This is a genomic window from Actinosynnema sp. NPDC023587 (genome assembly GCF_040640215.1).
Classification (GTDB): domain Bacteria; phylum Actinomycetota; class Actinomycetes; order Mycobacteriales; family Pseudonocardiaceae; genus Actinosynnema.
In genome coordinates, this window is the sequence record NZ_JBFABG010000005.1 from 1 (window position 1) to 56,495 (window position 56,495).

The 56,495-nt window shown below is 72.7% G+C and carries 55 protein-coding genes and 3 pseudogenes (1 of these 58 running past the window's edge); 25 read left to right on the forward strand and 33 right to left on the reverse strand.

Annotation, left to right across the window (positions count from 1 at the left end; translation table 11 throughout):
- Positions 1-143 precede the first annotated feature (143 nt).
- From AB0G01_RS15635 to AB0G01_RS15645, 3 genes are all read right to left on the reverse strand, one after another.
- On the reverse strand, positions 144-551 hold the full coding sequence (locus AB0G01_RS15635) for a hypothetical protein (RefSeq protein ID WP_360945318.1): 408 nt from the start codon (positions 549-551) through the stop codon (positions 144-146).
- Positions 552-1,119: 568 nt separating this feature from the next.
- Positions 1,120-3,243: an acyltransferase family protein gene (locus AB0G01_RS15640; RefSeq protein WP_360945321.1), complete on the reverse strand. Its 2,124-nt coding sequence runs from the start codon at positions 3,241-3,243 to the stop codon at positions 1,120-1,122.
- A 319-nt stretch (positions 3,244-3,562) separates the two neighbouring features.
- Positions 3,563-8,845: a DUF3883 domain-containing protein gene (locus AB0G01_RS15645; protein WP_360945336.1), complete on the reverse strand. Its 5,283-nt coding sequence runs from the start codon at positions 8,843-8,845 to the stop codon at positions 3,563-3,565.
- A 348-nt stretch (positions 8,846-9,193) separates the two neighbouring features.
- Between AB0G01_RS15645 and AB0G01_RS15650 the strand changes: the two genes are divergently transcribed.
- Together AB0G01_RS15650 and AB0G01_RS15655 are read left to right on the forward strand one after the other, a co-directional pair.
- Entirely contained in the window at positions 9,194-9,436 is a 243-nt protein-coding gene (locus AB0G01_RS15650; protein WP_360945339.1) for a hypothetical protein, read from the forward strand.
- A 194-nt stretch (positions 9,437-9,630) separates the two neighbouring features.
- Complete coding sequence (locus AB0G01_RS15655; protein ID WP_360945342.1) at positions 9,631-10,875, forward strand: MFS transporter; 1,245 nt, start codon at positions 9,631-9,633, stop codon at positions 10,873-10,875.
- Between the two features lie 19 nt (positions 10,876-10,894).
- Here the strand turns inward: AB0G01_RS15655 and AB0G01_RS15660 are convergent, their stop codons facing one another.
- Positions 10,895-12,277, reverse strand: a complete 1,383-nt coding sequence (locus tag AB0G01_RS15660; RefSeq protein ID WP_360945345.1) for a lysine 2,3-aminomutase — start codon at positions 12,275-12,277, stop codon at positions 10,895-10,897.
- Between the two features lie 107 nt (positions 12,278-12,384).
- Between AB0G01_RS15660 and AB0G01_RS15665 the strand changes: the two genes are divergently transcribed.
- The 3 genes and pseudogenes from AB0G01_RS15665 to AB0G01_RS15675 all read left to right on the forward strand — a co-directional run bounded on the left by AB0G01_RS15665 (position 12,385) and on the right by AB0G01_RS15675 (position 13,808).
- Positions 12,385-12,894 carry an FxsA family protein gene (locus AB0G01_RS15665; RefSeq protein ID WP_360945350.1) on the forward strand — a complete coding sequence of 170 codons (510 nt, stop codon included), beginning with the start codon at positions 12,385-12,387 and terminating at the stop codon, positions 12,892-12,894.
- Between the two features lie 113 nt (positions 12,895-13,007).
- A pseudogene (locus tag AB0G01_RS15670) lies at positions 13,008-13,196 on the forward strand (transposase); the annotation flags it as partial.
- Positions 13,197-13,325: 129 nt separating this feature from the next.
- A complete protein-coding gene (locus AB0G01_RS15675) occupies positions 13,326-13,808 on the forward strand; it encodes an IS5 family transposase (RefSeq protein WP_360946478.1) in 483 nt (160 codons plus the stop codon).
- Positions 13,809-14,037: 229 nt separating this feature from the next.
- Here AB0G01_RS15675 and AB0G01_RS15680 read toward each other — a convergent pair whose 3' ends face one another.
- The 4 genes and pseudogenes from AB0G01_RS15680 to AB0G01_RS15695 form a co-directional block, all read right to left on the reverse strand.
- Positions 14,038-14,571 carry a cold-shock protein gene (locus AB0G01_RS15680; protein ID WP_360946481.1) on the reverse strand — a complete coding sequence of 178 codons (534 nt, stop codon included), beginning with the start codon at positions 14,569-14,571 and terminating at the stop codon, positions 14,038-14,040.
- A 6-nt stretch (positions 14,572-14,577) separates the two neighbouring features.
- Positions 14,578-14,757: pseudogene (locus AB0G01_RS15685) on the reverse strand (cold shock domain-containing protein); the annotation flags it as partial.
- Positions 14,758-14,787: 30 nt separating this feature from the next.
- Positions 14,788-14,985 (reverse strand): annotated as a pseudogene (locus AB0G01_RS15690) (cold shock domain-containing protein); the annotation flags it as partial.
- A gap of 118 nt (positions 14,986-15,103) precedes the next feature.
- Entirely contained in the window at positions 15,104-15,520 is a 417-nt protein-coding gene (locus tag AB0G01_RS15695; protein WP_360945353.1) for a hypothetical protein, read from the reverse strand.
- 123 nt (positions 15,521-15,643) lie between these two features.
- On the opposite strand from AB0G01_RS15695, the gene AB0G01_RS15700 reads away from it, so the two are divergent.
- The 5 genes from AB0G01_RS15700 (at position 15,644) to AB0G01_RS15720 (ending at position 20,175) form a co-directional block, all read left to right on the forward strand.
- Positions 15,644-16,489 (forward strand): helix-turn-helix transcriptional regulator, encoded by an 846-nt coding sequence (locus tag AB0G01_RS15700; RefSeq protein ID WP_360945356.1) that lies wholly within the window; start codon positions 15,644-15,646, stop codon positions 16,487-16,489.
- Positions 16,486-16,653, forward strand: a complete 168-nt coding sequence (locus AB0G01_RS15705) for a DUF397 domain-containing protein (RefSeq protein ID WP_360945359.1) — start codon at positions 16,486-16,488, stop codon at positions 16,651-16,653. The genes AB0G01_RS15700 and AB0G01_RS15705 overlap by 4 nt, the downstream gene beginning before the upstream one ends.
- Positions 16,654-16,738: 85 nt before the next feature.
- Entirely contained in the window at positions 16,739-18,316 is a 1,578-nt protein-coding gene (locus AB0G01_RS15710; RefSeq protein ID WP_360945362.1) for an amidohydrolase, read from the forward strand.
- A 736-nt stretch (positions 18,317-19,052) separates the two neighbouring features.
- The gene (locus AB0G01_RS15715; RefSeq protein ID WP_360945364.1) at positions 19,053-19,406 is read left to right on the forward strand and encodes a GntR family transcriptional regulator; all 354 of its coding nucleotides are present in this window, start codon (positions 19,053-19,055) and stop codon (positions 19,404-19,406) included.
- A gap of 16 nt (positions 19,407-19,422) precedes the next feature.
- On the forward strand, positions 19,423-20,175 hold the full coding sequence (locus tag AB0G01_RS15720; RefSeq protein ID WP_360945367.1) for a TetR/AcrR family transcriptional regulator C-terminal domain-containing protein: 753 nt from the start codon (positions 19,423-19,425) through the stop codon (positions 20,173-20,175).
- On the opposite strand, the gene AB0G01_RS15725 is transcribed toward AB0G01_RS15720, so the two are convergent.
- Complete coding sequence (locus tag AB0G01_RS15725) at positions 20,169-20,345, reverse strand: PspC domain-containing protein (RefSeq protein WP_360945370.1); 177 nt, start codon at positions 20,343-20,345, stop codon at positions 20,169-20,171. The two genes, AB0G01_RS15720 and AB0G01_RS15725, sit on opposite strands and share 7 nt — an antisense overlap.
- Positions 20,346-20,532: 187 nt before the next feature.
- Between AB0G01_RS15725 and lnt the strand changes: the two genes are divergently transcribed.
- Together lnt and AB0G01_RS15735 are read left to right on the forward strand one after the other, a co-directional pair.
- Positions 20,533-22,140, forward strand: a complete 1,608-nt coding sequence (gene lnt / locus AB0G01_RS15730; RefSeq protein ID WP_360945373.1) for an apolipoprotein N-acyltransferase — start codon at positions 20,533-20,535, stop codon at positions 22,138-22,140.
- The gene (locus AB0G01_RS15735) at positions 22,115-22,906 is read left to right on the forward strand and encodes a polyprenol monophosphomannose synthase (RefSeq protein ID WP_360945376.1); all 792 of its coding nucleotides are present in this window, start codon (positions 22,115-22,117) and stop codon (positions 22,904-22,906) included. Before lnt ends, AB0G01_RS15735 begins: the two co-directional genes overlap by 26 nt.
- A gap of 107 nt (positions 22,907-23,013) precedes the next feature.
- Here the strand turns inward: AB0G01_RS15735 and AB0G01_RS15740 are convergent, their stop codons facing one another.
- Positions 23,014-23,358 carry an RNA polymerase-binding protein RbpA gene (locus AB0G01_RS15740; protein ID WP_360945379.1) on the reverse strand — a complete coding sequence of 115 codons (345 nt, stop codon included), beginning with the start codon at positions 23,356-23,358 and terminating at the stop codon, positions 23,014-23,016.
- A 481-nt stretch (positions 23,359-23,839) separates the two neighbouring features.
- The gene (locus AB0G01_RS15745) at positions 23,840-24,307 is read right to left on the reverse strand and encodes an NUDIX domain-containing protein (protein WP_360945382.1); all 468 of its coding nucleotides are present in this window, start codon (positions 24,305-24,307) and stop codon (positions 23,840-23,842) included.
- Between the two features lie 318 nt (positions 24,308-24,625).
- On the opposite strand from AB0G01_RS15745, the gene AB0G01_RS15750 reads away from it, so the two are divergent.
- Positions 24,626-24,760, forward strand: a complete 135-nt coding sequence (locus AB0G01_RS15750) for a hypothetical protein (protein WP_360945385.1) — start codon at positions 24,626-24,628, stop codon at positions 24,758-24,760.
- A gap of 72 nt (positions 24,761-24,832) precedes the next feature.
- Here the strand turns inward: AB0G01_RS15750 and AB0G01_RS15755 are convergent, their stop codons facing one another.
- The 3 genes from AB0G01_RS15755 to AB0G01_RS15765 all read right to left on the reverse strand — a co-directional run bounded on the left by AB0G01_RS15755 (position 24,833) and on the right by AB0G01_RS15765 (position 27,300).
- Entirely contained in the window at positions 24,833-25,552 is a 720-nt protein-coding gene (locus AB0G01_RS15755) for a thymidine kinase (RefSeq protein WP_360945388.1), read from the reverse strand.
- Between the two features lie 207 nt (positions 25,553-25,759).
- Positions 25,760-26,683 (reverse strand): alpha/beta hydrolase, encoded by a 924-nt coding sequence (locus tag AB0G01_RS15760; protein ID WP_360945391.1) that lies wholly within the window; start codon positions 26,681-26,683, stop codon positions 25,760-25,762.
- A gap of 50 nt (positions 26,684-26,733) precedes the next feature.
- Positions 26,734-27,300 (reverse strand): TetR/AcrR family transcriptional regulator, encoded by a 567-nt coding sequence (locus AB0G01_RS15765; RefSeq protein WP_360945394.1) that lies wholly within the window; start codon positions 27,298-27,300, stop codon positions 26,734-26,736.
- Between the two features lie 104 nt (positions 27,301-27,404).
- Here AB0G01_RS15765 and AB0G01_RS15770 point away from each other — a divergent pair, with 104 nt between their 5' ends.
- The 3 genes from AB0G01_RS15770 (at position 27,405) to AB0G01_RS15780 (ending at position 29,521) form a co-directional block, all read left to right on the forward strand.
- Positions 27,405-28,343: an SDR family NAD(P)-dependent oxidoreductase gene (locus AB0G01_RS15770; RefSeq protein ID WP_360945397.1), complete on the forward strand. Its 939-nt coding sequence runs from the start codon at positions 27,405-27,407 to the stop codon at positions 28,341-28,343.
- A gap of 171 nt (positions 28,344-28,514) precedes the next feature.
- Complete coding sequence (locus AB0G01_RS15775) at positions 28,515-28,838, forward strand: PadR family transcriptional regulator (RefSeq protein ID WP_360945400.1); 324 nt, start codon at positions 28,515-28,517, stop codon at positions 28,836-28,838.
- The gene (locus AB0G01_RS15780; protein WP_360945403.1) at positions 28,835-29,521 is read left to right on the forward strand and encodes a hypothetical protein; all 687 of its coding nucleotides are present in this window, start codon (positions 28,835-28,837) and stop codon (positions 29,519-29,521) included. The genes AB0G01_RS15775 and AB0G01_RS15780 overlap by 4 nt, the downstream gene beginning before the upstream one ends.
- 12 nt (positions 29,522-29,533) lie before the next feature.
- Here the strand turns inward: AB0G01_RS15780 and AB0G01_RS15785 are convergent, their stop codons facing one another.
- On the reverse strand, positions 29,534-30,931 hold the full coding sequence (locus tag AB0G01_RS15785; protein ID WP_360945406.1) for an MFS transporter: 1,398 nt from the start codon (positions 30,929-30,931) through the stop codon (positions 29,534-29,536).
- 61 nt (positions 30,932-30,992) lie between these two features.
- Complete coding sequence (locus AB0G01_RS15790; RefSeq protein WP_360945409.1) at positions 30,993-31,769, reverse strand: glycerophosphodiester phosphodiesterase family protein; 777 nt, start codon at positions 31,767-31,769, stop codon at positions 30,993-30,995.
- A 67-nt stretch (positions 31,770-31,836) separates the two neighbouring features.
- Between AB0G01_RS15790 and AB0G01_RS15795 the strand changes: the two genes are divergently transcribed.
- The 3 genes from AB0G01_RS15795 to AB0G01_RS15805 all read left to right on the forward strand — a co-directional run bounded on the left by AB0G01_RS15795 (position 31,837) and on the right by AB0G01_RS15805 (position 35,031).
- Complete coding sequence (locus tag AB0G01_RS15795) at positions 31,837-32,193, forward strand: hypothetical protein (RefSeq protein WP_360945412.1); 357 nt, start codon at positions 31,837-31,839, stop codon at positions 32,191-32,193.
- Between the two features lie 109 nt (positions 32,194-32,302).
- Positions 32,303-34,357: an EAL domain-containing protein gene (locus AB0G01_RS15800; RefSeq protein ID WP_360945415.1), complete on the forward strand. Its 2,055-nt coding sequence runs from the start codon at positions 32,303-32,305 to the stop codon at positions 34,355-34,357.
- Positions 34,358-34,383: 26 nt separating this feature from the next.
- Positions 34,384-35,031, forward strand: a complete 648-nt coding sequence (locus tag AB0G01_RS15805; protein ID WP_360945418.1) for a VOC family protein — start codon at positions 34,384-34,386, stop codon at positions 35,029-35,031.
- A gap of 4 nt (positions 35,032-35,035) precedes the next feature.
- Here the strand turns inward: AB0G01_RS15805 and AB0G01_RS15810 are convergent, their stop codons facing one another.
- From AB0G01_RS15810 to AB0G01_RS15855, 10 genes are all read right to left on the reverse strand, one after another.
- Positions 35,036-35,524, reverse strand: a complete 489-nt coding sequence (locus tag AB0G01_RS15810) for a PPOX class F420-dependent oxidoreductase (protein ID WP_360945421.1) — start codon at positions 35,522-35,524, stop codon at positions 35,036-35,038.
- A gap of 212 nt (positions 35,525-35,736) precedes the next feature.
- Positions 35,737-37,263, reverse strand: a complete 1,527-nt coding sequence (locus tag AB0G01_RS15815; RefSeq protein WP_360945424.1) for an MFS transporter — start codon at positions 37,261-37,263, stop codon at positions 35,737-35,739.
- A gap of 31 nt (positions 37,264-37,294) precedes the next feature.
- On the reverse strand, positions 37,295-40,285 hold the full coding sequence (locus AB0G01_RS15820) for a BTAD domain-containing putative transcriptional regulator (protein WP_360945427.1): 2,991 nt from the start codon (positions 40,283-40,285) through the stop codon (positions 37,295-37,297).
- A 72-nt stretch (positions 40,286-40,357) separates the two neighbouring features.
- Entirely contained in the window at positions 40,358-41,830 is a 1,473-nt protein-coding gene (locus AB0G01_RS15825; RefSeq protein WP_360945430.1) for an amidase, read from the reverse strand.
- A 109-nt stretch (positions 41,831-41,939) separates the two neighbouring features.
- The gene (locus tag AB0G01_RS15830) at positions 41,940-42,530 is read right to left on the reverse strand and encodes a GrpB family protein (RefSeq protein ID WP_360945433.1); all 591 of its coding nucleotides are present in this window, start codon (positions 42,528-42,530) and stop codon (positions 41,940-41,942) included.
- 42 nt (positions 42,531-42,572) lie between these two features.
- Positions 42,573-43,475, reverse strand: a complete 903-nt coding sequence (gene ligD, locus AB0G01_RS15835) for a non-homologous end-joining DNA ligase (RefSeq protein WP_360945436.1) — start codon at positions 43,473-43,475, stop codon at positions 42,573-42,575.
- Positions 43,447-44,928, reverse strand: a complete 1,482-nt coding sequence (gene ligD, locus AB0G01_RS15840; RefSeq protein ID WP_360945439.1) for a non-homologous end-joining DNA ligase — start codon at positions 44,926-44,928, stop codon at positions 43,447-43,449. The genes ligD (AB0G01_RS15835) and ligD (AB0G01_RS15840) overlap by 29 nt, the downstream gene beginning before the upstream one ends.
- A 10-nt stretch (positions 44,929-44,938) precedes the next feature.
- Positions 44,939-45,856 carry a Ku protein gene (locus AB0G01_RS15845; RefSeq protein ID WP_360945442.1) on the reverse strand — a complete coding sequence of 306 codons (918 nt, stop codon included), beginning with the start codon at positions 45,854-45,856 and terminating at the stop codon, positions 44,939-44,941.
- Between the two features lie 101 nt (positions 45,857-45,957).
- Positions 45,958-46,965 carry a tyrosine-type recombinase/integrase gene (locus AB0G01_RS15850; protein WP_360946484.1) on the reverse strand — a complete coding sequence of 336 codons (1,008 nt, stop codon included), beginning with the start codon at positions 46,963-46,965 and terminating at the stop codon, positions 45,958-45,960.
- Between the two features lie 749 nt (positions 46,966-47,714).
- A complete protein-coding gene (locus tag AB0G01_RS15855) occupies positions 47,715-48,146 on the reverse strand; it encodes a VOC family protein (RefSeq protein ID WP_360945445.1) in 432 nt (143 codons plus the stop codon).
- Between the two features lie 114 nt (positions 48,147-48,260).
- Here AB0G01_RS15855 and AB0G01_RS15860 point away from each other — a divergent pair, with 114 nt between their 5' ends.
- Positions 48,261-49,202: a WYL domain-containing protein gene (locus AB0G01_RS15860; protein ID WP_360945448.1), complete on the forward strand. Its 942-nt coding sequence runs from the start codon at positions 48,261-48,263 to the stop codon at positions 49,200-49,202.
- Here the strand turns inward: AB0G01_RS15860 and AB0G01_RS15865 are convergent.
- Positions 49,190-49,666: a MarR family winged helix-turn-helix transcriptional regulator gene (locus AB0G01_RS15865; protein WP_360945451.1), complete on the reverse strand. Its 477-nt coding sequence runs from the start codon at positions 49,664-49,666 to the stop codon at positions 49,190-49,192. The two genes, AB0G01_RS15860 and AB0G01_RS15865, sit on opposite strands and share 13 nt — an antisense overlap.
- 40 nt (positions 49,667-49,706) lie before the next feature.
- Here AB0G01_RS15865 and pip point away from each other — a divergent pair, with 40 nt between their 5' ends.
- Complete coding sequence (pip, locus tag AB0G01_RS15870) at positions 49,707-50,684, forward strand: prolyl aminopeptidase (RefSeq protein WP_360945454.1); 978 nt, start codon at positions 49,707-49,709, stop codon at positions 50,682-50,684.
- A gap of 13 nt (positions 50,685-50,697) precedes the next feature.
- On the opposite strand, the gene AB0G01_RS15875 is transcribed toward pip, so the two are convergent.
- Together AB0G01_RS15875 and AB0G01_RS15880 are read right to left on the reverse strand one after the other, a co-directional pair.
- Complete coding sequence (locus AB0G01_RS15875; RefSeq protein ID WP_360945457.1) at positions 50,698-51,312, reverse strand: 50S ribosomal protein L11 methyltransferase; 615 nt, start codon at positions 51,310-51,312, stop codon at positions 50,698-50,700.
- 2 nt (positions 51,313-51,314) lie between these two features.
- On the reverse strand, positions 51,315-51,578 hold the full coding sequence (locus AB0G01_RS15880; protein ID WP_360945460.1) for a helix-turn-helix transcriptional regulator: 264 nt from the start codon (positions 51,576-51,578) through the stop codon (positions 51,315-51,317).
- Between the two features lie 47 nt (positions 51,579-51,625).
- Here AB0G01_RS15880 and map point away from each other — a divergent pair, with 47 nt between their 5' ends.
- Positions 51,626-52,420 (forward strand): type I methionyl aminopeptidase, encoded by a 795-nt coding sequence (gene map, locus AB0G01_RS15885; RefSeq protein ID WP_360945463.1) that lies wholly within the window; start codon positions 51,626-51,628, stop codon positions 52,418-52,420.
- A 93-nt stretch (positions 52,421-52,513) separates the two neighbouring features.
- Here map and AB0G01_RS15890 read toward each other — a convergent pair whose 3' ends face one another.
- Complete coding sequence (locus tag AB0G01_RS15890) at positions 52,514-53,230, reverse strand: SDR family oxidoreductase (protein ID WP_360945466.1); 717 nt, start codon at positions 53,228-53,230, stop codon at positions 52,514-52,516.
- Positions 53,215-53,913 (reverse strand): hypothetical protein, encoded by a 699-nt coding sequence (locus AB0G01_RS15895; RefSeq protein WP_360945469.1) that lies wholly within the window; start codon positions 53,911-53,913, stop codon positions 53,215-53,217. The genes AB0G01_RS15890 and AB0G01_RS15895 overlap by 16 nt, the downstream gene beginning before the upstream one ends.
- Positions 53,914-53,945: 32 nt before the next feature.
- On the opposite strand from AB0G01_RS15895, the gene AB0G01_RS15900 reads away from it, so the two are divergent.
- Positions 53,946-54,623, forward strand: a complete 678-nt coding sequence (locus AB0G01_RS15900) for a PadR family transcriptional regulator (protein WP_360945472.1) — start codon at positions 53,946-53,948, stop codon at positions 54,621-54,623.
- A gap of 74 nt (positions 54,624-54,697) precedes the next feature.
- Here AB0G01_RS15900 and AB0G01_RS15905 read toward each other — a convergent pair whose 3' ends face one another.
- Positions 54,698-55,213, reverse strand: coding sequence for a CGNR zinc finger domain-containing protein (locus AB0G01_RS15905; protein WP_360945475.1), 516 nt, complete (start codon positions 55,211-55,213; stop codon positions 54,698-54,700).
- A gap of 26 nt (positions 55,214-55,239) precedes the next feature.
- On the opposite strand from AB0G01_RS15905, the gene AB0G01_RS15910 reads away from it, so the two are divergent.
- Positions 55,240-55,401: a hypothetical protein gene (locus AB0G01_RS15910; RefSeq protein ID WP_360945478.1), complete on the forward strand. Its 162-nt coding sequence runs from the start codon at positions 55,240-55,242 to the stop codon at positions 55,399-55,401.
- Positions 55,402-55,413: 12 nt separating this feature from the next.
- On the forward strand, positions 55,414-56,043 hold the full coding sequence (locus tag AB0G01_RS15915) for a TetR/AcrR family transcriptional regulator (protein ID WP_360945481.1): 630 nt from the start codon (positions 55,414-55,416) through the stop codon (positions 56,041-56,043).
- A 66-nt stretch (positions 56,044-56,109) separates the two neighbouring features.
- Here the strand turns inward: AB0G01_RS15915 and AB0G01_RS15920 are convergent, their stop codons facing one another.
- Positions 56,110-56,495 carry the 3' end of a pentapeptide repeat-containing protein gene (locus AB0G01_RS15920; protein ID WP_360945484.1) on the reverse strand. The gene runs 487 nt beyond the window's last position, so only the last 386 of its 873 coding nucleotides appear in the window; its start codon lies off the right edge, out of view; the stop codon is at positions 56,110-56,112.

Here is a 56,495-nt window from a genome sequence, read left to right on the forward strand (position 1 = left end):
CCGGCCGGCGGGGGGGCGCCGCGGGTCACCCGGGCGCGGGCGGCCCCGGTGGGGTGGGGGGTGGGGGCGCCCCCCCCGGGGGGGCCCCGCCCCATCCCCCTTGTCCCTGCCGATGTGAGGAGGTCGCCGGTGCCGCTCCGCTGTCAGAGGATGTCGACGAGCACCTTGGAGATGTCGATGTCGTCGATGATGTCGGCGTTGTTGAGCGCCGAGACCACCGCGCTCTTGAAGACCAGGTTGTCCTCCACCGACAGGTTGTTGAGGACGTCCTTGACGACGACCTGGACCGCGTCGAGCTGGGCGCGGTCGAGCACCTCGATGTCGTTGCCGCTGGCGATGTCGCCGATGGTGATGATCGACTCGGGCAGGTCGATCGGGACCTGGACGGTGGTGTTGATGGTGCACACGATGACGTTGATCAGACCGGTGGGGTCGGAGTTGATGCACGAGGCGCTCGGGGTCCCGGTGGCGGAGGCGGTGCCGGCGGTGCCCAGGGCGGCGAGCGCGGCGAACGAGACGGCGGTGGCGGCGGTTGCGATGCGCTTGAACAACTCTGGCTCCCATTTTCTCGGGGTGTGGTGCGATCTGATGGGATAACGGAATCAGATGGTGAACAGCGGGGAAAGAGCCGGTTTTCCGAGGGGTGTTCACCTGTGGAAAAAATTGATCCGGTCGTTTGCGGCGGATTGCCCCGAACGTCGGCCGGAACCGATTGGACCCGTATCTTCATCGGTGACGAATCGCGCTGCGAACCGCGTTCAAACTCGGCCGGGGGTGTGATCCCGGATGGCCGTACCGGCAGTCGGGGGAGCGTGCGGACCGGGCGGGTAAGGCCAGGCTCCGGATCGGGTCGCCCGTCCGGATGTGCGGAAGGCGCGCTGCTGCGGAGTCAGCGACCTGGACTGTCCGGGTGTTCGGCGCGCCTTAAACTGCGCTGAAAGAGTGGCATCGTGTTTTGTCGGTATATCAACCCATCGAGTGTGACAGGCGTCACTTTCGTGAATCGTGGCGTAGGTTGTTCAACGTCAAACGATCTTGTGGCGACGAGGTGTCGGTGAGTGCGCGATCGGCCGCCGGCGGGTCCGGGGCGCGTCCCGCCGGCGGCTCGTGAAACGGCGTCTACCGCGGTGCGATCCCCAGCGCTTCGGCGATGACCGGGCGCAGGGTGCGGCTGAACTCGCGGTTGAGGTGATTGGCGTCTAAATACACCACGACCCCGCCGACGACGCCGTAGCACTTGCGCGCGTCGCAGAAGTAGTCGGTCGTGTCGATGTAGGTGACCCCGGTGTTCCCGGTCGCCCGCGCCGCCTGCGCGAGGGGGTCGGGGGGCTGGGCCCGGTCCCGGTCGACCCCGCACACCGCCGGGTCCTCCCGGTTCAGGTTGACGCAGTCCAGCGCCCTGACCTCGCCGTTGAGCGGCGGATCGCCCAGCACGACCACCCGGGTCCCCGCGTCGGTCCACTGCCGCCAGTAGGGCTCCAGGCCGTCGCGGTAGTACTCGGCCTGCGTGCGGCCCGAGGAGTCGCGGGCGAGCTGCTGCCGGGCGTAGAAGGACATGAAGACGGTGTCGGGGCCGGTTTCGGTGATCTCCTCGGCGACGTCGGAGACCCAGGTCGTGCAGCTCTGCGCGACGGCGGGCAGCTCGGTGCCCTGGTAGCCGACGAACGGGACCTTCGCGAACGGGCACCCGCCCAGCAGGCTCATGGTGACCACCCACTTCCGCTCGCGCGCCAGGTCGAGCAGCGGGGCCTGCCACTGCTCGCCGTGCGAGTCCCCGACCAGCCACACCGCGGTCGCGTCCGGCGCGCCGCCGCTGAAGTCGCACACCGAAGTGGTCTTGCGGTCGCCGACCACGTGCCGGTCGACGGCCGTGCACCACTGCGCGCCCGCACCCCACGGCGCGTTGGCCGGGCCGAGGTGGGTGGTTCTGGCGGGCCCGAACGGGTCCGGGCACCGCTGCCCCGGGAACAGCGCGGCGGCACCGCGACAGGCGGTCGGGCCCTCCTCGCCGAGCTCCCTGGCCGCCTGGGCGACGTGCCGGTCGTAGGTCCAGATCAGCGTGCCCGCGACCACCCCGACGGCGAGGATGCCGACGACCATCGCGGTGAAGGTGTTCCTGGTGCTGCCCGCGATCGGACCCCAGGTCATGCCCTTGTCCTCGACCAGGGTCTTCGACAGCCACGCCAGCACGACCGCGACCACGAGGATGCCGACCTGGTGGGCGAGGGTCAGCCTGCCCTCCGCGAGGGTGTCCGCCAGCGCGAACGGCGCGAGGACGATGAGCGGCCAGTGCCACAGGTACAGGGAGTAGCTGATGCCGCCGAGGAACTGGAACGGCGTCGACGCCGAGACCGGGGTGTGCCACTGGCGGCCACCCCCGGTGCCCGCGAGGATCACCAGGGCCGTGCCCACCGTCGGGACGAGCGCCCAGTAGCCGGGGAAGGCCGTGTGGTGGTCGAACAGCACGGCCGAGCCGACGATCATCGCCACCCCGGCGAACGCCGCGACCCCGGCGGCGAGGCGGGGCAGCGCGAGCCGCGCACCGCCGAACGCCACCAGCGCCCCGATCGCGAACTCCCACACCCGCGCCGGGGTCACGAAGTACGCCTGGCTCCTGGCGACCTCGGTGAAGTAGACGCAGAACGCGAGCGAGGCCACGCCCACCGCGCAGATGCCGAGGACCTGGGCCGTGCGCTGCCTGATCTTGAAGCACCACACCAGCAGCAGCGGCCACAACAGGTAGAACTGCTCTTCGACCGACAGCGACCAGTAGTGCTGCGCCAGGGTCGCGACCGCCGTGAACGCGGAGTAGTCGACCGCGTTGGCCGCCAGCAACCAGTTCTCCGCGTACAGCGCGCCGGCCAGCACCTCGTGGGCGTTGGCCTCCCAGCGCTCGTAGGGCAGCAGGAAGTAGGCCGCGACGAGGCCGACGCCCAGCACCAGGAACGCGGCGGGGAGCAACCGCCGGATCCGGCGGGCGTAGAACCGCGCCAGGCGGACCCGGCCGGTCCGGACGATCTCCCGGTCGAGGTGGGAGCTGATCAGGAAGCCGGAGATGACGAAGAAGACGTCCACGCCGACGTAGCCACCGGTCAGCCAGGTCGGCCAGAGGTGGTTCAGCACGACGGCCATCACCGCGATGGTGCGCAACGCCTGGATGTCGGTCCGGAAAGCACCGCCGGGGGAGGGGGACTGCGTCACGGGCGCGACAGCGATCCCCGCGGCGTGCGTCTCCGCGCTCATCAGGCCCCCAGTCGGTTTCAGTCCGGGCGGGGAGTGTACGAGACCGGAAACGCCGAAAAACCGGTGCTGGACGCACGTCCCGGCCGCACTGGTCACCGCGCGCGCCGTCGCGACAACGCCGCGTGGCGACCCGCCGACGTCCAAGGGGCGAATCGACTTCACCGATCTCTTTTCGGACATCGAGCGCGCCGCGACCGTTGTTACGATTTAGCCCTGTGCGCGGGCCATTGCGTGGAATGCGCCGCGCCGGGGAATGTCCGAAGAAATTCCTCATCACGCGTCACAGCGCCGGAGTTCGACGCTGTGACGCGTATCCGGGTCACTCGGTGGTCGGCGTGAAACGCAGGTGGACGCCCCGGCCCACCTGCTGGAACCGGTGTCGGTGGAGGGACTCGACGGGGTTCGGCAAGACCAGCAGTTCCCGTTCGGCCGGGTTGAGCACCGAACTGACGAAGATGATCCGATAGGACCCCGGGGGCATCTCGTAGGCGGCACGGAGTTCCGACGGACCCAGTTCGAACTCGTACCGGTCCGTCGTGGTGGCTTTGACCTCGAAGTAGCACGTGGCCCGGCCGCTTCCGACCTTGAAGTCGTAACCGAGGCTGTCGTCGCCTGGGTGCCCGCCCACGAGGTGCTTGCGGTTGGCGGACACCCAGGAGTCCGGAGTCGTCTCCCGGTATCTGCTCTGGAGCCACCGGTAGGCGATCACTTCGCCGGCCACTCCGATGGCCGACTTCTGCTCGTTGGACGCTGTGGAGCCGTAGACGCGTGCTGTGGTGGGAACGCCGCTCGCGCGGCTGACCGTCGAGGCGGCTCTGCGCGTGACGACTTCGAGGGTCCTGCTCGTCGGCTCGACCCCGAGCAGCGTGGCGTCCACGGACCGGTCGACGGCTTCGACGAACGGTGCGAGGTCGGTCGAGGTGTCGAACACGCGGTGGCCGAAGGTCAGTTCGGTCCGTCGCCTGCGCCGGTCCAGCTCCTCCTGGTGGTTGGCCGAATCGGCGTTGCGGCGGTCAGCGTCGGTGAAGCCGAACCGGTCGTGGTCCAGGTGGGCGGGCATCGCCTCGGGCCAGTGGCCCAGCCTGGCGAGCCAGGTGATCAACGCGGCCTCGTCGAGTTCCACGAAGTCGAGGCACCCCGACGCGGCCAGGGAATCCCGGACCGGCGTCAACTCGGTCCAGCCGTCGGGCGGGCGGATTCCCGACCTGACGCACCAGGTGGTCACGAGTCCGCCGGCGGCGCGCAGTGCGCGGCCCAGGAACTCGTGATTGGTCTGCCGGACCTGGTCCACCGGGGCCAGGGGCCGGGTGGTGGCGGGCGGGCGGCCCTGGGCGGCGACCCAGCGCTCGACGTGCCCGGCCACCAGGTCCGCCGGGGGTACCTCGTACTCGTCCAACCACGCCGGATCGGGTGCCGGCTCCCGCAAGTCCCTGATCGCGGTGTAGCCGGAGAGGTCCTCGGCGGCTGTGAAGCGCCCGAGGAAGCGGTTGCGGAGGGCGTCGAGAACGACGGTCCGGTGGTCGTCGAGGTAGGTGGCCAGGACCGTCCGGTGGGTGTCGGCGAAGTGCAGCGGCGGGTAGTCGAGGTCGTGCAGCGCCGCGTTGAGCGGCCCCAGGCCGACGCCGGTCTCCCGGCGGATCTGATCGATCGTCTCCGCCCGGAGGGCGGCGGTGAACAGCGCATCGGTGTCACCGATCGCGCGAGCCACCCGCGCCCGCAGCTCGTCGACGTCGTCGACCTCCGCGTCCGCGACCGACCGGGCCGCGTCGAGGCCGGCGGCGACGTGGACGAACGGGACCACCAGGAACCGGACGTGGTCGGTGGAGGCCAGGTGGGTGCGCAGGGCACGGGCGATGAGGCCGGCGCTCACGCGCAGCACCGGTTCCAGTTCGGCGGCCCGCGGTTCGCGGTAGCCGCCGATCGACCGTTCGAGCGCGAGCGCTGCCGCCCGGATCTCCGCCGCGATCGGGGCCTGCCCGATCAGTTCGGCCAGATCGTCGGCCAGCACGTCGAGCGCCGCCCACGACGGCACCGCGAGCTCGCTGTCGTCGAGGGCCAGGAACGGGTGTTGCGGGTCGTCGAGGTGCGCCGCCCGGATCGGCCGGCCGCGCACCGGTCGGCCGTCGACGACCACGCCGAGGGGGGAGCCGGTCACCAGCCGGACCCGCCGCAGCCTGGCCGCCAGGTCGTTCAGCACCCGGTCGGTGACCCGGGCGAAGGACTGCGAGCGCAGGTCGACGATCGCGATGACCAGGCGCGCCGCCCACGAACCGAACACCTCCACCAGCGGGCGGCCGATGTCGGCGGACGGTTCCTGCTCGACGCCGTCGACCACGATCCCGGCTTCGACCCGGGACGTCGGCACGACCTTGAGCGCGCGGTCGTGACCGGCCAGGGCGATGATCCGCCGGCCGTCCTGGTGGTCGGCGATGAGCACCGGAGCTCCGACCGCGTCCAGCACCTGGGCCGCCAGCCCCGGCGGGACGTCGTGGACGTACGCGGTGACCGCCTGCGGGTCGGCCGGGTCGAGCACCTCGACCTCGCTGCCCCGGGAGACGATCAGCCCGTGGTCCCCCGGCCACGGCTGCCCGTCGGCCACCAGGTCCGACCACGCCCCGCGCACCGCCCGCAGCACGGCGGACGACTCGGCCTCGGACACCTCGCGCGCCTCGATCAGCTCGGCGAGCGCGCCGAGTCGCCTCGTCGCCGACCGCCTATCGTTCCAGGTCGCCAGAGAGGCTCGGGCCAGGTGGTCGCGGGTCTCCGCCGAGGCCGAGATCCGGCGGCGGTGTTCGACCGGGGCGAGGCGGGCGAAGCGGGGAGCGGTGTCCTTGCCGGTCTCGTCGAACGTCCACCCCTCCCGGGGCGCGACGAAGTAGTGCTCGTCCCGACTCCCGGCATCGGCCATCGGGAACCACTCGGCGTGCTGGAAGAAGGTGTGCGCGGGGGACGGCCACCGCTGCGGGTCGGGTCTGCTCTGGTGCCGGCTCGACTGGCGCTGAAACCGGTAGTGCCAGGTCTCCTCCGGCCAGTCCTCCACGCTGTCGAGGATCGCGGCGGCGAGGAGCTCCTTGACGTCCGGGCCGAACAGGTCGAAGGCGTCCTGGCCGGGCACGATCCGGAGTTCCCGCTCGCCGGTGTACGGCGTGTACGGACCGACCAGGATCGACGGTTTCCAGTGCCGGTGGACTCCGCGGTCCCAGGCCGCGTACCCGGCGAGGTCGAAGCGCGCCGCGACCGTGGCGGCGGTGAAGCGGACGCCGTCCATCGTGAGCGGTGTCTTGGACCGGAGGGCGGTCGGGCGGAGCCCGTCCCGCACGCCGCACCGGCTCAGGAAATCGCGGAACGCGGTGACGTCCTTGATCCGGAACGGCCACTGCTCCGGGGCGAGGACGGTGTGCCGGCCCAAATCCGCCAGCGACGGGGAGAGGCGGCCCGCCGCGCTGACCAGCGCGGCGGTGGTCGCGGCCCGGGGCGTCTGCCACGGGGCGGAGAAGACGGCGAGGCCCGCCGGTGTCCAGCCGGATGCGGTGGGCACCCGCAGGCCGAGGTGGGGGAGATCGTTGTTCCGGGCCCGGGACCTGCGCTCTTGGGCATAGACCCAGGACAGCGCCTGCTCGCAGGTCTTGTCCGGGGGGTGGGCGGCGAGCAGGCGTTGCACGTGACCGAGGACGGAGGCCAGCTCGAAGCGCTCGACGAGGTCCGCCCGGCCCAGCAGTTCGCCCACCGGCGTGCTCTTGAACGTGCTGCCGGTCCTGGTGCGGGTGCGGATGCCCTCGTGCAGGAAGACGACCGCCCGCTGGAGTCCCCTGGGCACCGAGAGGGTGTCGCCGTCCTCCTCGCCGTGCGCGGTCGCGGGCGGCAGGAAGACCGTCGGCTCGATCCCCCCGGCGTCGTCGGCCCGGGGGCCGGTCCGCCGCCGCTTCCCGTCGGAGTCGACCAGGACGCGACGACGGCGCAGGGCCGCCGGGGAACGGTCGGCGAACTCGGCGGCCACCTCCCCGAGGAACGCGTCGTACCGGGCGACGGGCTTGGTCGGCACCGTCGCGGCGACCTTCTCGACCCACGCGGCCACTTCGTCGTCGGTCGGCCGCAGGTTCCCCACGCCGCAGGCTTCGGCGAGCGCGCCGAGCCGATCGACGCGCGGGGTGCCGATCGACTGGTCCACCAGCAGCGCGTGGTGTTCGACCGCATGCGAGGTCAGGACCGCGCGGTCGTCCGGCGGGCGGTAGTCCCGCACGTCCCGCAGCGACGCCCACGTCGGGTTGCCCCGGTTCCGCGCGGGCACGAGAGGCGCGGTCGTGATGTCCTGACCGCGTTCGAGGAACGCGCGCCGCAGGTGCTCGACGTGCTCGTCGTCCCAGCACAGGAGGTCGGCGACGGCCACGCGCCGGACCTCGGCGTCGAGCTTCACCGCGCCCTTGACGAGCAACCGGATCACGTCGGCCGCCAAGTCGGCGGCGGCCTCGACCAGGAACGCGTTGAACCGCGACTTCTCGTTCAGGTCGAGCCGGGCCATCCTGGTGTGGAACGGCGCGTGCAGGTGCGCGTGGAGCGGCGACGGCACCCCCATGGGGAGGTAGGTGTAGGTCGTCATCGGGTGTCCGAGCGCGTCCTGCCCGTCCACCGCGACGGCCAGCGCCACGGTGGCATCGCTGTCCCAGGAGCGCCATGACGGGTCGAGTTCGTTGCCGTCGACGGCCTGCCGGATGACCTCGCGCACCGCGTCGGCGGGCAGAGCGCGGCTGACGAGGAGGAAATCCCGGCCGGACAGGTCGACCCGGCTCATGGTCAGGTCTGGCTGGGTGAGCACGTCCGAGGTCGACCGCCGGACGGTCGTGCGCCTCGGTTCCTCCCCGGCGGTCAGGTGTTCCACGACCACCGAGCTCAGGCGTTCGAGGAACAGCGCCACGGGCGGCGTGGGGTGGATGAGCCGGGCGACCTGGTCCCGGGCCACGGCCCGCGCCTGGTCGCCGGCCAGCGGCAGGCGGATCACCGTCACCATTCCCAGGTCGTGCAACCTGGCCAGGACCGGGTCCGCAGCGATCGCGGGAACCGGGAGCAGGTACCGGGAGAAGTCCCGGGTGACGACCCGGAAGTCGTCCTCGTTGTCCACCCGGTCGCGGATGTCGTCGTCGTCGGCGAAGCCGAAGCAGAACCCGCCGAACCCGGGCGACAGCGGGTCGTCCGGGGCGCGGGAGTAGATCTCGGGCCACTCGCAGACCTGGAGCACGCTGCGGAAGCCGACCCCCTTGTTCCCGATCCCCTCGCCCGGCGGTTTGCTGCTCTGCGCGATGTTGGTCAGCGCCTCGAAGTTGTCCGACCCGAACGGCGTGCCGGTGTTGGCGACGTAGAGCACGGCCCCGCCGTCGACGCTCTCGTCGAGCAGGACGTGCACGCGGCCGTCGCGGCTGCCGGGAGGCTGCGCGTCGTAGGCGTTCTGCACCAGCTCGATCAGGAACCGGCCCTCGTACTCCAAGGTGATCTGGCCGGTGATCGCCGTGAGGCTCTTGGTCGGGTTGTACCGCGACTGGCGGCCCAGGTGGTCGGCGATGCGGGCGCGTGACTCGCGGGCGACTCGTTCGACGGGCTGCTCCGACATCCGGCTCATTGAACCAGACGAGGAGCGCTCGCTTTGTCGGAGTCGGAGTCGGTCTCGGCGGTGCGGTGGCGGGTGTTGCGGATGCTCAGGACGAGGCCGGCCCGCCCCGGCGACTCGGGTGCCCGGACTCGGCGTCGGGGGCGCGCTTGATCCGAACCCGGGACGGCAGTGGACACCGGTCCCCACCACGGCCGAATACGTTGTCACCAAAGAGGTTCGGTCTCTCGCCCGGCGCGCAACGGACGGAGCCGGACCTCCGCCGATCATGTCCGGATCCGGCCGGCGACCGACCGCCGGATGCGCCAGGCCGGGCCCGACCGCGACCCCGCCGTCCCCGGAGCGACCTCGATGTCCCGACAGGACAAGGCCACCGCCTTCCACGAGGGCGGCTACGGCGAGGACTTCACCGAGATCGTCGCGCACGTCCTCGCGACCGGGGTGGACGGCATCGACTTGTTCGTCAACGCCCGCATCGACGTGTACTTCTTCGGCGACGCGTCGGTGTCGGACACGCTGCGCCGAGGTCTACCTGGCGGCGGGAGCGCACGGCGTGTTCGTGCCGGGCGTGGTCGACCTCGGGACCATCGCTGAGTTGGCGGACAACCTGGACGCGCCGCTGAACCGGAGGGACGCGTAACCCGCGTCGCGAGGAGGGGCAGGCCGGGAACAACGCCGCCGACCCCACGACGAACGACGCCACGCGGGCTACCACCCGGTGCTCGCAGGTTTGACACCCCCCGGTCCGGGACCGGAAGATCGACCGTCCGACGGATGGGGGGCTTTCCGTGCTGGACGTGTTGCGGGTCAAGGATTTCCGGCTGCTCTGGGTGGGTCGTGCGGCCAGTCAGCTCGGTACGTGGCTGTTGGTGGTGGCGGTCCCGGCGCACGTGCTGGAGCTGACCGGCTCGGTCGTGGCCGCCGGGTTCACGATGGCCGCCGAGTTCCTCGCGCCGCTGCTGCTCGGCCCGGTCGCCGGGGTCGTGGTCGACCGGTGGGACCGCCGCCGGGTGATGGTGTGCGCGGACCTGCTGGGCGCGGTGGCGATCAGCGCGCTGCTGTTCGTGGACGGGCCGGACGACATCTGGCTGGTGTACGTCGCGCTGCTGGTGGAGAGCGTGGGCACGGTGGTGTTCCGGCCCGCCGCGCAGGCCCACACCCCGGTCGTGGTCGGCACGGGCCGGCTGCTGACCGGGGCGAACGCGGTGAACGCGGCCACCGACGGCACGGTCCGGCTGCTCGGCGCTCCGCTGGGCGGCGTGCTGCTGGTGCTGGCCGGGTTCACGCCGCTGGTGTGGCTGGACGTGGTGAGCTACCTGATCTCGGCCGTCGCGATCGCCGCCACCGCGCGTCGGGCCGCGCCCGGCCGGTCCGGCAGCGGCCTGGCCGACCTGCGGGAGGGGTGGGCGTTCCTGCGCCGGGCCCCGGTGCCCCGGGCGCTGCTGCTGGTCATCTCGGTGTTCTTGGGCGCGAACGCGGTGCTGGGCAGCCTGCTGGTGCCCTTCGGCGTGCGGGTGCTCGGCGGTCCGGGGGAGACCGGCGTGGTCCTCTCGGGGCTGGGCGTGGGTTTCCTGCTGGGCGCGCCGATCACCCGCGTGCTGACCGACCGCCTCCGGCCCGGGTACCTGATCTCGGGCGCGCTGACCGGGGTGGCGGTCGGGTTCGGGCTGCTGTTCGCCTCCACCTCCGTGCCGTACGCCGTCGCGGCGGCGGTCCTGGTCGGGTTGGCGGGATCGACGACGCTGGGCGGGGCGCAGACCGCGTTGCAGCGGTCCACGCCGAACGCGGTCCTCGGGAGGGTCGGCGCGGCGATGTACACCGGAGAGGCGGGGGCGTCCCTCGCGGGCGCGCTGGCCGGTCCGGTGCTGCTGAAGTTCTCCCTGGCGGTGGCGGTCTGGTCGGCGTGCGGCCTGACGCTGCTGTGCGCCGCGCTCGTGCTGGTCCTGCTGCGCGGAGCCGGTCGACCGGCTCCGCCGCCCGACGCGCCCGGACCCCGGCGGGGCAGTGCGCCCGAGCCGTCGGCGGAGCGGTGACCCGCGCGGCGGGCCGGGGTCACCCCTGGGCGGCCCACCACCGGCGGCCCGCCTCGCCGAGGGAGGAGATCGGGTCGTAGTACGGGTAGCGCCGGTCCAGCGCGTCGGGGTCGTCGAGCTCGATCCCGGTCCGGTAGTTCTTGGTCCAGTACGAGATGCCGCGCTCGTGGTCGTAGTCGGCGAGCTGGTGCACCCACCGCTTGCCGACGTAGGGCACGTCGCACACGATGCGGGGCGTGGCGTAGCCGGGCAGGTAGCCCATGATCGCGTGCTGGAGCCGTTGCGCCTCGCGCACCGGGACCCGCCAGTGCTCGGCGTTGGGGATCATGTCGCACAGGTAGAAGTAGTAGGGGAGGATGTTCGCCTCCCCCTGCAACGCGAAGCACAGGTCCAGCAGGTCCTCCGGGGTGGCGTTGACGCCCTTCATCAGCACGCCCTGGTTGCGCACGTCCCGGACACCGACCTCCAGGGCGGTGTGCGCGGCCTCGGCGACCAGCGGCGTGACCGACTGCGCGTGGTTGACGTGGGTGTGGATCGCCAGGTTGACCCCGCGCCGGGCGGCGGTCCGGGCGACCCGCTCCAGGCCCTCGACCACCTTGGGCTGGAGCCAGTGCTGCGGCAGCCCGGCCAGCGCCTTGGTGGCCAGCCGGACGTCGCGGACGGTGTCGACGTCCAGCAGCCGCATCAGGAACGATTCGAGCTGCGGCCACGGCACGTTGGCCACGTCGCCGCCGGAGACCACCACGTCGCGCACGCCCGGCGTGCGCCTGAGGTAGTCGATCATCTGGTCCTGCCGGTCCACCGGTTTGAGCAGCAGCTTGTGCTTCCGCACCTGCGGGGTGGAGTTGCCGACCAGGTCCATCCGGGTGCAGTGGCCGCAGTACTGGGGGCAGGTCGACACCAGCTCGGCGAGCACCTTGGTCGGGTAGCGGTGGGTCAGGCCCTCGACCACCCACATCTCGGCCTCGTGCAGCGAGTCCCGCGCGGAGTGCGGGTGGTTGGGCCACTCGGGGTCGCGGTCGGCGCGGACGGGGATCATGTACCGGCGGATCGGGTCGGCGAGGAACGCCTCGGTGAAGTCCGCCGGCGCGGCGTCCGGTGCCATGGTGTTGACCATCTGCGGTGGCACCAGCATGGACATGGTGGCCAGGTCGGCCTGGTCGGCGGCGAGCTCGTCGTAGAACCGCTCGGCCAGCAGGTCGCCCATCAGGGCGCGGAGCTGCTTGACGTTCTTCACGCAGTGGGCCCGCTGCCACTGGACGTCCCGCCACTGGGCCCCGGTCACGTCCCGCCACCCCGGGAACCGCCGCCAGTCGGGCTCGACGAGCTCTTGTCGCGCGTAGGTGTACGGCTGCCGGTCAGGCCGGCGCGGCGCGGGCACGACATCGTGTAGCGCAGTCATCCATGCTCCCTACCGGTGTAGTCGCGTGAAGATATGTTGCCAGAAGGCCGGTTCGGCGTAAATATTTCGGCAGGGAGTGTTTTGGGCGGTTCGTTCGTTGAGGGGGTATGCGCGTGTTCGCCGTAGTGCTGATCGGTCTGGCCGTCGAGATCACCGCCCTCGTGGCGGCCTTCGGGGCGTGGGGGTTCCTGCCCACGCTCGGGCTGCTCGTCCTGGGCGGCGTCGTCGGCTCGGTGCTGATGCGCCGCGAGGGCGCGCGGACGATGGCCGCGTTCTCCGAGGCGCTGCGCAACCGCCGCCAACCGCACCAGGAGATCGCCGACGGCGTGCTCATCGCCGCGGCCGGCTTCCTGATCCTGGTGCCCGGCTTCCTCAGCGACGTCCTGGGCCTGTTCCTGCTGTTCCCGCCCACCCGTCGGCTGTTCAGCAAGCGCATCGCGCGGCGCGCCGAGCAGCGCGAACGCGAGATGACCCTGAACCTGCGCTACGGCCGCCCGCCGACGGCCGGCGGTGTGGTGATCGACGGCGGCGTGGTCTCGGGCGGTGTGGTCGACGTCCAGGTGGTGGACGTGCGGTCCGCCGACGTCCGCCCGGACACCGGCCCCGAACTGCGCTGAGACCTGGTCTCAAAACTTAAGGGTGTGTCACCGCGTAACCTGCCGGTCCTGGTCGTCGATCGTGGGCAGTCATGGCGAAGACGACGCAGTAGCGGCGGGTCGAAGACCGGTTCTGGGAGCTGATCGAACCCCTGATCCCGTCCCGACCAGCGCCGCGCGGTCCGGGTGGGCGGCCCCGGATCGATGACCGTGCCGCGCTAGGGGGGATCTTGTTCGTGCTCGACACCGGCTGCCGCCGGCGAGACCTGCCCGAGCAGCTCGGATGCGGTTCCAGGGCACACCGCGTGGCGGCGGTTACGTGAGTGGCGGGACGCTGGTGTGTGGGACCGGCTGCACCAGCTCGTGCTCGACGAGCTGTCCAACATCGACGAGCTCGACTGGACCAGAGGCTGCATCGACGCGGTCTCGGTGCGGTCGAAAAGGGGGGCGAGCTGACCGGCCGCAGCCCCACTGACCGGGGTAAAGCCGGCTCCAAGTACCACGTTCTGTGCGACGCGAACGGGCTACCGCTGCACATCATGTTGTCGGCGGCAAACACCCACGACAGCATGCTGTTCGAGCCGCTGCTGGACACGAACCCGACCGTGCGTGGCCACCACGGCCGGGCGGGCCGGCCACGATGCCGACCGGACAAGTTGCACGCCGACAAGGGCTACGACTACCGCCGCTGCCGCCGCTACCTGACCCGCCGCGGTATCAAGGTCCGTATCGCCCGGCGCGGGATTGAGGGCAAGTCCCGCCTCGGCCGGGTCCGCTGGGTCGTCGAACGCACCATCTCCTGGCTGCTGCGGTTCAAACGCCTCGGGCTGCGCTACGACCGGACCGAACGCACCACGCCGGCGCTACTCACGCTGGCCTGCACCGTGATCAACGTCCGCCGGCTCATCAAGATCGAGCTCTGCGACCAGGTCTAACGCATCCATTCACTCGTGGGGGATACATCGGTAGCTCTGTGTCGTCGGGTGGGGTGACTGGTGAGCTTCTGAGCGCGGAGCAGGTCCTCGGGTCGGCACGGGGCCCCCGTCACCACGAGGGAGATCGATCTCCTGGAGGAGGCTGCGGCCGCGTTGCCGACGGCACCATCGACGGGGATGAACGAGCACTCTCGTCGGGAAGTGATCAGCCATCGGTGGGGCCGCCTCTTCAGAGGCGTTCGATGCGGTCGGCCTGCGGGCCCCGGTCGCTCTGACGCACCGCGTACCGGACCCGGTCACCCTTCTGCAGCGGCTCCGACCCCATGATCACGGACACGTGGGCGAAGAGATCGTCGCCGCCTGCGTCCGGGGTGATGAAGCCGAAGCCGCGGTCGCCGTCGTAGCGCGCGACGACGCCCTCGCCGCCTCGTACGGGCACGTCCCGCGCGGCCGGTCCTGCGGCCGCGGCAGGTGCCGACCGCTGCGGTGCCGTCCGGGGCTCGGCGCTCCGGACCAGGTGCACGTCGCGGGCCTGCGGGCCCTTGTCTCCTCTAGCCACCTCGTAGGCGACGCGGTCGCCCTCCGCGAGCCACGTCAGCCCCTCGGCCAGGGCCTGGGCGTGAACGAAGATGTCCCCGGCGCCGGAGTCGGGGTTGATGAAGCCGAAGCCCTTGTCCTCGTCGTACCAGGCCACCGTGCCGTCGGCACCGTCCGAGATACCAGCCGCAGCGGGTGAGCCGGCCCCTGCTCCCAGCGGGATCACGTGCCCGGCCTGCGGGCCGCGCTCGCCTTCGACGATCAGGAATGCCACCCGCTGCCCCTCGGTGACCACGCCGCCGGTCACGATGGCGGAGCTGTGCACGAAGATGTCGGCGCCGCCGCCGTCCGGCGACGCGAAGCCGTACCCCTTGCCCGGCTCGTACCAGTTGACGGTGCCGAGCAGGCCCACGGCGCTGCCGGTGGCCGCATCGGCGGTGACGCGAACGCGCAGCGCCTGGGGCCCGCGGTCGTTCTCGCCGACCTCGAACACCACGGCCTGACCCTCGCGGAGCACTTTCGCGCCGCCGTCCTCGACGATCTCGGAGGCGTGCACGAACACGTCCGGCGAGCCGTCCTCGGGCGCGAGGAAGCCGAAACCACGTTCGGCGTCGAACCAACGGACGGTCCCTTGCGGCATCAAAGGCTCCAGGTCGAGAGGGCGGGCACTGGCCCCCAGTCTCTCTGACGGACTTCCGGTCCGTCGGGCCGGGCCCACGGGCGGGCGGTGCGGAGCCAGGGGCGGGCCGTTGGTTCACCTAGCGACACGCCGAGTTTTGAGACCAGGTCTGAGCCGCCGATTCCGCCGGCGCTGCCGGTCCTGACGCCTCCGGTCCTGACGCTTCCGGGGAATCCGGCCAGGGCCGGCGCTCCCGGGCGGACGGCAACCACAGCAGGTGCGGTGTCGCCGCACCCTGTTCGGTGAAGAACAGGAGGGCGCTCTCGGGTTTCTGGAGGGTCGCGAAGAAGCCGCCCTCGACCGAGACGACCTCCGAGCGGTCGACGAACGCCAGCCCGTACGCGGCGATGTGGGTGTCTTCCCGGTCGTCGTACTCCACGGCGACCGCGAAGAGCCTCGGGGCCTCCTCGACCGCGAGCGCGGCGAGGAACCGGGCGAACCCCGCGTCGTCCGGAGGGGCGTCGGTGGTGTGGTCGGTGGTGCGGTCGGCAGTCACGGGCGGTATCCTCCGGTGTCGTCGTCCTGTTCGCGCAACCAGTGTCCTGTTTGCGCGATCGAGGCGTCAATGCCACGATCAGGTGCACCGGGAGGTCCGTTTGCCGTCCCTATGCTGGGCCGCATGATCCGCAGTACGGCGAAAGCCACGGCGCTCGGCGCGAAGATCCGCGCGGCTCGCGAAGCTGCCGGCCTCACCCAGCGGCAGGTCTGCCAGCAGACCGGCATCCACCCCGGCACGATGACCCGGCACGAGTCGGGCGAGCGCCCGCCGGCCGAGGAGGTCGTCATCGCCGTCCTCGACGCGGTGGGCGTGCACGGCCCCGCCCGCGAGGAGATCCTGGAACTCGCCCGCGACGAGCCCGCCAACGGCTCCACCTGGACGGCGATCAGCCTCCCCGACCGGCGCGCGCAGCTCGAAGCCCTCGTCCAGTTCGAGCGACTGGCCACCGACATCGTCGACGTCAGCCCGCTCGTCGTGCCGGGTCTGCTCCAGGTGAACGGCTACGCGCGGGCCGTCATGCGCGGCGGCCGGGTGCCGGAGCCGGAGATCGAGACCCGGGTCGCGATCCGGATGGGCCGCCGCGACGTCCTCACCAGGGCACGGCCCGCCCGCTACACCGCTTTCGTCGCCGACCACGTCTTCCGCCAGCGGTTCGGCGACCCGGCCGACCACGCCGAACAACTCGACCACCTGCTGAAGCTGGCCGCGCTGCCCAACGTCGAGTTGCGCGCCTTCGGGCTCGCGACGGGGTGGAACGACGCGATGGACGGCCCCTTCTCCTTGCTCACGCTCGGCGCGGGCGAGACGATCGTCCAGTTGGACAACCGGGTGAGCAGCGTGTTCGCCCGGGAGAAGGACGACGTCGACGCGTTCCAGGAAGCGGTGCGCCGACTCGCCGGTGTGTCGCTGAGCGCCGGCGAGACCGTCGAGCTCATCGCGGGCCTGGTGGAGGAGGGCGACCGGTGAACCCACCTCGGTGGCGGAAGTCGAGCAGGTCCGGCCCCAACAACAACTGCGTCGAGGTGCGGGGGGACCTGCGGGCGCTCCGGGACTCCAAGCGGGTCGACGCACCGGGGCCGGAGTTCCGGGACGCGCGGGCGGTCACCCGGTTCGTGTCGGGCCTGCGCTGAGCGGTCGCGGGGCCGGCCGCGCGGACCCGGTGCGGGCGGAACCTGCCGCGCGGGTCCGGGCCGGGCACCGGCAGACTGCTCAGGCGTGACTACTGTGAACGCCCGTCCCGCCACCACCCTCCTCGTCGGCGGTCGGATCCACTCGCCGACCTCCTCCGACGCCACCGCCATGGCGGTCACCGGGGACACCGTGGTGTGGCTGGGCCAGGACTCGGCGGGCCGCGCGCTGCACCCGGACGCCGAGGTCGTGGACCTGGCCGGTGCGTGGGTCGCGCCGGCGTTCGTGGACGCGCACGTGCACGCCACCGCCGCCGGCCTCCTGCTGACCGGGCTGGACCTCACCGGGTGCCGCTCGCGGACCGAACTGCTGGACGCGGTCCGCGCCGCCGACGGCCCGCTGATCTGGGGCCACGGCTGGGACGAGACCCGCTGGCCGGAGAACCGGCCGCCGACGCGCGCCGAGCTCGACGACGCGGCCCGGGGCGCGGTGGTGTACCTGTCGCGGATCGACGTGCACTCGGCGCTGGTGTCCTCGGCGCTGGTCGACCGCGCACCCGGCGCGCGGGACGCGGACGGGTGGTCGACCGACGGCCCGTTGTCCCGGGCGTCGCACCACCACGCGCGGGGCGCGGCGAAGGACGCCATCCCGGTCGCGCAGCGCCGGGCCGCGCAGGCGGCGTTCCTGCGGCACGCGGCGTCGCGCGGGATCGCCTCGGTGCACGAGTGCGCGGGACCGGACATCTCCAGCCGCGACGACCTGGCCGACCTGCTCGCCGGCACCGAAGGCCCGGAGGTGGTCGGGTACTGGGGTTCGCGGGAGCCGGTCGACCTGCCCGTGCGCGGGTTGGCGGGTGACCTGTTCGTCGACGGCGCTCTCGGCTCGCGCACGGCCGCGCTGTGCGCGCCTTACGCCGACGCCGACACCACCGGCGCGTTGTACCTGACCTCCGAGGAGATCGCCGCGCACCTCGTGGCCTGCACGGAGGCCGGTCTCCAGGGCGGGTTCCACGTGATCGGCGATGCCGCCGTGGACGCCGTGGTCGAGGGCTTCGAGCAGGCCGCCGCCGTGGTCGGGGTGCCCGCGCTGGCGACCCGGCGGCACCGGCTGGAGCACGTCGAGATGATCGACGCGGCGCAGGCCGCCAAGCTCGGGTCGTGGGGCGTGGTCGCGTCCGTGCAGCCGCTGTTCGACCGCGAGTGGGGCGGCCCGGAGGGGATGTACGCGCAGCGGCTCGGGGTCGCGCGGGGGACGGCGTTGAACCCGTTCTCGACGTTGGCGAGCGCGGGGCTGGTGCTGTCGCTGGGGTCCGACGCGCCGGTGACGGCCGTGGACCCGTGGGCGGCGATCCGGGCCGCCGTGCACCACCGCACCGACGGGTTCGGGATCTCACCGCGCGCGGCGTTCAACGCCCACACCCGTGGTGGGTGGCGGGCGGCCGGGGTGGACGACGGGATCACCGGGACGTTGCAGCCGGGCGCGCCCGCCACCTACGCGGTCTGGCGGGCCGGGGAGCTGGAGGTCGGCGCGCCGGACTCGCGGGTCCAGCGGTGGTCGACCGATCCCCGCTCGGGCGTGCCGGGCCTGCCGTCGTTGGACGAGCCGCCGACGTGCCTGCGGACCGTGCTGCGCGGCCGGACCATCTTCGGGCAGGGGGCTTGGTGACGGTCTCCACCTCGTGACCGCGTGCCGAAGCCCGCCCGGCCCCGTCATGGACTTCAGGAAGTTCTGGGCGACGTACTGGCGTTGCGGCGGTTGGAGCCCGTCGATCCGGTCGATGTCCTGGCCGAGGTCGTCGGCGTGCGCCGGGTAGGGGTTCGTGCTGTCCCGCGTGGCCGGGGTCTCCTTCCCATGGGATCGCCGCGAGCAGCAGCTCCCGCCCCGGCTGCCCCGGCGCGGCGGTCAGCAGCCCGGTCGGCTTTTCGGCCAGCGGCGGCTTGTACACCGCGCGGCCGGTTCGCACCGACCACGTGCGGTCGGCGGGGTAGGCGTGCTCTTGGGCGAGCCGGGTACGTAGCTGGTCGTAAGTGAGCTGCTCAGTGGCGTCCGGCGGGTAGTGGAACGTGCTCGGCGCGTGGCCGAACCCTGTGGTGAAACGGGCTCCGCGCAGGAGGCCGACGAGCTGTCGCTCGGCCGCGCTCTCCCGCGCGATGACCGCCGCCGAGTGCCGGGCGGGTGCGGGCAGGCGCTCGGGTGTCGGCCGTTCGGCGGTCACCGGCCCAGGGCTGGTCACGGCGTCGGTGGCGGCCGAGGGGCGTCCGGGCAGACCGTCGCGCAGTCGTCGACGTCCACACGGCCGGGGGCGTCACCGCGCGCGGGCCCCGGCGGACCTGTTGTCCTCCGGTCCGTCAGCCGGACGGCGTCGTTCTGCCCACCCCGGGTCTCTGCCAGTATCGACTGCGTGATCAGTCTCGATCCGGTTTCCCCGGTACCGCCCTACGAACAGGTGCGGTCCCAGTTCGCCCGCAAGATCACCGACCGGGAGCTGGCCGTCGGCACGCGGCTGCCCACCGTCCGCGCGCTGGCCGCGCAACTGGGCATCGCGGTCAACACGGTCGCCCGCGCCTACCGGGAACTGGAGGAGGCGGGTCTCATCGAGACCCGCGGCAGAGCCGGGACGGTGGTCGGCGCGGCGGGGGAGCGCAGCCGCGAACGGGTGCTGCGCGCCGCGCGCGGCTACGCGTCCACGGCGCGCGAGCAGGGCCTGACGGCCGACGAGGCGCTGGAGATCGTGCGGGCGGCCCTCGCGGATTGATCAGTAGTGTGGTCGGGTGACCAACGGACGCGGTGGTGGGGGAGATCCGGCGCGCACCCTCTCGGTGCTCTGGCGCACCACCTCGCCCAACCCGCGCAAGGACCTCGGCGTGGACCGGATCGTCGCGGTCGCGGTCGCGCTGGCCGACGCCGAGGGGCTCGGCGCGCTGTCCATGCGCCGCGTGGCGGACGAGCTCGGCGTGGGCACCATGTCGCTCTACACCTACGTGCCGGGCAAGGCCGAGCTGGTCGACGTCATGGTCGACACCGTGCAGGGCGGGACGGCCCGCCCGGAGGTCGTGCCCGGCGGGTGGCGCAGCCGGTTGACGCAGGTCGCCCGGGAGAACTGGGCGCTGCACCTGCGGCACCCGTGGCTGCTGGAGGTGGTCGCCAACCGGGCCGTGCTGGGCCCGAACGTGGCGGCCAAGTACGACTACGAGCTGCGGGCGGTGGACGGCATCGGCCTGACCGACGTGGAGATGGACGCGGTGCTCGGCCTGGTGCTGGGGCACGTGCGGGCCTGCGCGCGGCTCGCCGTGGAGGCGGCGCGGATCGAGCAGCGCACCGGGCTGACCGACGAGCAGTGGTGGCGGGCCGCCGCGCCGTTCCTGGCCCGGGTGTTCGACCCGGAGCGGTTCCCCACCGCGGCCCGGGTGGGGGCGGCGGCGGGGGAGGCGCACGGATCGGCCTACTCGGGCGAGCACGCCTTCGAGTTCGGTCTGGAACGCGTGCTCGACGGCGTCGAGGCGCTGGTGGTGTCGCGTCAGTAGGCGCGCTTGGGCATGATCACCCACAGCACGAGGTAGAGCACGAACTGCGGTCCGGGCAGCAGGCAGGAGAGCAGGGCGATCAGCCGGACGGTGTTCGGCTGCCAACCGAACCGCTCGGCCAGTCCCGCGCACACACCCGCGATCACCCGCTGGTTACGAGGCCTGGTCATCGTGGTCATGACTCCACGATGCCCCTTTCGGCGGCCGTGCGCATGGGGGCGAACCCTGATCTCTTCCCTCCCGCCACCCCTACCACGACACCGGGGCCCAGTGCCCGCCGTCACCCCCGCCCGTGGTGTGCGCGGTCCGGCGGCGGCCGTCGTCCGGGCACCGGCCCGGTCCTCGTACGCTGACCGGGTGGTCGCTCCCCCCCTCGCGTCGGGTCAGCCCGCCGCCGACACCCCGCCCGCCCGCAGCCGGGACGTGCGCGGCACGCTGCTGCGGGTCGTGCTCGCGGCGGTCGGCGGCGGCCTGGTCTTCCTCAGCTTCCCGCCGCGCACCGCGTGGTGGCTGGCCCCGGTCGGGTTCGCGGTCCTCGGGGTGCTGCTGCACGGCCGGCGGATGCGCGCGGGCTTCGGGTTGGGCCTCGTGTGGGGTCTGGGGTTCATGGTGCCGCTGCTGCGGTGGACCGGCGAGTTCGTCGGGATGATCGCGTGGCTGCCGCTGGCGCTGGTGTGCGCGGTGCTGATCGGCCTGGGCACGATGCTGATGGCGCGGGTGTCGACGTTGCCGGTCGCGCCGCTGTGGATGGCGCTGCTGTGGGTGGCCGACGAGCTCCTGCGCGGCGTGTTCCCCTTCGGCGGCTTCCCGTGGGGCAAGATCGCGTTCGGCCAGCCGGAGGGCTGGTACCTGCCGCTGGCGTCGGTCGGCGGGGCACCGCTGATCGGGTTCGCGGTGGCGCTGACCGGTTTCGCGCTGGCCCGGCTGGGCCGCGCCTGGCGGGTCGCGCTGCCCCTGGCGGTGCTGCCGCTGGCGGGCGGGCTGGTGACCACCCCGTTCGTCGGCACCGCCCCGGACCAGGGGACCGCGGTGGTCGCGGCGATCCAGGGCAACGTGCCGCAGGCCGGGCTGGACTTCAACGCCCAGCGCCGCGCGGTGCTGGACAACCACGTGAACCGGACCCTGGAGCTGGCGCGGGCCGTCGCGGAGGGCCGGGAGAGGCAGCCGGACCTGGTCGTCTGGCCGGAGAACTCCTCCGACATCGACCCGTTCCGCAACGCCGACGCCGCCGCGCAGATCGACCGGGCGGCCCGGTCGATCAAGGCCCCGATCGCGGTCGGCGCGGTCGTGGTGGACGAGTCCGACGGCCTGCCGCGCAACACCGTCGTGCTGTGGGACCCGGAGCGCGGCCCGGTCGACAGCTACACCAAGCGGCAGCTCCAGCCCTTCGGCGAGACGATGCCGATGCGGTCGTTCTTCCGGCTCTTCACCGAGACGGTGGACCGGGCGGGGACCTTCCAGCCGGGCACCGACCCGCAGGGCTTCGAGATGGGCCGCGCCAGGGTGGCCATCGACACCTGCTACGAGGTCGCGTTCGACGGCGTGGTGCGCGACTCGGTGCTGGCGGGGGCGAACATCATCGCGATCCCGACGAACAACGCCACGTTCGGCTTCACCGAGATGACCTACCAGCAGTTGGCCATGTCGCGGGTGCGGGCGGTGGAGCACGGCAAGGCCGTGGTCGTCGCGGCCACCAGCGGGGTCAGCGCGATCGTGCGGCCCGACGGCGAGGTCACCCGGCGGACCGGGATGTTCACGCCCGACGCGCTGGTGGCCGAACTGCCGCTGCGCGGGGAGGCTACGCTGGCCACCCGGTTCGGCGCTTGGCCCGAGTGGGTGATGTCCGCCCTGGGTCTGCTGGCCGTGGCGTTCGGCTTGACAGTGACACGACGAGGATCGCGTCCGGCCCCTGGTGCGGGGACCGGCGAGGAGGAAACGGATGGCGGACCAGCAGGCGCAGCCTGACCGCGAGCTCGGGCCGGTGCTGGTGGTGATCCCGACCTACAACGAGCGGGACAACATCGGGAAGATCGTGAAGCGGCTGCACGCGGCGCTGCCGAAGGTGCACGCGCTCGTGGTCGACGACGGCAGCCCGGACGGCACCGGGGAGCTGGCCGACGAGTTGGCCGCCGCCGACGACCGCGTGCACGTGATGCACCGCACCGAGAAGGCCGGGCTGGGTGCCGCCTACGTGGCGGGCTTCCGGTGGGCGCTGGAGCACGGCTACGACGTCGTGGTGGAGATGGACGCGGACGGCTCGCACGCGCCGGAGGACCTGCCCCGGCTGCTCGACGCGCTACGCGACGCCCACCTGGTGCTGGGTTCGCGGTACGTGCCCGGCGGCAGCACGGTGAACTGGCCCTGGCTGCGGCAGGTGATCTCGCGCGGCGGCAACGTCTACTCCCAGATCGCGCTGGGCACGAGTGTGAAGGACATCACGGGCGGGTACCGGGCGTTCCGGGCCGAGGTGCTGCGCCGGATGAGGCTGGACACGGTGGCCTCGCAGGGCTACTGCTTCCAGATCGACCTGGCGTGGCGGGCCATCGAGCTGGGCTACCGGGTGGTCGAGGTGCCGATCACGTTCACCGAGCGTGAGCTGGGCGAGTCGAAGATGAGCGGCAACATCGTGCGGGAGGCCCTGCTCCGCGTCACGAAGTGGGGCCTGCGCCGCCGTTACACGCAGTTGCGGGAGCTGTTCGCGCCCAGGCCGAAGGCCGGGGCGAAGCGCTAGCCGCCGGGGCGGGCTTCGGCCCCTCCGGCAGCTCCGACGAACGGTTCCGAGTGCGAGAAGGGGCCCGCCGAGTCGCTCGGCGGGCCCCTTCCGGCGTGGTCGGGCGGTCAGGCGGTGCGGGTGCGCCGTCCCCTCAGCTCCTCCAGCCGCTCGTCCAGGAGCTCCTCCAGCTCCGGGATGGTGCGGCGCTCCAGGAGCATGTCCCAGTGCGTGCGCGGCGGCTTGACCTTCTTCGCCTCCGGCTCGACGCCGTCGATGATCTTGGATTCCGTCCCGTGGAGACGACACTCCCAGGTGTGCGGGATCTCGGCGTCGTCGGAGAACGGAACCTCGAAGTCGTGGTTCTTGGGGCAGGCGTACCGCACCGACCGGCGCGGGGCGAGGTCGTGATTGCGGTCGGTCTCGTAGCTGACTGCTCCGAGCCGGCTACCCCGTAGAACGCGGTCGGCCATGGCGGTGTCCTTTCGCTCGGCTCAGGGCCGGGGCCCAGGCTGGTGCTCACCGAGTGCAACGACCGGACTGCTCCGTTCGTTCCCGGCTTGGCGGTCATCGTCGCCCACAGTGACGTCTTTCACCCGTCAACGAAGGCTTCCTCCTAAGGGATGCACTCGCGGCGGGATCGTGACGCGTTATCAGGCTGTCGGGCTACTTCATCACACGGATGGAGCAGTACCCGCAGAAAGTGTGCGGCTGCGACAGCTTAGACCGAACACGTAGGGCGATGTTACGGCGGGTTTAACTCGACAACAGTGACGACTGTCATGCTTGTGGTCACGGAAAGTTATTTGGGTGGCCTGGGGCCTAGTGCACACGCTCCGTGCCCGCACGATCGTGCTGCGTGTTTGCCAACTCCTGGGATCACCCGTCCGGCCCGCACCCAAACGTTGGTCCGTGGAATTTATTCCTGCGATGATTTCAGTGTGTACTTAAAGATCATTCCCGAACGCGGTCGGCGAGCCGGTCGAGGAACACCCGCTGGGCCGTGACCAGCTTCGCGGCGGCCTCGGCGAGGGGCACCCAGGCCACCCGGTCGACCTCGGGGTACGCGCGCAGCGCCCCCGAGCCGGGGGGCCACTCCAGCTCGAAGGTGCCGGGGACGACCAGCGCGGGGTCCAGGTCGCCCTCCAGGGCCCACGCGTGGACGGTCTTGCCGCCGGACTGCCGTACCTCGCCCAGGGGGACCAGCTCGCCCTCCGGGACGGGCAGGCCCAGTTCCTCGGCGAACTCGCGGCGGGCGGTGGCCGGCAGCGGCTCGTCGCCCTCGGGCTCGCCCTTGGGGATGGACCAGGCCCCGGCGTCCTTGCGCGCCCAGAACGGGCCGCCCATGTGGCCGATGAGCACTTCGACGCCGTCGGGCGTGCGGCGGTGCAGCAGGATGCCCGCGCTGATCTTCCCTGTCACGGGGGACAGTGTGGCGGGTCGGGTGGCGGGGCCGTCGAGCGAGTCCGGTCGGGTGCACGGGGGTGGGACGGCAGCGGGCGCGATCCGGACGATCACCGCTTCGGGCTCCCGCACGTCGGGTGGACGTCATGCGCGCGGGGGGCGGGTTCCGGGTGACGGTGATCCGTTGCGTGACGGATCGGGCGGGCCGCGTGCCCCGCGCGTGTGGTGGGCGGTGCGCCGTGTGGTGACGTCCGGGTGGGCGGGTGTGGGGGTGCCGCGCCCTGCCGAGTCTGGTGTGGACATTCACGAACGGATGTCCGCACAGGAGGTTCCGCAGTGAAGAGTGTTCGTGCCCTGGTCGTGGTCGTCCTGGCGTGTGACGCCGGCGAGGACGGCGACGTCGAGGGCTTGAGGCGAGTGGGTGTGGAGCGGCCTGTGGCGATCGGGGCGGGCGACGCCTCGACGCGGTGATGCGAGCGGTGACGCGCCGGGGACGTGGCCCGTCTCCGGCGCGGTTCGCTCGTCGGGTGGCGGGGGAACGGCTCAGGTGAGGCTGAGCTGGCGGCCGTCGACGGCGTGGGGGCCCAGTTCGCCGGTGCGGTAGTGCCGCCGGCACAGCACCTGGTAGCGGACCTCGTCGGCGGTGTGGGCGGTGGTGTCCGCGACCAGGACGGTGTCCCCGGCGCGGACGATGTCGCCGTCGTGCACGCGGGCGTTGAACCGGCCGGGGTGGCCGCACCAGCACAGGACCTCGACCTGGATGGCGCTCAGCTCGTCGGCGAGTTCGAACAGCCGGCGCGAGCCCGGGAACATGGCGCTGCGGAAGTCGGTGGCCAAGCCGAAGCAGTAGACGTCGAGCTGGGCGTCGTCGGCGAGTTCGGCGAGCTGGTCGACCTGCTCGGCGGAGAGGAACTGGGCTTCGTCGACGATGGCGTAGTCGACCCGGGTGCCCGCCGCCCAGCGCTCCCGGACCAGCGCGCACAGGTCCATCCCCTCGTGCACCTCGACGGCGTTGCGGGCCAGGCCCATGCGGCTGGAGATGGTGGGGGTGCCGGAGCGGTCGTGGCGGACCAGGAGGAGGCCGCTGCGGCCCTGGCGGGCCTGGTTGTGGTCGATCTGGAGGGCGAGGGTGGACTTGCCGCAGTCCATCGGCCCGAAGAAGAAGCGGAGCCGGCCGGTGGGGGCGATGCCGCGTCGTGCCCCGGCGGCGGGCACGGAGGACAGGGCGTCGGTCGGGTCGGTGCGGGGATTCGTGGGCTCCACGGCGGCCCACCTTAGTGGGCGAGGGGGCGGCGGTGGCGTGTGGATCACCGCGCGGACGCGCTGAGCAGGGCGTCCGCGCGGCGGGTGGTCCGGCGGGGCGTGTTGCCGGAACACACCAATCGTTGTCACAACACTCTATTGTTTCAGTGACGGCCGAAAAAGATGCTCACCACCAGGTGGCGGCCCGGGTGGGGAACTCCGGCAACATCAGCCGGGGACGGGGGAGAGGCGCTCGGCGAGCCAGCCCTCGATGTCGTGCAGCGCGGCTCGGGCCATGCCGGTGGCGGCGGTGGTGAAGCCGTGCGGTGCCTCGGGGTAGATCCGGAGGTCGACGTCGCCGCCGGCCGCCGAGACGCGGCCCGCCATGGCCAGGTTGTCCTCCAGGAGGACGTCGAGGCTGCCGACGACCATCAGCAGCGGGGGCAGGCCGCGCAGGTCGCCGTAGACGGGGGAGATGTCCGGCGCGGTGCGGTCGGCGACGTGGCCGACGTAGGCCCGGAGGAAGTACTCGTCGGCGATCAGCCGTCCGGCGGGGGTGAGGCCGCTGAGGTCGTAGGTGCCGAACTGGAGCGCGGCTCCGGCGAACGCGTCGGCGGTGCCGTGATCGCGCAGGCGCAGCAGGGTGGTCACGGCGAGCGTGGAGCCCGCCGAGAAGCCGCCGATCGTCAGCCGGGTCGTGCCGAAGCGGGCCTGGGCCCGTTCGACGAGCCACCGGGCCGCCGTCTCGCAGTCGTCGGGGGCGGCGGGCCACGGGTGTTCGGGGGCGAGCCGGTAGTCCACGCCCACGACGGCGATGCCGAGGGCGTCGGCGAGCTGCTGGTTGCGCGCGTCGCCCCGCGCGGCCGATCCCAGGTAGAAGCCGCCGCCGTGGAGGGTGAGGTGGACGCCGCGCGGTGCGGTGTCGCGGGGGAGCAGGACCCTGACCGGTACGTGTCGGCCGGCGGCTTCGACGACCTCGGTGACGGCGGTCGTGTCGGCGGGGGAGAGGCTCGCCTGCCTGGCTCGTGCCGCGTGCACCTCGTCCAGGTCGGCGGGGCCTTTCATGGGCGCTGTCGCGGCGTTGAGCGCGCGGCACTCGTCGATGTGCACGGTGAGCCTCGGGTCGAACAGGCTCGTCAATCCCCACTGCATGTGTGTTCCCCCGGTGTCCGGTGGGCCCACGGACGTGGGCTCGCCGGACATCATCGCGGTCGGAGGGGGTCGACCAGCATGTGCACGAGTTGCTCGACGCTGACGTGCCACGTTTCCGTGGCCAGGTGGCCGCTGAGCTCCATCCCGGCGATGCCGTAGGCGCTGGACATCAGCAGAGCGCCGTACCGGGGGGCGTCGGCCTCGCCGACCACGTCCGCGACGAGTGCCAGGAACTGGTTCGCGACGCGGTTCGCGGCCTCGGCGGCGGCCGGTGTGTTCGCCGGAGTGTTGAACATCAGGGCGAACAGGTGCGGTTGGCGGCGGGCGAGCGCGATGAGCGCCAGGAGTCCTCCTTCCAGCCGCGCCCGCACCGGGGTCTCGGGGGCCGCGCGGAGCCGGCCCGCCTCTTCTGCCAGTGAGTTCCACGCGTCGACGGCGAGCTGGGTCAGGAGGTGGTCCTTGTTCTCGAAGTGGCCGTAGGGCGCGCCTCGGGAGACTCCGGCCCGCGCGCCCACCGCGCGCAGGGTGACCGCGTCCGGGCCGCCTTCGTCGAGCAGTTCGGAGGCGGCCCGGACGAGCGCTCGCCGTGTGGTCGCTGCGGTTTCCGCCCGGGTCACGCGGCCATCTTACTTGACAATGTCAGCCGAGATGCGACCATAGATCACATGACAACGTCACATGAAAGCCGGGGCGGCGGCCCTCGGAGCGGGGACGCCCGACCATGACGCCACCACCGCACGCCGTTCCCGACCTCGCCGACCGCACCGTCGTCGTCACCGGGACCACCTCCGGTCTCGGCCGTGCCCTCGCCGCCGTGCTGGCGGGGGCCGGTGCCCGGGTCCTGATGACCGCTCGTGACGCCGAGCGCGGAGCGGCGGCCGTCGAGCAGGTGCGGGCGGGTATCGACGGGCCGGGCTCGGCCGAACTCGTGCTGCTCGACCTGGCCGACCTCGCCTCGGTGCACGCCGCCGCCACCGACATCCGGGAACGCACCGGCGACCGGGTCGACGTACTGGTCAACAACGCCGCCGTGTCGCTGGGACCGCACGAGCGGACCCGGGACGGGTTCGAACTGCAAATCGGCACCAACCACCTCGGCCCGGCCGCGCTGACCTGGCTGCTCATGCCGGCGCTGCGCGCGGCCGGACGGCCGGCACGGCCCGCGCGGGTGGTCACGACGTCGAGCCTGGGGCACCGGACCGGCGGCCTCGACCTCACCGACCTGCACTGGGAGCGCCGCCGCTACTCGCCGACACGCGCCTACGGGGCCTCGAAACTCGCGAACCTGCTGTTCGCCGCCGAGCTCGACCGGCGACTGCGGGCCACCGGGGACCCGGTGGTCTCGATCGCCGCCCATCCGGGACTGACGGCCTCGGAGCTGCTCGCCAACGCCCTCGCCCGCAAGAGGACCTGGGGTGCCCGCATGCTCGTGTTGCCCGACCGGTACCTCTCCCAGCCGGTGGGCGCGGGCATCCGACCGCAGCTCCTCGCCGCCACGGGACCGGTTCGCGGTGGTGACTACCTCGGCCCGACCGGCCTGTTCGAGACCCGTGGCCCGGCCGGTCCCGCCCGCCGCACCGCGACCGCGCGGAACCCCGATCTCGCACGTGGGCTGTGGCAGCTCACCGCCTCCGTCACCGAGGTCACGCCAGACCCCTGACCGGCGACAACGCCCGCATGGTTGGTCATACCACTCTATTCCTTCAGTAAGAACAAAGATCAGTCCTCACACTCATCGGGTGCAAGTTCACCGACCCACCCTCCGCGCAACCGCCCAGACGGGACCGACACCCCTGGACGAGATATAACGCTGTGCGATATAACCTGCGTTGTGAGAGGTATTTCCGAGCAGGCGTTCCTGGTGCTCACGGCGTTGGCCGAGGAGCCGTTGCACGGGTACGCGATCGTGCGGTCGGTCGAAGTCCTGTCCGAGGGCCGGGTGGTGCTGCGGGTCGGCACCCTCTACGGCGTGCTGGACCGGATGGTCGCCGACGGGTGGGCGCAGCGGGACCGGGAAGAGGTCCACCAGGGCCGGCTGCGCCGCTACTACCGGCTGACCGACGCCGGGGTGCGGGCGTTGTCGGCCGAGGTGGCGCGGATGTCGGCGAACGTGCGGGCGGCGTCGTCGGTGCTGCGGGCGAGGGAGGCGCGGTGAGCTCGAACCTGGAACGCCGCTACCGGTGGTTGCTGCGGGTGCTGCCGGCCTGGTACCGGGCGGAGCGGGAGGAGGAGATGGTGGGGATCTTCCTCGTCGACCGGGACGACGGGACGGACCTGGAGCACGGCTGGCCGGGCTGGGGCGAGGCGGGGGCGACGGTGGGCCTGGCGGTGCGGGTCCGGTTCCGGGCGCGCAGCCGGGCGGGGGACGTGGCGCGGCTGCTGGCGTCGGCCGGGCTGGTGGGCCAGGTGGTGCTCGCGGCGCAGGGCGCGGTGTCGGCGGCGCGGTCCGGGGCGGTGTGGTCGCCCTGGTACGACGCCGTGGTGGTGGCGGCGTTCGCCGCGCTGGTGTCGGGCCGGGTGGTGTGGGCCCGGTGGCTGGTGGTGGTGCTCGCCGCGCTGGGTGCGGTGGCGGTGGGGTGGTCGTTCGTGGCGGTGGCACCGGTGTGGGTGGCGGCGGCGGCGGTGTGGCTGGGGTATCACCGGGAAGCGCCCCCGGTGGCGCGGGCGCGGTGGGTGGGCGCTGCGGTGGCGGGGGCGTTCCTGGGTGCGGCTTCGGCGTGGGTGTTGCCGTTGTCGCTGGTGACGTGGGTCGGCGCGGGGCTGATCACCACGGCTGTGGTGGTGGCGTTCCGGCCGTGGGCGGGTGGGCCCGGGGCGGCGTCGGCACCTGCCGGGTGAGCCGCCCGGCGGTCACACCTTGGCCGGTACCGGGTTGCCGGCGTCGACGATCGCCCGGCGCACCGGCACGAAGATCATCAGCACGAACCCGACGATGAAGAACACCACCAGCGAGATGATGGCGAGCCGGAACGAGCCGGTGGCCTGGCCGACGCCGGCGAAGACCAGCGGTCCCAGCCACGAGGTGGAGCGCTCGCCGACCTCGTAGAGGGAGAAGTACTGGGCTTCGCGGCCGGGCGGGATCATCTGGGAGAACAGCGACCGGGACAGGGCGTTGGTGCCGCCCAGGACGATGCCGATGCCGACGGCCAGCAGGTAGAACTGGACCTGCTGGCCGGTCTGGACGAAGTAGGCCGCGCCGATGACCACGATCCACACCAGCAGGCTGGTCATGATGGTGCGCTTGGCACCCCACCGCCTGGCCATCCGGCCGTGGACGACCGCGCCGCCGAAGGCGACGAACTGGACGATCAGGATGGTCGTGATCAGCACGGTCTCGTCGAGCTTGAGCTCGTCGCGGCCGTACTGGGCGGAGACGTTGGCGACGGTGGCGATCCCGTCGGTGTAGATCAGGTAGGTGCCCAGGAAGGCCAGGGTGAGCGGGAAGGTCTTGGCCTGGCGCAGGGTCTGGCGCAGTTCGCGGAACCCGGCGGTGACGACCGTCGCGCCGGATTCGCGCACGTGGGGTTCGTCGTGGCGCTTGAGGCGGGCGAGCGGGACGAGGGTGAACGCGGCCCACCACAGGCCGGACAGGACGAATCCGATGCGCACGGCGACGGCCTCGTCGATGCCGACGGCGTCGTGGCCGATGAACAGCCCGAGCTGGACGGCGAGGGCGAGGCCGCCGCCGAGGTAGCCGAAGGCCCAGCCGCGCGAGGAGACGGCGTCGCGTTCGTCGGGGGTGGCGATCTCGGGCAGGAAGGCGTAGTAGACGACGACCGACGAGCCGTAGCTCATGTTGGCGAGGATGAACAGGGCGATGCCCAGGTGCCAGTCGGTGCCGCCGACGAGGGAGAGGGCGGCGGTGGCCGCCGCGCCGGTGAAGGCGGTCCAGGCGAGCATGCGGCGCTTGTTGCGGGTGCGGTCGGCGATGGCTCCCATGATGGGCAGCACGAGCACCTGGACGACGGTGGCGATGGAGAGCAGGTAGCCCCACAGCGACCCGGCGGGCACGTAGCCGCCGAACACGGAGATGTCGCACTGTTGCAGGGAGCTGGTGGCGCACGCGTCGGGCCCGTTGCGGGCGACGTCCTCACGGGCGGCTTCCTTGGCCACGGCGGTGAGGTAGCCGGAGAGGAAGACGGTGATCACGGAGGTGGGGAAGACCTGGTTGGCCCAGTCGTACCAGATCCATCCGCGTTGTTCCCGCTTGCGGTCGATCGCGGGTGCAGGGGTGTCGGCCACGCTCATGGGCGGGGACTGTACTTCCCCGTCCGGGCGGCGGTGGTGATCATCGCCAAGCTGTTGCCATTCAGCCGCCCGCCCACACCCCGCGCGTGGTGAGCACGTCACGCAGGAGGTCGGGGCGGTCGGTGACCAGGCCGTCGACACCGGTGTCGAGCAGGGCGGTCATCCGCGCGGCGCTGTCGACGGTCCACACGTGCACTTCCATCCCGCGTCGGTGGGCGGCGCGCACGAAGCGCCGGTCGACGACCGTGAGGCGGCCTTGGGTGGGGGGCACCTGGGCGATGCGGCCGGGGACCGGCAGGCGCAGCGCGGGCACCCGTCCGCACGCCCACAGCGCGCCGGCGGCGCGTGGTCCCAGGGAGGTCATCAGGTCGGGGCCGGCGAGGCGGCGCAGCCGGGCCAGGCGGGCGTCGGAGAAGGAGGCCAGGCACACCCGGTGCAGCGCGCCGGTGGCGCGCAGCAGGTCGACGACGGGGCCGACGGCGTGGTCGGCTTTGACGTCGATGTTGAGCAGCGCGTCGGGCAGCTCTTCGAGCAGGTCGGCGAGCCGGGTGACCGGTTCGCGTCCGCCGACCCTGGCCCGGGAGACCGCCGACCAGGGTTGGGCGGCGACGGGGCCGGTGCCGTCGGTGGTGCGGTCGAGGGTGTGGTCGTGGTGCACGACGACGACGCCGTCGGCGGTGGCGTGGACGTCGGTCTCCAGGTAGCGGAACCCTTCGGCGGTGGCGCGCCGGAACGCCGCCAGCGAGTTCTCCATGCCGTCCAGCTCGTCGAGGTGCCAGCCCCGGTGGGCGTAGGCCCGGGGGTGCGGTCCGGACAGGTAGGGGTGCTTCGCGGTCACGGGTGGAGTGTGCCGTGGCGGCGTGGCGCGGGGGTGACCGGTGGGTAGCGGGATACCGTCGCGCGCCATGGAGCTGGTGACCGAGGTGGTCGCGTCGCGTCGGGAGGAGGCCAGGCACTGCGCCTGGTGCGGTCGTCGGCTGCCCGACAGCGGCCGGATCGGGCGGCCTCGCCGGTACTGCGCGCAGCCGTGCCGGCAGCGGGCCTACGAGCGGCGCGCGGCGGTGCAGCGGGGCGGGCTGCCGGAGGACGCGGTGGTGTTGTCGGCGGCGGAGCTGGCGGACCTGCAAGACCGGTTGTTCCAGTTGCGGTGCGCGGCGGAGGACGTGGTGACGGCGGCGTCGGACGGCGCGGACGCGGCCGAGCTCAGGCGGCTGGCGGAGGAACTGGTGGACAACGCGCGCGGGCTGGAGCGGTTGCGCTGAGGCCGGTGGCCCGGTGGCCGGCGGGTGTCGGGCCGGGTGGTCCGGGCGTCGGCTTGCCGGGCGTGCGCGGGCTCCACCATCATGGCCCGCGGGGTGGCGAGGAGGGTTCGTGGACGGCGACGGCGCGTTGCACCGGGAGGTGCTCGACCGGGCCGATGTGGGTTTCGGCGTGACCGACGGCGATGGTGTGCTGCGCTGGGTGAACCCGGCGTTGGCGCAGATCCTGGGTGTCGCGGCGGACCGCGTGGCGGGCCGGTCGCTGCCGGCGCTGCTGCCCGGTGTGCCCGAGCGGCCCCGGTCGGGGTTGGCGCTGCTGGCACCGGCCGGCTACCGGGAGGGGCACCGGTGGCTGGAGGTGACCTGCCGGCGGTTGGCCGCCGACGACGCGCCGCCCGGTGGCGGGTCCGGTGAGCTGCTGTACCGGGTGGCCGACGTGACGGCGTGGCGGGACCGGGAGCTGGAGGCCACGCACGAGGCGGACGCGTTGCGCCGGGCGCAGGTGCTGGGCCGGATGGGCACCTGGGAGTGGCACATCGCCGAGGACCGGATGGTGTGGTCGGACACGCTGCTGGCGGTGTTCGGGTTCGCGCCGGGCACGGTGCTGGACTTCGACGCCTACACCGCGCTGGTGCACCCGGAGGACCTCTCGACGGTGCAGGCCACGCTGGAGGAGGCGATGCGGTCGGGGGCGGGGTTCTCCTACACCCACCGGCTGCGGGTGCCCGACCGGGGCGCGGAGCGCTGGCTGGAGTGCTTCGGGGAGTTCGTGGCCGGCGCGGACGGGGTGCCGGTGCGGGCGTGGGGCAGCGCGCACGACATCACCCGGGCGCGGCGGGTGCACGACGAGCTGCTGGCGCTGGCCGAGCAGGACCCGCTGACGGGGTTGGCGAACCGGCGGGCGGTGACCCGGGAGCTGGAGCGCCGGCTGGGCGCGGGCGGCACGGGGTCGCTGCTGCTGCTGGACCTGGACAACTTCAAGGACGTCAACGACCTGCGCGGGCACGCGGTGGGCGACCGGCTGATGAAGACCCTGGCGGTGGCGTTGCGGTCACGGCTGTCCGGGGCGCAGACGATCGGCCGGCTGGGCGGCGACGAGTTCGCGGTGGTGCTGCCGGGCTGCTCGGCGGCCGAGGCGGCGGTGGTGGCCGACGGGCTGCGCGACGCGGTGGCGTCGCTGCCGCTGGTGGCGGCCTCGGCGCACGTGACGGTGTCGACGGGGGTGGCCGAGTACGGGGCGGGCGACACGTGGGAGCTGGTGCTGGGCAACGCCGACCTGGCGCTCTACGCGTCGAAGGCGGCGGGCCGGGACCGGGTGACGGTCTACGAGCCGGGCCACTACGCCGACACCGCGAAGCGGGTGTCGGTGATGGACCGGGTGCGGGCGGCGCTGGAGGGCGGCGGGCTGGCGCTGCACGCGATGCCGATGGTGCAGTTGGCCACCGGCCGCACGCTGGGCCACGAACTGCTGCTGCGCCTGGAGGACGGCCAGGAGCCGAGGCTGGGCCCGGCGGAGTTCCTGCCCGAGGCGGAGCGCTCCAACCTGGTGCTCGACATCGACCGGTGGGTGCTCTCGACCGCGATCGACGCGCTGGTCCGCCACCCGCACCTGGACCTGCGCTTCAACGTCAACGTGTCGGGCCGCACGCTGGAGGACGAGGACTTCGGCGGGTTCGTGCTCGACCGGCTCGCCACGGCGGGGGTCGCGCCGGGCCGGCTGGGGTTGGAGATCACCGAGACGGCGGCGGTGACCAACCTCGACGCCGCGCGCGCCCTGGCGGTGCAGCTGCGCGGGTTCGGCTGCCGGATCACGCTGGACGACTTCGGGTCGGGGTTCGGGTCGTTCGTCCACCTCAAGCACCTGCCGATCACCGGGATCAAGATCGACGGGGAGTTCGTGCGCGGGATCGACGAGCGCTCCACCGACGCGGTGCTGGTCGCCGGGATCGTGGAGATCGCGCGCGGCCTGGGGTTGTCGGCGGTGGCCGAGTGGGTGGAGCGGCCCGCGCAGGTCGCGACCCTGATCGGTTTGGGCGTGCGGGTGGGGCAGGGGTTCCACCTGGGCCGCCCGGTGCCGCTGGGGCAGATCCTTTCGGCCGATCCGGTGAATCCGAACGGAGCATTGTCCCCACCGCCGGCGGGTGCGGAGGATGGGGCGCGTTCCTGATCTCCCCGCCGCCCGATGGGAATCCCGTGACCGCTCCTTCCAGCAGCCCCGTGCGCGGTGTGCGCCGCGTCGAGCTGACCGCCGCCGACCCCGAACCGGTCGCCGACTTCTACGCCCACCTGCTCGGCTGGGTCGTGATCGCCGAGCCCGGCGGGGTGTTCTCCGGCTGGGTCGGCGACCGGTTGGCCGTGCGGGTGCGGCCCGGCGGGGACGGGTTCCACGTCGTGTTCGCGGGCGGGGACCCGCGCGGGCTGCGCGCGGGCGCGTCGGTGGACCGGGGCCGGGTGCTGCACGGGCCGTGGGCCCCGCAGCCGCGACCGGGGGAGCCGTGCTGGGTGGAGTACGCGGGCGCGGCGGACGACGACTACTGGGCCGGTGAGCTCGGGTGGCGCAGCCGCACCCCCGACGAGCCGTTCACCGTCTACGACACCGCCGTCGGGCACCGTCCGGTCGCCGGGCGGCTGGCGGCCGGCGGGCAGGGCTGGCTGTGCTACTTCTCGGTGCCCGACGTGGCGCAGGCCGCGTCGGTGGCGGCGCGGACCGGCGGCCGGGTGGTGGTGCCGCCGGGCGAGGGGCCCACCGGGCTGGCGGCCCGGCTCGCCGACCCCTCGGGCGCGCGGTTCGCGGTGGTGCAGGACCCTCCCGGCTGGGGCGGGGCCTGGCACGGCGGCTGACCGGTCAGGCGTTGCCGGGCTTGGGGTCGGAGGGCGGGACGGCGGCGGCGGGGAAACCGCCGGTCGCGATCGGCCCCCACCGCTCGACCTGCACCCGGATCAGCACCTTGTCCTGGCGCAGCATCGCCGCCCGGTACCCGTCCCAGTCGGGGTGCTCGCCGGCGGTGCCGCGGTAGTAGTCCACCAGCGGCTCGACCGCCTCGGGCACGTCGAGCACCTCGGCGCGCCCGTCGACCTGCACGTGGGGGCCGTCCCAGTCGTCGGAGAGCACGCACAGCGCGACCCGCCCGTCGCGCCGGGCGTTGCGGGTCTTGGCGCGGCCCGGGTAGCTCGACACCACGATCCGGCCCTGCCCGTCGAGCCCGCAGGTCACCGGCGAGACCTGCGGGCGGCCGTCGCGGCGGGTGGTGATCAGCAGGGCGCGGTGGCGGGGGCGCAGGAACTCCAGCAGCCCGGCCCGGTCCGGCGTGCGCTCGGTGGCGATCCTCGGCATCGGGCCAGCCTAGGAGAGGACCGGCCGGGTGCCCGGGTCTCCGGGCGTGACGGCACCGGATCGGCCTACCGCCCACCGGGTCACCCGGGGGGAGCAGCCGTCCGGGGGCTTTCGCGGCTCCCGGATGTGAACGCCCTGCTCAACGTCCCGGACACCGCGCCGGCGGTGCGCCGGCTCCCGACCACCCGCCCACGACCGCGCCCCCGGCGGTGTCAGGACGGCACCGCCGGGCCCGGGTCGTCGATCACCTTCGGCACCGGGCGCAGGACACGGCCCGCGAGCACCGCCGACACCGCCAGCAGCCCGGCGCACACCCACATGCCCGCCACCGCGCCGTCGACGAACGCCTGCCGCGCCACGGCCACCAGCGGGCCCGCCACCTCCGCCGGCAACCCCGCCGCCGCGTGCAGCGTCGCCGCCAACGACTCGCCCGCCGCCGCCGGCACCCCCGCCGGCACCCCCGCCGGCAGCGCCAAATCGTCCCGGTAGACCGCGCCCAGCACGCTGCCCAGCACCGCGATCCCCAACGCCCCGCCCACCTCGGTCGCGGTCTCCGAGATCGACGCCGCCGCACCCGCCCGCTCGCGGGGCACCGAGGCCAGCACCGTGTCGTTGGTGACCGCGAACGCCAACCCCACCCCCGTCCCGTAGACGACCATCGCGGGCAGGACCGACCAGAACGTCGTACCGACCGACAGCGCCGCGGCGAAGAGCCCGAACCCCGCCGCCGTCGACCCCAACCCCAACGCCACCACCGCCGCCCGGCCCCACCGCGCCACCAGCGGACCCGCCAACCCGCCGCCGACCGCCGCGCACACCCCGCCCGGCAGGCCGCCCAGCCCGGCCTGCAACGGCGTCCACCCCAGCACCAGTTGCAAGTACTGGGCGAGGATCAGCGACAGCGACAGGCTCGCGAACATCGCCACCAGCGTCGCCCCGATCGACGCCGAGAACGCCCGCACCGCGAACAGCCGCACCTCGATCAACGGCTCCTCCAACCGGGTCTGCCGCCGGCCGAACACCGCCAGCGCGCCCACCCCCACCGCCGCCGCGACCAGCGCGGCCGGGCCGACCCCGCCGTGCGCGGCCTCCTTCACCGCGTACACCAGCGCCACCACACCCACCACCGAGAGCACCACCGAGAGCGGGTCCAGCCTGCCCGGGGCCGGGTTGCGCGACTCCGGCAGCACCACCACGCCCACCACCACGATCAACGCCACCACCGGCACGTTCACCAGGAACACCGAACCCCACCAGAACCGCTCCAGCAGCAGCCCGCCCACGATCGGCCCCACCGCGAACCCCGCCGCGCCCACCCCGCTCCACACCCCGACCGCGGTCGTGCGCTCCCGGGCGTCGGTGAACACGTTGCGGATGATCGACAACGTCGAGGGCATGATCGTCGCCCCCGCCACCCCCAGCAGCGCCCGCGCCGCGATCAGCAGCTCCGGGGTCGGCGCGTAGGCCGTGCACACCGACGCCACCCCGAACCCGGCCGCGCCCACCAGCAGCAGCCGCTTGCGCCCCCACCGGTCGCCCACGTTGCCCATCGTCACCAGCAGACCCGCCAGCGCGAACCCGTAGACGTCGGCGATCCACAGCACCTGCGTCGCCGACGGCCCCAGGTCGGCCACCAGCGCCGGCACCGCCAGGTGCAGGACCGTCAGGTCCACCGCCAACAACAGCACCGCCAGGCACCCCAACACCAACGTGCCCCACTTGCGGGTCCCACTCGTCATGCGCGGCAGCCTGCACCGGCCCGCGCACCGCTCACGCACGAAGCGCTGACAGCACCCCGTCGCGCCCCAGGCCCGCGCCCCGCCCCGACAGCGCCTCGAACACCTCCGCGCCCAACGCGGCACGCGCCGCCCGGTGCGCCCGCGCCACGTCCGGGTCCGCCGCCGCCACCGTGCCGCGCAGCCCCGCCGCCGCGCCCACCAGCAGCGCCGCCGCCCGCGCGTCCCCCTCGGCCAGCGCCAACGACGCCCGCGCGTCCGCCGCCCGCGCCACGATCATCAGGTTGCCCCACTCCGCGCCCGACTCCACCGCCAGGTCCACCGCCGCCCGCGCCGCCACCGGATCACCCTCGGCCAACGCGACCCGCCCCACCGCGATGTGGATCATCGCCCGCACCTCCTCGGGCCCGAACCAGCCCGACGGGCACACCCGCAACGCCTCCGCGCACCACCGCCGCGCGCCCACCAGGTTACCCCGGTACCGGCACACCTCCGCCATCCCCAACCGGACCTGCGCCAAGGTCTCCACCGCGCCCTGCGACCGCGCCGACTCCGCGGCCCGCTCCAGATCCGCCCACGCCGCGTCGAACTCGCCCCGGTGGCACGCCCACTCCGCGCGGCGAACCACCATGGTGGCGACGTGCTCGGTCGCCCCGAACGCGCCGGAGAGCTCCAGCGCCTCGTCCAGCAACCCCACCGCCGAATCCGGCTCTCCCGCCGCCCACGCCAGATCCGCGAGCTGCACCAACACCGCCGACATGCCCCACCGCTCACCCAACGCCCGAAACCCCGCCAGCGCCCGCCGGTGCGCCTCCCGCGCCGCCGCCACCTGCCCGGCGTACTGGTACTGCATCCCCAACCCCAGCAGCGACAACGCCTGCGACCACGGATCGGGGCCGATCAGGTCCCCGCGCGCGCTCGACGACGGCCGCGCCACGTAGGCCATGCCCCACAGCATCGTCAGGTACGGGCGGGTCGGCGGGCCCCGGTAGCCGTCGGGCACCATCTGCTTCGGCGACGGCGCGCCCGGCAACTCCTCCTCCCGCGTCCCCGTCGACGACGCGTTCAACGCGCACAGCAAGTACTCCTCGGCCAACCCCGGCGGGGCGGTCGCACCCACCGCCGCCACCACCTCACCGGCCAGCGCCGCGCCCTCCGACCGCAGCCCCTGGAGCCAGAAGTACCAGCCCAGCTCCGCCATCAACCGCAACGCCAGGTCGTGGTCGGCCCCCGCCGCCCACCGCACCGCGGCCTTGAAGTTCTCGTGCTCCTCGGCCAGCACCGCCAGCCACCGGAGCTGCTCGGCGCGCAACAGGTGCGGCGCGGCCCGCACCGCCAACCCCAGCAGCCACCGCGCGTGCGCCTGCCGCACCCCCTCCCGCTCCCCGGCCTCCACCAGCCGCCGCGCGCAGAACGCCCGGATCGTGTCCAACATCCGAAACCGCCGCCCCGACACCTCCACCAACGACTTGTCCACCAACGACGGCAACAGCTCGTCGGTGCCCGCCACCCCGCACACCGCCGCCGCCGACTCCCACGTCACCCCACCGGAGAACACCGTCAACCGGCGCGCCAACGCCTGCTCGTCGGCGTCCAACAGGCCCCAGGACCACTCCACCACCGCGTGCAACGTCCGGTGCCGCGCCGCCGCCGCCCGCGACCCCCGCGACAACAACCGGAACCGGTCGCCCAACCGGGCCGCGACCTCCGCCACCGGCAGCGACCGCACCCGCGCCGCCGCCAGCTCGATCGCCAGCGGCATCCCGTCCAACGCCCGGCAGATCTCCACCACCAGCGGCCCCGACACCGCGTCCACCACGAACGAGGGGTTCACCGCCGCCGCCCGGTCGGCGAACAACCGCACACCGGGGGAGTCCAGGTCGCCCACCGCCAGCGGCGGCACCGGCCGCACCGACTCGCCGGTGATCCCCAACGCCTCCCGGCTCGTCGCCAGCACCCGCAACCCCGGGCACGCCGCCAACAACCGGCCCACCAGCACCGCCGCGTCGATGACCACGTGCTCGCAGTTGTCCAGCACCACCAGCACCGACCGCTCGGCCAACGCCGCCACCAGCCGCTCCACCGGCGAGGAGACCGACCGCACCCCGTCCTCGCGCAACCCCAACGCCGCCACCACCGCCTGCGGCACGTCCCCGCCCACCCCCACCGGAGCCAGGTCCACGAAGAACACATCACCCGGATCGGTCGACGCCACCTCCACCGCCAACCGCGTCTTGCCCGCCCCGCCCGGACCCGACAACGTCACCAGCCGCCCCGCCGCCAACGCCTCGCCCACCAGCCGCACCTCCCGCGCGCGACCCACGAAACTGGTCAACTGCGCGGGCAGCACGTGCCGGGCGGGCGAGCGCTCACCCCGCACCACCTCCAGGTGCGCGGCGGCGAGCCCGGGGGAGGGGTCCGCGCCCAACTCCTCGGCCAACTCCCGCCGGGTCCGCTCGAACAACGCCAACGCCTCGGCCTGCCGGCCCTCCCGGTGCAGCGCCCGCACCAACCGCGCCACCAACCGCTCCCGCAGCGGGAACCCCTCCACCAACTCCCGCAGCACCGCCACCGACGCCACGTCGTGGTCCTCCACGGCCCGCAACCGCAGCTCCTCCCACCGCGCCGCCGCCACCGGCGCGAACGGGGCACCGCCCACGTCCCGCAGCGCCGGACCGCGCCACAACGCCAACGCCGCACCCGGCGACCCCCGGGCCAACAACTCCTCGAACCGCAGCGCGTCGACCTCCGCCGGGTCCACCACCAGCCGGTACCCGGCGGGGGAGCGCTCCACCTCCACGTCGAGCAGCGAACGCAACCGCGACACCTGCGACTGCACCGCGTTGCCCACCCCGGCCGGCGGCGCGTCCCCGTAGAGGGCGTCGACCAGCCGATCCACCCCCACGACCCGCCCGGCGTCGATCACCAACACCGCCAACAACGCCCGCAACCCAGGCCCACCGACCGGGATCTCCGTCCCGTCCGCGCGCCGCACCACCATCGGACCCAACACAGCGAACCTCACGCGCCAGGATTGTTCCCCACCCGCGCACCCCCGCGACGCCGATCGCCCCACCCGCACCGCGAACCGGCCCGCTCAGGCCCGCCGGACACCGCCCTGTCCCGGAGCCTGGAAGCCGCCGATCCGCTGCTCCAGCAGCTCGGCCAGCCGCAACGGGGTGCGGTCCTCGAACATCGGACCGATGAGCTGCACCCCCACCGGCAGGCCACCGCAGGACCGGCCCGCCGGCACGGCGGTGGCGGGCAGACCCGGCATGGTCGCCAGACCGGCCCAGACGAGCTGGTCGAAGTAGGGGTGGTCGACCCCGTCGACATCGAGCCGCCGTGCCAGCGGATCGGGATCGTGGTCGTGCGGGAACGCCGGAGTCGGCGTGATCGGACACACCACCACGTCGAACTCCGCGAACAACCGCCGCCAGCCCTGCCGGTGCAGCTCACGACGGTGGTCGACCTCGATCCAGTCCCGGTGGCCCAACACCATCCCGCGCAACCGCGCCGCGTCCAGACTCCCGTCCCGCGCATCCAGCCCGGCCGCACGGGCCCGCAGCAACTCGAAGGAGTCGACGGGAAAACGAGCGACCGAACCCGAGAACTGCAACTGCGTGTAGAGCGTGGCGGCCTCGGTCAGATCCGGCAGCAGCGCAGTACGCCGCTCCACACGGGCACCGCCGTCGGCCAGCGCACCGGCCACCCGGTCCACGCCCGCCCGCACAGCGGACCCGGTCGCGATCAGCGGATGCTCGTCGAGCACCAGGACCCGGAAATCACCGAGCCGCCCGTGACGCGCGGGCGGCAACGCCACCTCATACGCCCTGCCCAGCGTCAACGGGTCCGGCCCGGCCATGACGTCGAGCAGGAGCACCAGATCGCGCGCGGTGCGCGCCATCGGACCGACGACGGCGAGATCGGGCTCGACCGGCAACACCGGCTCCGACGGCGCGACCATGCCCCGGGTCGCCGCCAGCCCGCGCGAGGGCTTGTGCGCGTAGACGCCGCAGAAATGCGCCGGAGTGCGCAGCGACCCGGCGAGATCGGACCCGATGGACAACGCGCCGAACCCCGACGCCAAAGCCGCCGCCGACCCACCGGAGGACCCACCCGGCGTGCGACCGTGATCCCACGGATTGACAGTCGTGCCGTAGATCTCGTTGAAGGTCTGGATGTCCTGCAACCCCAACGGCACGTTGGTCTTGCCCAACACCACCGCACCCGCAGCCCGCAACCGCGCCACCTGCACCGCGTCCTCGGCCGGCATCCAGTCCCGGTGCTGCGGCATGCCCCAGGTCGTGGGCAGCCCGGCCACGTCGTAGGACTCCTTGACCGTCACCGGGACACCGAGCAGCGGCCGGACCTCACCACGGGCCCGCGCCCGGTCGGCACCACGCGCGGCCACCCGCGCACGGTCGAAGTCCCGCACGCAGACCGCGTTGACCACCCCGTCGTCCCGCTCGATACGGGAAATCGCCTCATCGGTCAGTTCCACCGAGCTCACGTCACCGGCGCGCAACGCGGCCGTCAACTCCTCGGCCGATCGAAAACCCCATTCCATGAATTCGACCGTAACGGCCTCCGGAGCAAGCCATAAAATGCCATTTCGCGCAACGACGCGGCTCCCGAGAGTCCACACCCCCAGGAGCCGCGCACCGCCCAGTCCCCGCTCAGTCCCGCTTGAGCGAACCATCCGGCACAGCCCGCGCCATGATCTCGTCCACCACCGCGTTCTTCGCATCCGCGTAGTTCTGCACGAACTCCCAATCGCGCGCCGACAACTCCCGCTTCACCGCCTCGTACCGCCCGCGATCGCCCTCATGCGTCCGCAACCAGTCCCGGAACGTCCGCATCCACCGCACCTGCGAGTCCCCGTCCGAGAACACGTGCAGGTTGACGTCCGTGTCCGGCCCCTTGAACAACCGGTGCTCATGCCACTCCGGCTCCCGCACCCGCAACACGTACCCCACCGCCGCCAACGGCGGCACGTACACCGACTCGTCCGACGAATCCGCCACCACCAACAAGACATCGATGATCGGCTTCGCCGCCAACCCCGGCACCGACGTCGACCCCACGTGCTCCAACGCCACCACCACACCACCCAGCGCCGCCCGCACCCGCGCCGCCTCCCGCTCGAACAACCCCGGCCACGCCGGGTCGTACTCCACGACCACCACCCGGCCGTCCAACCGCGCCGGCGGCGCGACGTGAGCCGCCACGATCTCCTCCTCCGTCGACACGAAACGGTCGCCCACCATGACCACCCCTCCGAAAATAGGCAGTCGACCAGAATAAACCAGTCAACCCGGCAGCCGCGACGGATTTCCCACCGCGAACACCTCCCCGTCCCGCCCCACCCGCGCCCGCACCTCATCCGCCACGAACACCAACTCCGCGGGCGACCGGCAACCCCGCACCTCGTCCCACGTCACCGGCGTCGACACCGACGGCACCGCCCGCGCCCGCAACGAGTACGGGGCCACCGTCGTCTTCGCCGGGTTGTTCTGCGACCAGTCGATCAACACCCTGCCCGTCCGCCGCGCCCGCGCCATCGACCACACCACCTCACCAGGCGACTCCGCCGACAACCGCCGCGCCACCGCCTTCGCGTACTCCGCAGTCCGCTCCGGAGAAGACACCCGCACCGGCGCGTACACCTGCAACCCCTTCGCCCCCGACGTCTTCACCACCGGCGACAACCCGTCACCCACCAACACCCCGCGCAACCGCTCCGCCACCCGACAGCACTCCACCACCGTCGCCGGCGCACCCGGATCAAGGTCGAACACCACCAGATCAGGACAGCGCCGCGCCCCCCGCGCACCCACCACCCACTGCGGCACGTGCAACTCCAACGCCGCCAGGTTCGCCAACCACACCAGCGTCGCCAACTCCTCCACCACCACGAAATCCGCGAACTCCGCACCCCGCGACGACCCCGGCGTCCCGATCCGCACCGTCCGCACCCACTCCGGCGCGTGCGACGGCACGTTCTTCACAAAGAACGACCGCCCGCCCACCCCGTCCGGGAACCGCCGCACCGTCAACGGCCGACCCGCCAGGTGGGGGAGCAGCACCGGCGCGATCCGCGTGTAGTAGTCGATCACCTCGGCCTTGGTGAAACCCACCTCCGGGTACAGCACCTTGCCCAGGTTCGTCAGCGTCACCCGCCGCTCACCGACCCGCACCACCGTCCCCTCCACCAACCCGACGCACCTCCTCCGGCACCCGATCCGGCCGCAACCCCCGCCACGTCGGAAACCGCATCCGCCCCTCCGCGGTCCACTGCCGGTGCACCACCTCACCCACCAACACCGGACGTACCCACCGCGCACCCCGCGCCCGCTCCCGGGGCACCTCCGACGAGAACGGCGACCTCGCCACCTCCAACCCCCGCAACCGCTCGGTCAACCCCCGCAACTCCGCATCCCCGAACCCCGTCCCCACCGACCCCACGAACACCAGACCCACCCCGTCCGGCACCCCCAACAACAACGACCCCACCACCCCCGCCCGCTTGCCCCCACCCGGCCGCCACCCGCCGATCACCACCTCCTGCGGCTCCACCTCCGTCACCTTCACCCACCACGCGGACCGCACCCCCGGCACATACCGCGAATCCAGCCGCTTCGCCACCACCCCCTCCAACCCCTGCTCCCGACTCGCCGCCAACACCTCCGCACCCGCACCCGGGAACGACCTCGGCACCAACCAGTGCCGCCCCGCCAACCCCAACCCCTCCAACAACTCCCGCCGCCGCCAATAGGGCAACCCCAACGTCGACACCCCGTCCAGGTGCAGCACGTCGAACACCAGGAACGTCACCGGCACCCGCGCCGCCAACCGCCGCGCCGCCGCCCCGCTCGCGTGCAACCGCTGCTGCAACGCCCCGAAACTCGGCCGCCCACCCGCGAACGCCACCACCTCGCCGTCCAACAACACCTGCGTCGACCCCAACGCCCCACCCAACGCCCGCAACTCCGGGTACACCGCCGTGATGTCGTTGCCCGCCCGCGACACCAACCGCACCCGGCCGCCCTCCACCCGCGCGACCGCCCGCACCCCGTCCCACTTGAACTCGAACGCGTACTCGTCCGACCGCTCCGGCAACCCCGACGACGCCGTCGCCAACATCGGCTCCACCGACTCCGGCAACGCCACCCACCCCGGCCGCACCGCCCCCTGCCGCCGACGCACCATCCAGCCCCGGTCCGAACCCCCGCGCCCCGACGCGCCACCCCGGAAGAACACGAACCCACCCTCGACACGAGACCCGTGCAGCACCACGTCGACCTCGCGGTCACTCCACTTCACCGTCTCGTACCGGCCCCGGTCCCACACGAACACCCGCCCCGCCCCGTACTCGCCCTTCGGGATCACCCCCTCGAACGACGCGTACTCCACCGGGTGGTCCTCCGTGCGCACCGCCAGGTGGATCGTCCCCGGCTCAGCGGGCAACCCCTTCGGCACCGCCCACGACACCAACACCCCACCCCGCTCCAACCGCACATCCCAGTGCAGGCTCGACGCGTGGTGCTCCTGGATCACGAACGTGTCATCAGCGCCATGGGGGAGCAGCGCGCCCACCGCCGGCACCGGCTCCGGCGTCCGCCCCGCGACCCGCTTCCTCCGGTACTCCGACAGGTCCCCGGCCATCCCGCACGCCCTACGCGGGCTTCGCCTTCTTCTTCGCCGAGGCCTTCTCCGGAGCCTTCTCCGACTTCTCGCCCGACTTCGCCCCACCCGACGACTTCGCCGCCGACCGCGACGACGACCGCGACGACTTCGCGGACTTCCCACCCGACTCACCCCGCGACGACCGCGCCTGCTCCACACTGCGCTCCAACGCCGTCATCAAGTCGATCACCTCACCCGGCTCCTCCGGCTCCGGCCGCGCCGGCAACTCCGCACCCTCCGCCTTCGCCTCGATCAACTTCTGCAACGCCACCGTGTAATCGTCCGAAAAACCACCCGGGTCGAACGACCCCGCCATGCTCTCCACCAACGACGACGCCATCCGCAACTCCTGCGGACGCACCTCCACATCCCCGTCCAGAAAATCGAAATCCGGCTTCCGCACCTCATCCGGCCACAACATCGTGTGCATCACCAGCAGGTCGTCCCGAGCCCGCAACATCGCCAACGTCTCCCGCTGCCGAATGGTGATCTTCACCACCGCCAACTGGCCCGACTTCGCCAACGCCGTCCGCAACAACACATAAGGCCGCGCCGCCGCCTTGTCCGGCTCCAGGTAATAGCACTTCTGGAAGAAGATCGGATCGACCTCCTCCGCCGGCACGAACTCCACCACCTCGATCGCGTGATCGGTGCTGACCGGCAGCGTCTCGAAATCCTCATCCTCCAACACGACCAACCGGCCGTCGTCCAACTCGTAGCCCTTCGCGACATCCGCGAACGCCACCTCTTCACCGCACACCTGGCACACCCGCTTGTAACGGATCCGCCCACCGTCCTCGCGGTGCACCTGGTGGAACCGGAAGTCGTGCTCCTCCGTCGCCGTGTACAACCGCACACCGATAGTGACCAACCCGAAGGAAATCGCCCCGCGCCACACGGACCTCATCCCACGTGCGTACCCGCCCCCGACCGATTCCGCACCAGCACGTCACCCGAACGGACCACAACCGCGACCACCCACACCCCCGGACAGCCCCACCACCACACCTACTCCGACACCGACTCCCCACCCTGACCCGGCAACCGCGACAACGACACGTACGTCCGATTCCCCGCCGCCGCCGCACGCCGCTCCCGCGCCGTCGCCTCGATGTAGTTCTGCGACGTCGCCAACGACGCATGCCCCAACAACGCCATGATCTCCGACGCCGACGCCCCGTCCTCCGCCAACCGCGTCGCGAACGTGTGACGCAACGCGTGCAGGTTCGCCCCCGACGGCACCCGGTCGTGCAACCCCGCCCACCGGAAGCACGACCGCACCAGGTACTCCAACCCACCCCGCCCGATCGGCTCCCCGTGCCGATCCCGCAACAACGCCGACCCCCGGTCGAACCGCCCCTGCGGGAACCGCGACCGGCACGACACCAGGTACTGCTCGATGATCCGGTCCATCGCCGGCTCGATCGGCACCGACCGGTCCCGATTCCCCTTGCCCGCCACGTGCAGCCGCCGTTCACCCGGCCGACCCACCACCGACGCCAACGTCAACGTCCGCATCTCCGCCGAGCGCAACCCCGCCACCAGCCCCAGGGCCAACACCAGCACGTCCCGCTCCGGCCACGGGTCACGCCCCTGCCGCGCACCCTCCGCCGCCGCCGTCAACAACCGCTCCGGCGTGTCCTCGCCCCGCAACGGCTTCGGCACCAGGGGAGGGGTCTTCGGCCGCGCCACCGCGCCCATCGGGTTGCCCGGCACCAGGTCCTCCGCGACGCAGAACGTCAGGAACTGGTTCCACGTCGACCAGGCCCGCAACACCGAGCTCTTCGCGTGGGAGTCCGCGAACACCCCGAACGCCGCACGCAGGTTGCCGGAGGTCAGGTGGGCGATCTCCAGCCCGTCCGGGGGAGTGGCGCACACCTCGGCGAGCAACGTGGTGATCCCCGCCAGGTCGCGCCGGTAGGCGGCGGTGGTGTGGGGGGAGTCCTTGCGGGGGCGGCGGGCCAGGAAGAACGACTGCTGAGCGGCGAGAACTCGCATTGGATCTTCATACCGCACCACACCGACAACGCGGAGCGAAGGCGGATCTCCATACCGCTCCCGGCACGCGATATTCAACGGGTGATGGATAATAGCGATTATCCATCAGAAACCCGTCCAGAAGGGTCTGTGGCGGCCTGGGGGTGGGTCGAGTGGGCCCGAACCGTTCGCCGGGGGACCCAACCTCTCCATCGCGTACACGGGACGCCCGTCCGACCGTTCTCCGTGCTGTCGTTGTGCACACGCTGCCGCGCCGGCCGCCCGGTGGCTCGGCAGCCGATGTCGGCGTGCGAACTCAGGTCGCGACGAGCCTCGAAGGCGTCAGGGCGTGATCGTCGGCCGTCAGAGCGTCGGAACGACGTCGTCGGTCCATCCAGCCACACCACCGCCGATACGTCACGTGACGTATCTCAGGCCCCGTCACCAGCCCTTCCCGTAACGCCGATAATCGACATTATGTTAAGTAAAGCGTTCGAGGGGTGCCAGGAGCGGTTCACCACCCCCCTCCACCGCGCCGGTCAGGCCACCCGGTGCCCCTGCTCGCGCAACGCGGCCACGCCGTGGTCCACGACCTCCACTGCGGCGGCGAGTCGGTCCGCGAGCAACGGCTTGGTCTTCGCCCGCGCCTCGTCGAGGGTGTGGAAACCGCTAAATCCGGATTAGTTCGCCTTGGTGGCCGGCAACGGGCGTCACCGACGTCGGCGGTGATGTCGGTTCGACGGGACGACTGCGGCGAGTTACGTCCCCTACTCCCCCGCGACGTTCGCTCAGGTGTTCGATTCGGTGAAGTGCGTGCCCGCTTTGATGTTCGCGAGGGTCGCCACGTAGTGCGGGTTGGCCATGACGCCGAGGATGTTGCCGAACGGGTCGATGACGCTGGCGGTGATGTAGCCGTTGCCGCCGTGGTCCTGTGGGGCCGCATGGAGGGTCGCGCCGAGTTCGCGGAGGCGTTCGAGGGTGGCGTCGAGGTCGTCGACGGCCCAGAAGATGATCTGGCCGGCGGGTCCGTTCTTGACGTCGTGGGTGGCGTAGGCGCTGTTGATGATGCCGAGTTCGTGCTGGTAGTCGCCGATGCGGAATTCGAGGTAGCCGCCGGGGACGCGGTAGTAGGGCTCGGTGCCCAGGAGGCGGCTGTACCAGGCTTCGGCGGCGTCGAGGTCGTCGGCGTAGTAGCTGACGGTGGTGAAGCCTCGCAGCATGGTGGGTCTCCCCCGGTTCGGTGGACCTGGGCTGGTCCGGTGGTGTCTGTTGTGGACCAGTCTGGGTGGTGAAGTGCTCATCTCCTGCGCACTTTTCCGGGGAGACTGCGTGTCATGCGTGCGGATCGTCTGGTGGCGGTGTTGTTGCTGATGCAGTCGCGTGGCCGGGTGACGGCTGCGGAGCTGGCGGCCGAGTTGGAGGTGTCGGTGGCGACGGCGCGTCGGGATCTGGAGGCGTTGTCGGCGGCGGGGGTTCCGGTGTACCCGCAGCCGGGGCGTGGTGGTGGGTGGCGGTTGGTGGGTGGGGCGCGGACGGATCTGTCGGGGTTGTCGGCGGCTGAGGCGCAGGCGTTGTTCTTGTTGGTGGGGCCTGCGGCGGCGGTGTCGGGTGAGGTGAAGGCGGCGTTGCGGAAGTTGGTGCGGGCGTTGCCGGAGACGTTCCGGGCCGGTGCGGAGGCGGCGGCGGGTGCGGTGGTGCTGGATGCGGCGGGGTGGGGGCGGGAGGGTTCGGGGCGGTCGGGGGTGGTGGAGGTGTTGCAGGGTGCGGTGGTGCGGCGGCGGAAGGTGCGGTTGACCTATGTGAAGCGGTCGGGTGAGTCGTCGGTGCGGGTGGTGGATCCGTTGGGGTTGGTGGAGAAGGGGGACGTCTGGTACCTGGTCGCGGGTTCGGGGGTGGGGCGGCGGACGTTCCGGGTGGACCGGGTGGTGGAGGTGGTGGTGACCGGGGAGGAGGCGGTGCGGCCGGAGGGGTTCGAGTTGTCGGCGGCGTGGGACGTGGTGGTGGCGGAGGTGGAGGGGCGGCAGGGGGCGTCGGTGGCCGTGGTGGTGGTGCCGGCGGGGTTGGTGTCGGTGTTGCGCGCCCAGTTCGGGCGGCATTGCGAGGTGGTGGGGGTGGTCGGGGGGCGGGCTCGGGTGCGGGTGTCGGCTCCGTCGCCGTTGATGATCGCGCAGCACTTGGCGGGGTGGGGTGCGGTGGTGGAGGTGGTGGAGTCGGAGGGGGTGCGGGTGGAGTTGGCGCGGTTGGGTGCGGAGTTGGTGGCGCGTCACGGGGTGTGAAGGTGGTCGCGGATGCGGTGGTGCAGGGGTTTGTCGGTGATGGCTTGGAGGGCGAGCTCGACGAGTTGGCTGAGGGGGTAGGGCAGTTCGGCGTCGAGTTGGCGGGCGGCGGCGGTGGTGGCGTTCCACTCGGCGTGGAGGGTGGGCAGCAGGGTTCGGGTGTGGTCGGTGAGGTGGACGATGCGGTGGCGGGCGTCGGTGCCGGGGTGGAGTTCGACGAGGCCGTCGCGGCGCATCTGGTTGGCGGTCTGGCTGATCGCGGAGTGGGTGATGCCGATGGTGGTGGCGAGTTGGCGGATGGATTGGGGGCCGTGGGTGTCGACGATGCGGATGATCGGGGTGTAGCGGGGTCGGAAGTCGGGGAGGCCGAGGTCGGTGTAGGTGCGGGTGACGTCGCCTTCGAGTTGGTCGAGGAGGTGTCGCAGGCGGGTGCCGAGGTAGTCGGTGGTGGGGTTGTCGTCCACTCCCCTAATGTAACAGCGCTGTTGTAGTGTGTGCTGTCCGGTGACGGGCCGACTGGTGGGGGTGGTGGCGGTGTACCCGGAGATCGAGCCGTACGAGCACGGGATGCTCGACGTGGGTGACGGGAACCTCGTGTACTGGGAGGTGTGCGGGAACCCGGAGGGCAAGCCGGTGGTGTGCCTGCACGGCGGGCCGGGCACGGGCTGCTCCCCCGTCGTGCGCCGGGAGTTCGACCCGTCGGCGTACCGGATCGTGTTGTTCGACCAGCGCGGGTCGGGGCGCAGTCTGCCGCACGCGGCCGATCACGACACGGACCTGTCGGTGAACACGACGGCGCACCTGGTGCGCGACATCGAGGCGTTGCGGGAGCACCTGGGTGTGGAGCGGTGGATGGTGTTCGGCGGTTCGTGGGGGTGCGTGCTGGGGTTGCACTACGCGGAGCTGTTCCCGGCGCGGGTGACGGAGATCGTGATGGTGGCGGTCACCTCGGGCCGGTATTCGGAGATGGAGTGGCTCTACGGCGGGTTGGGGCAGTTCTTCCCGCAGGAGTACGACCGGTTCCGGCGGGGTGCGCCGGAGGGGTCGGTGGACCTGGTGGCGGCGTACTGCGCGTTGTTGAACGACCCGGATCCGGCGGTGCGGCAGAAAGCGGCGGACGACTGGTGCGCCTGGGAGGGGTCGATCGTGTCGTTGGACCCGGATTACTCGCCGGGGCCGCGCGCGTCGGATCCCCGGTGGCGGCACGCGTTCGCGCGGATCACGGCGCACTACTTCCACCACCGGGCGTGGTTGGAGGACGGGCAGGTGTTGCGGGACATCGGCCGGTTGCACGGGATCGCGGCGGTGCTGGTGCACGGCCGGTTGGATCTCCAGGGGCCGTTGCGGGCGGCGTGGGAGCTGGATCGGGCGTGGCCGGACGCGGAGTTGGTGGTGGTGCATGGTGCGTCGCACAGCGTCCAGGACGACGGGATGATGGCGGCGGTGTTGGCGGCGACGGACAAGTTCGCGCATCGCCGGTAGCGCGTGGCGGGCGTTAGTCGGGTCGCCAGATGTGGGTGGTGCGGTGGTCGGTGCCTTCGAGGTCGTGCTCGACGGGCACGCGGTAGGTGGCGACGTGGTGGAAGCCGTCGCGGGGGCGGTGGGCGCGTTGGGGGTCGCCGACCAGGACGGTGGCTCCCCGGTGGTGGGCGCGGCGCAGGAAGGGCAGGACGCGGGCGGTCATGTCGCGGTCGTAGAAGACGTCGCCGGCGAGGACGACGTCGTGGGTGGGGTCGGTGTCGAGCAGGTCGGCGATGACGATGTCGAGGGTGACGTGGTTGGCGTCGGCGTTGAGGGCGATGGCGGTGCCGGCGGCGGGGTCGACGTCGTTGGCGGTGACGGTGGCGGCACCGGTCGTGGCGGCGGCGATGGCGACGAGCCCGGAGCCGGCGGCGAGGTCGAGGACGGTGCGGCCGGCGACGAGGTCGGGGTGGTCGAGCAGGTGGCGGGCCAGTGCTTGGCCGCCTGCCCAGGGGAAGGCCCAGAAGGGCGGGTCCGGCCGGCCGGTGCTCTCCCAGAGCGCGGTGATGTCGGTGGCGGTGTGCAGGAGGATTTCGGGCGCGAGCGGGACGGGCCGGGCGGTGGTGTGGTGGTGGACGAAGTCCCGCACGGTCAGGCCGCGCCCGCCTGGCGGGGTTCGTCGAGGTCGCGGCACAGGGTGTCGAGGGAGAGCCCGACGGCGTCGGCGAGGGCGGCGACGGTGAAGAAGGCGGGGGTGGGGATGCGGCCGCGTTCGATCTTGCGGAGGGTTTCCACGGAGATGCCGGCGGCGGTGGCGACCTGGACCATGCTGCGGTCGCCGCGGGCCCGGCGGAGGGTTTCGCCGAGGCGTTCGCCGCGGGCGTGCTCTGAGGGGGTGAGTGGTTGGCGCACCATGCTGTGATAGTAATACCGGTATAACTATCACGGTAAGGAGCACTCTGGTGATCGAGCTCAAATCCCCCGCGGAGCTGGACGCGATGCGCGTGGCCGGCCTGGTCGTGGCCGACGCGCTGGCCGCGGTCCGCGAGCACGCCCGGGTCGGGATGTCGCTGCTGGACCTCGACGAGGTGGCCGCCGGGGTCATCCGGGGCGCGGGCGCGGGCTCGTCGTTCCTGGACTACCAGCCCACGTTCGCGACCACCCCGTTCCCCGGCTACATCTGCGCGTCGGTCAACGACGTGATCGTGCACGGCATCCCGACCGGGTACCGGCTGCGCGAGGGCGACCTGGTCAGCATCGACTGCGGCGCGCACGTCGACGGGTGGCACGGCGACGCGGCGATCAGCTTCGTCATCGGCCGGGCCGACCCGGCGGACCTGGCGCTGATCGAGACCGCGGAGCGCGCGCTGGCGGCGGGGATCGCCGCGGCCGTGCCGGGCGCGCGGATGGGCGACGTGTCGGCGGCGGTCGGCCGGATCGGGCGGGCGGCGGGGTACGGGATGCCCTCGGACTTCGGCGGGCACGGGATCGGCCGGGCGATGCACGAGTCGCCCGGCGTGCCGAACGAGGGCAGGCCGGGACGGGGGCTGACGTTGCGGGCCGGGATGGCGATCGCGATCGAGCCGATGTTCCACGCGGGCGGGCGCGACAAGTACTACGAGGCCGAGGACGGCTGGTCGCTGCTCACCGCCGACGGCAGCCGGGCGGCGCACGTCGAGCACTCCGTGGCCGTCACCGACGACGGCCCGCGCGTGCTGACCGCACCCCGCCTGCCCGCCGTGGCGGTCACGTCCTGACAGGCCCGTGACCGCCGGCGCGGGCCGCCCGGCCCGGTCCTGCTTCCGGTCCGGGTACCGGCGGGGGAATGGCCGGCGTCGGTCCGTCGCCGGTCACAGCCCGCCGGCGACGCGCAGGATCGCGCCGGTGGTGAAGGAGGCCTCGTCGCCGAGCAGCCAGGCGATCGCGGCGGCGATCTCGTCGGGCTGGCCGGCTCGGCCCAGGGGGATGGCGGGTGCGACGCGGTGCGGGCGGTCGGGGACGCCGGACAGTTCGTGGATTCCGGTGTGCACGGTGCCCGGGGCGACGGCGTTGACGCGGATCCCCCTCGGTCCGAGTTCCTTGGCCAGGCCGATGGTCATGGCGTCGACCGCCGCCTTGCTCGCCGCGTAGTGCACGTACTCCCCCGGGCTGCCCAGGGTCGCCGCGGCCGAGGAGACCGACACCACCGCCCCGCCCGCCACCAGGTCCTGGGCCGCGCGGCGGGCGCACAGCAGCGCGCCGAGCACGTTGACCTCCACCACCCGGCGCAGGTCGGTCACGGCGGTGTCGGCCAGCGGGCCCACCGGGCTGGTGATGCCGGCGTTGACCACCACGCCGGTGATCTGCCCGAGCGTGGCCGCCGCGGTGAACAGGGCGTCGACGTCCTCGGGCGAGGAGACCTCGACCCGCACGGCGAGGCCGCCGACCTCGGCCGCGAGCCGTTCGGCCTCGTCGGCCGCCGCGCGGTAGCCGATCACCACCCGGTGGCCCGAGGCGGCCAGCCTGCGCACGGTCGCCGCGCCGATCCCCCGGCTCCCGCCGGTCACCACCGTCAAGCGTTCAGCCACGCCACGACCTCCGCTTCCACCACGTCCAGCCGCGAGGTGAGCATGTGCGGCAGCTCCGGCACGTCGACCAGCCGGGAACCCGGCACGGTGGCGTGCAGGCGCTCTTGCGCGGAGCGGAACGCGGGGTACTCGTGCTCGCCGCGCACCACCAGCAGCGGGGCGGTGAGCCGCTCCGCGCGGGCGAGCACGTCCAGCGGCTCGACGGCGGCGGTCGACGCCGGCGTCCAGTCGTAGGAGTCCAGCAACCCGGCGTCGAGGGAGGCCTGGAGGACCGCCTGGGCGCTCACCGCCGGGTTGACCACCGCGACGCGACGCACCGGCACGGCGTCGCCGACGGCGGTCAGCAGCGCGATGTGCCCGCCGGCCGAACCGCCCACCACGTCGACGGGGCCGTCGTCGCAGCCCAGCCCGGCGCGCAACGCCGCCACCACCGGCCCGACGGCGGCCACGCCCGAGGTGACGACGGAGGCGTAACCGTCGGCCAGGGGGTCGCCGTCCTGGCGGCTCGCGGCCAGCGGCAGGTAGACCCGCCACGCGTCCACGCCGGCCAGGGGCAGCGCCCGCGCCATGTCCTGCGGTGTGCCGGGTTCGCCCATCAGGTGCCACACCAGCACCAGTCGCCGCCCGGACTGTGGTGGCAGCGCCACGTACGGCACCCCGGCGGCGGTCCCCTTGATCGTCATACCCGGGAATCTACGACCCCCGCGCTATACTCGTGTCCGGATATACGGAAGCGAGCATCCCCGTGCCCAAGCCCTACCGCCGGACGAACCCGCTGGCCCTGGCCGTGCTGGGCCTGCTGCGGGAACGCGACATGCACCCCTACGAAATGGCGTCCACCCTGCGCGAACGCCACCAGGAAGGCAGCGTCAGACTCACCTACGGCTCGCTCTACACCGTGGTCGACGCGCTGCGCTCGCACGGCTTCATCGACGCCGCCGGGACCACCCGCGAAGGCAACCGCCCCGAGCGCACCGTCTACGCGCTCACCGACACCGGCCGCGCCGAACTGCACGACTGGCTGCGCGACCTCATCGCCGTGCCCGCCAAGGAGTACCCCCGGTTCGAGGCGGGGGTCGCGCTGATCGGGCTGCTGCCGCCCGACGAGGCCGCCGCGCTGTGCGAACGCCGCGCCACCGCCCTCGACGAGCACATCACCGCGCTCGACACCGTCAAGACCGACCTCGCCGCGCTCGGCCTGCCCCAGCTCGCCCGGATCGAGCTCGACTACCGCCAGGCGGTGCTGCGCGCCGAACGCGACTGGACCCGCTGGTTCGCCGAGGCCGCCCGCGCGGGCACCCTCGGCGGCCACGACTTCTGGGTCGACCTGCACCGCGGCGACGCCCTCGGCCACCTCCGCGACACCCCGCCGACGAGATCGCCCGCGGGCTGACCGCCCGGCTCGCCGCCGAACTCGCCACCGAGTTCGGCGTGCGCGGCCACCCCGACGACCGGTGACCTGCGCCGTCACGACGCGTGCCGCTCCCGGTGCCGGGCCACCTGCAACCGGTTCGCGCAGCGCGTCGTGCAGTACCGCCGCCGGCCGTTGCGGGAGGTGTCCACGTAGACGGTCCCGCACCCCTCCCGCCCGCAGCGGCCCAGCCGGTCCGGCTCCTCGCACACCACGTGCGCCAGGCCCGCCGCGGTGAACGCCCGCACCCGGACCAGGGTCGACGCGGTCTCCGGCGCGAAGTGCAGGTGCGGCGGGCGGTCGTCGTGGATCGAGATGTAGGGACGGGCGGCGGTCTCCGCGAGCAGCGCGTTGAGGTGCGCCACCCGGTCGATGCCGCCCGCGAACACCGGTTCGAGGCGGCGCGCCCACGCCGAGAGCCGGCCGGCCTCGGCCGCGGTGAGCGTGCCCACCGGCTTGTAACGCTGCGCGCGCAGCACCGCCACCAGGTCTTCCGGGGTGGCGGACGGGGCGGCGTTGACCAGGGCGGCGGCCAGTTGCGCGGCCGTCCCGCCGTAAGGGTTGAAATGCACTGAACCATGACAGCACGCTGGTCGGTGTGATCACCAGGTGCCCCTCCTGCGGCTGGCCCGCCACCGACCCCGCCTACCCGGCCTCCACCCACGGCCGCGTGTCCTACGTGCGCTGCGTGTGCGGGGTGTGGCTGGTGCTCGACGCGGGCCGGGTGGTGGCGACGGCCGGCGGGCCGAAGGTCGGCTAAGGTCCCCTTTTCGTGACCACCCGCCGTGAACTGCTGTGCGACACCGTGATCTCCGTCCTGGCCGCCGAGGGCGGTCGAGGGCTCACGCACCGCGCGGTGGACCGGGGCGCGCAGGTGCCCGAGGGGACCACGAAGAACTACTTCCCCACCCGGGAGTCCCTGCTCCAGGCCGCCGCCGGGCGGATGACCGACCTGCACGCCGAGGCCGTCGCCCGGCTGGCGGCCACCACCCCGCAGGACATCTCCCCCGCCGAGGTCGCCGAGCTCTACCCCGCGCTGCTGCGCCGCGCGGTCGGCGACGACCCCACCCAGCTCCTCGCCATGGTCGAGCTCTACCTGGAGGCCGTGCGCCGGCCCGGGGTGCGCGAGGCGCTCGGGCGGATGGTGGTGTCCAACGCCGAAGCCGGCGCGGACCTGCACCGGGCCGCCGGGCTGCCCTCCTCGGCGCGCGACGCCGGGCTGCTCGACGCCTACTTCCTCGGCATCGCGGTGTCCCTGCTCGCGCTGCCCGCCGACGCGCTGCGCGCCACCGGCCTGGACGACCCCTACGCGCTGGGGCTCGGGCTGTTCCGGGCCGCCGTACCCGACCCCGCCCGCGACCGCCCCGCCTGCCGGCCCGACGACCAGGTCCAGGCCGGCTAGACCCGGGCGGGCCGAACCCCGGCCCGGTACCGCACCATCGGCGGCAGCGCCGTCAGTGCAGCGCCGTCAGTGCAGGACGCGGTGCCCGTAGCGGACACCGCCGAACTCCGCCGCCTCGCCGATCAACGCCGAGTTCACGTCCGTCCGGCCCCGGAACCAGCACCCGGAGAAGACCGCGTCCTGGTGGAACACCACCTCGCCGAACAGGGCCCGGCCGCCGAAGAACACCCCCGCGAAGTCCGCCGACCCGCCGAACTCGGCCCGCCGCAGGTCCGCCCGCCCGGAGACCTTCGAGGCCCGCAACCGCGCCTCCCCCGCCACGTGCACCCCCGCGAACGCCAGGTTCCCGGTGAACACCGCCGACGCGAACGACGCCGAGCGCGCGAACAGCGCGTCGGTGACCACCGCGTGCCGCAGGAACCGCGCCCCGTCGAACACCGCCTCGCCGGTCA

What these genes read in the sequence shown, in the direction of transcription:
- AB0G01_RS15640 (WP_360945321.1), bottom strand. Translation starts at nt 3,243, where the DNA reads ATGAGCGCGGAGACGCACGCCGCGGGGATCGCTGTCGCGCCCGTGACG.
- AB0G01_RS15645 (WP_360945336.1), bottom strand. Translation starts at nt 8,845, where the DNA reads ATGTCGGAGCAGCCCGTCGAACGAGTCGCCCGCGAGTCACGCGCCCGC.
- AB0G01_RS15650 (WP_360945339.1), top strand. Translation starts at nt 9,194, where the DNA reads ATGTCCCGACAGGACAAGGCCACCGCCTTCCACGAGGGCGGCTACGGC.
- AB0G01_RS15660 (WP_360945345.1), bottom strand. Translation starts at nt 12,277, where the DNA reads ATGACTGCGCTACACGATGTCGTGCCCGCGCCGCGCCGGCCTGACCGG.
- AB0G01_RS15665 (WP_360945350.1), top strand. Translation starts at nt 12,385, where the DNA reads ATGCGCGTGTTCGCCGTAGTGCTGATCGGTCTGGCCGTCGAGATCACC.
- AB0G01_RS15700 (WP_360945356.1), top strand. Translation starts at nt 15,644, where the DNA reads ATGATCCGCAGTACGGCGAAAGCCACGGCGCTCGGCGCGAAGATCCGC.
- AB0G01_RS15725 (WP_360945370.1), bottom strand. Translation starts at nt 20,345, where the DNA reads ATGACCAGGCCTCGTAACCAGCGGGTGATCGCGGGTGTGTGCGCGGGA.
- AB0G01_RS15735 (WP_360945376.1), top strand. Translation starts at nt 22,115, where the DNA reads ATGGCGGACCAGCAGGCGCAGCCTGACCGCGAGCTCGGGCCGGTGCTG.
- AB0G01_RS15740 (WP_360945379.1), bottom strand. Translation starts at nt 23,358, where the DNA reads ATGGCCGACCGCGTTCTACGGGGTAGCCGGCTCGGAGCAGTCAGCTAC.
- AB0G01_RS15760 (WP_360945391.1), bottom strand. Translation starts at nt 26,683, where the DNA reads ATGCAGTGGGGATTGACGAGCCTGTTCGACCCGAGGCTCACCGTGCAC.
- AB0G01_RS15770 (WP_360945397.1), top strand. Translation starts at nt 27,405, where the DNA reads ATGACGCCACCACCGCACGCCGTTCCCGACCTCGCCGACCGCACCGTC.
- AB0G01_RS15785 (WP_360945406.1), bottom strand. Translation starts at nt 30,931, where the DNA reads ATGAGCGTGGCCGACACCCCTGCACCCGCGATCGACCGCAAGCGGGAA.
- AB0G01_RS15795 (WP_360945412.1), top strand. Translation starts at nt 31,837, where the DNA reads ATGGAGCTGGTGACCGAGGTGGTCGCGTCGCGTCGGGAGGAGGCCAGG.
- AB0G01_RS15810 (WP_360945421.1), bottom strand. Translation starts at nt 35,524, where the DNA reads ATGCCGAGGATCGCCACCGAGCGCACGCCGGACCGGGCCGGGCTGCTG.
- AB0G01_RS15815 (WP_360945424.1), bottom strand. Translation starts at nt 37,263, where the DNA reads ATGACGAGTGGGACCCGCAAGTGGGGCACGTTGGTGTTGGGGTGCCTG.
- AB0G01_RS15825 (WP_360945430.1), bottom strand. Translation starts at nt 41,830, where the DNA reads ATGGAATGGGGTTTTCGATCGGCCGAGGAGTTGACGGCCGCGTTGCGC.
- AB0G01_RS15830 (WP_360945433.1), bottom strand. Translation starts at nt 42,530, where the DNA reads ATGGTGGGCGACCGTTTCGTGTCGACGGAGGAGGAGATCGTGGCGGCT.
- ligD (WP_360945439.1), bottom strand. Translation starts at nt 44,928, where the DNA reads ATGGCCGGGGACCTGTCGGAGTACCGGAGGAAGCGGGTCGCGGGGCGG.
- AB0G01_RS15845 (WP_360945442.1), bottom strand. Translation starts at nt 45,856, where the DNA reads ATGAGGTCCGTGTGGCGCGGGGCGATTTCCTTCGGGTTGGTCACTATC.
- AB0G01_RS15855 (WP_360945445.1), bottom strand. Translation starts at nt 48,146, where the DNA reads ATGCTGCGAGGCTTCACCACCGTCAGCTACTACGCCGACGACCTCGAC.
- AB0G01_RS15860 (WP_360945448.1), top strand. Translation starts at nt 48,261, where the DNA reads ATGCGTGCGGATCGTCTGGTGGCGGTGTTGTTGCTGATGCAGTCGCGT.
- AB0G01_RS15880 (WP_360945460.1), bottom strand. Translation starts at nt 51,578, where the DNA reads ATGGTGCGCCAACCACTCACCCCCTCAGAGCACGCCCGCGGCGAACGC.
- AB0G01_RS15895 (WP_360945469.1), bottom strand. Translation starts at nt 53,913, where the DNA reads ATGACGATCAAGGGGACCGCCGCCGGGGTGCCGTACGTGGCGCTGCCA.